The 54,401-nt window shown below is 72.9% G+C and carries 50 protein-coding genes and 1 pseudogene; 22 read left to right on the top strand and 29 right to left on the bottom strand.

Annotated features, from left to right (window positions below):
* On the top strand, nt 1-270 hold a 270-nt coding region (locus MKK60_RS02245; RefSeq protein ID WP_243983720.1), incomplete at its 5' end, for an HD-GYP domain-containing protein.
* Between the two features lie 44 nt (nt 271-314).
* Nucleotides 315-3,026, top strand: a complete 2,712-nt coding sequence (locus MKK60_RS02240) for a hybrid sensor histidine kinase/response regulator (RefSeq protein WP_243983718.1) — start codon at nt 315-317, stop codon at nt 3,024-3,026.
* Nucleotides 3,027-3,036: 10 nt separating this feature from the next.
* Here MKK60_RS02240 and MKK60_RS02235 read toward each other — a convergent pair whose 3' ends face one another.
* On the bottom strand, nt 3,037-3,804 hold the full coding sequence (locus MKK60_RS02235; RefSeq protein ID WP_147726303.1) for an NAD kinase: 768 nt from the start codon (nt 3,802-3,804) through the stop codon (nt 3,037-3,039).
* Nucleotides 3,805-3,908: 104 nt separating this feature from the next.
* Here MKK60_RS02235 and cutA point away from each other — a divergent pair, with 104 nt between their 5' ends.
* Nucleotides 3,909-4,241 carry a divalent-cation tolerance protein CutA gene (gene cutA / locus MKK60_RS02230; protein ID WP_147726304.1) on the top strand — a complete coding sequence of 111 codons (333 nt, stop codon included), beginning with the start codon at nt 3,909-3,911 and terminating at the stop codon, nt 4,239-4,241.
* On the opposite strand, the gene MKK60_RS02225 is transcribed toward cutA, so the two are convergent.
* From MKK60_RS02225 to croR, 9 genes are all read right to left on the bottom strand, one after another.
* The gene (locus MKK60_RS02225; RefSeq protein WP_243983716.1) at nt 4,220-5,365 is read right to left on the bottom strand and encodes a glycosyltransferase family A protein; all 1,146 of its coding nucleotides are present in this window, start codon (nt 5,363-5,365) and stop codon (nt 4,220-4,222) included. The genes cutA and MKK60_RS02225 overlap by 22 nt on opposite strands.
* Nucleotides 5,365-6,135, bottom strand: a complete 771-nt coding sequence (locus tag MKK60_RS02220) for a lysophospholipid acyltransferase family protein (protein WP_147858456.1) — start codon at nt 6,133-6,135, stop codon at nt 5,365-5,367. The genes MKK60_RS02225 and MKK60_RS02220 overlap by 1 nt, the downstream gene beginning before the upstream one ends.
* A 126-nt stretch (nt 6,136-6,261) precedes the next feature.
* On the bottom strand, nt 6,262-7,788 hold the full coding sequence (locus MKK60_RS02215; protein ID WP_243983715.1) for a phytoene desaturase family protein: 1,527 nt from the start codon (nt 7,786-7,788) through the stop codon (nt 6,262-6,264).
* Between the two features lie 109 nt (nt 7,789-7,897).
* Nucleotides 7,898-9,097 carry an ABC transporter permease gene (locus MKK60_RS02210; protein WP_243983713.1) on the bottom strand — a complete coding sequence of 400 codons (1,200 nt, stop codon included), beginning with the start codon at nt 9,095-9,097 and terminating at the stop codon, nt 7,898-7,900.
* On the bottom strand, nt 9,094-10,059 hold the full coding sequence (locus tag MKK60_RS02205) for an ABC transporter ATP-binding protein (protein WP_243983711.1): 966 nt from the start codon (nt 10,057-10,059) through the stop codon (nt 9,094-9,096). Before MKK60_RS02205 ends, MKK60_RS02210 begins: the two co-directional genes overlap by 4 nt.
* Before the next feature lie 8 nt (nt 10,060-10,067).
* Complete coding sequence (locus MKK60_RS02200; RefSeq protein WP_147729201.1) at nt 10,068-10,445, bottom strand: DUF2141 domain-containing protein; 378 nt, start codon at nt 10,443-10,445, stop codon at nt 10,068-10,070.
* A 101-nt stretch (nt 10,446-10,546) separates the two neighbouring features.
* A complete protein-coding gene (locus tag MKK60_RS02195; RefSeq protein WP_243983709.1) occupies nt 10,547-12,124 on the bottom strand; it encodes a phytoene desaturase family protein in 1,578 nt (525 codons plus the stop codon).
* An 85-nt stretch (nt 12,125-12,209) separates the two neighbouring features.
* Nucleotides 12,210-13,067 carry a TrmH family RNA methyltransferase gene (locus tag MKK60_RS02190; protein ID WP_409567351.1) on the bottom strand — a complete coding sequence of 286 codons (858 nt, stop codon included), beginning with the start codon at nt 13,065-13,067 and terminating at the stop codon, nt 12,210-12,212.
* Nucleotides 13,068-13,098: 31 nt separating this feature from the next.
* On the bottom strand, nt 13,099-13,575 hold the full coding sequence (croR, locus tag MKK60_RS02185) for a 3-hydroxybutyryl-CoA dehydratase (RefSeq protein WP_147727936.1): 477 nt from the start codon (nt 13,573-13,575) through the stop codon (nt 13,099-13,101).
* A gap of 163 nt (nt 13,576-13,738) precedes the next feature.
* Here croR and MKK60_RS02180 point away from each other — a divergent pair, with 163 nt between their 5' ends.
* The 3 genes from MKK60_RS02180 (at nt 13,739) to MKK60_RS02170 (ending at nt 15,520) form a co-directional block, all read left to right on the top strand.
* On the top strand, nt 13,739-14,347 hold the full coding sequence (locus MKK60_RS02180; RefSeq protein ID WP_243983707.1) for a cation transporter: 609 nt from the start codon (nt 13,739-13,741) through the stop codon (nt 14,345-14,347).
* Nucleotides 14,344-15,189: a metallophosphoesterase gene (locus MKK60_RS02175; protein ID WP_243983705.1), complete on the top strand. Its 846-nt coding sequence runs from the start codon at nt 14,344-14,346 to the stop codon at nt 15,187-15,189. Before MKK60_RS02180 ends, MKK60_RS02175 begins: the two co-directional genes overlap by 4 nt.
* Before the next feature lie 109 nt (nt 15,190-15,298).
* Nucleotides 15,299-15,520: a hypothetical protein gene (locus MKK60_RS02170; protein WP_243983703.1), complete on the top strand. Its 222-nt coding sequence runs from the start codon at nt 15,299-15,301 to the stop codon at nt 15,518-15,520.
* A gap of 12 nt (nt 15,521-15,532) precedes the next feature.
* On the opposite strand, the gene MKK60_RS02165 is transcribed toward MKK60_RS02170, so the two are convergent.
* Both MKK60_RS02165 and MKK60_RS02160 read right to left on the bottom strand, forming a co-directional pair.
* The gene (locus MKK60_RS02165) at nt 15,533-15,784 is read right to left on the bottom strand and encodes an RAG2 PHD domain containing protein (RefSeq protein ID WP_243983701.1); all 252 of its coding nucleotides are present in this window, start codon (nt 15,782-15,784) and stop codon (nt 15,533-15,535) included.
* Between the two features lie 119 nt (nt 15,785-15,903).
* The gene (locus MKK60_RS02160; RefSeq protein ID WP_147842313.1) at nt 15,904-16,281 is read right to left on the bottom strand and encodes a 4a-hydroxytetrahydrobiopterin dehydratase; all 378 of its coding nucleotides are present in this window, start codon (nt 16,279-16,281) and stop codon (nt 15,904-15,906) included.
* A 196-nt stretch (nt 16,282-16,477) separates the two neighbouring features.
* On the opposite strand from MKK60_RS02160, the gene MKK60_RS02155 reads away from it, so the two are divergent.
* Genes MKK60_RS02155 through MKK60_RS02145 form a run of 3 tightly spaced genes read left to right on the top strand, consistent with a single transcriptional unit; the run spans nt 16,478 to nt 18,985 of the window.
* Nucleotides 16,478-17,458, top strand: coding sequence for an ABC transporter substrate-binding protein (locus MKK60_RS02155; protein ID WP_243983699.1), 981 nt, complete (start codon nt 16,478-16,480; stop codon nt 17,456-17,458).
* 50 nt (nt 17,459-17,508) lie between these two features.
* The gene (locus MKK60_RS02150) at nt 17,509-18,219 is read left to right on the top strand and encodes an ABC transporter permease (protein ID WP_147727945.1); all 711 of its coding nucleotides are present in this window, start codon (nt 17,509-17,511) and stop codon (nt 18,217-18,219) included.
* Between the two features lies 1 nt (nt 18,220).
* Complete coding sequence (locus tag MKK60_RS02145) at nt 18,221-18,985, top strand: ABC transporter ATP-binding protein (protein ID WP_243932126.1); 765 nt, start codon at nt 18,221-18,223, stop codon at nt 18,983-18,985.
* A 26-nt stretch (nt 18,986-19,011) separates the two neighbouring features.
* Here the strand turns inward: MKK60_RS02145 and MKK60_RS02140 are convergent, their stop codons facing one another.
* Complete coding sequence (locus MKK60_RS02140; protein WP_243983697.1) at nt 19,012-20,901, bottom strand: hypothetical protein; 1,890 nt, start codon at nt 20,899-20,901, stop codon at nt 19,012-19,014.
* Between the two features lie 201 nt (nt 20,902-21,102).
* On the bottom strand, nt 21,103-21,429 hold the full coding sequence (locus tag MKK60_RS02135; protein ID WP_147728759.1) for a HesB/IscA family protein: 327 nt from the start codon (nt 21,427-21,429) through the stop codon (nt 21,103-21,105).
* 163 nt (nt 21,430-21,592) lie between these two features.
* Here MKK60_RS02135 and MKK60_RS02130 point away from each other — a divergent pair, with 163 nt between their 5' ends.
* Entirely contained in the window at nt 21,593-22,840 is a 1,248-nt protein-coding gene (locus tag MKK60_RS02130; protein ID WP_243983695.1) for a deoxyguanosinetriphosphate triphosphohydrolase, read from the top strand.
* 76 nt (nt 22,841-22,916) lie between these two features.
* Here the strand turns inward: MKK60_RS02130 and MKK60_RS02125 are convergent, their stop codons facing one another.
* Complete coding sequence (locus MKK60_RS02125) at nt 22,917-23,378, bottom strand: hypothetical protein (protein WP_243983692.1); 462 nt, start codon at nt 23,376-23,378, stop codon at nt 22,917-22,919.
* A gap of 293 nt (nt 23,379-23,671) precedes the next feature.
* Between MKK60_RS02125 and MKK60_RS02120 the strand changes: the two genes are divergently transcribed.
* Nucleotides 23,672-24,847, top strand: coding sequence for an MFS transporter (locus MKK60_RS02120; RefSeq protein WP_243983690.1), 1,176 nt, complete (start codon nt 23,672-23,674; stop codon nt 24,845-24,847).
* 389 nt (nt 24,848-25,236) lie between these two features.
* Here MKK60_RS02120 and MKK60_RS02115 read toward each other — a convergent pair whose 3' ends face one another.
* Nucleotides 25,237-30,087 carry an NAD-glutamate dehydrogenase gene (locus tag MKK60_RS02115; RefSeq protein ID WP_243983688.1) on the bottom strand — a complete coding sequence of 1,617 codons (4,851 nt, stop codon included), beginning with the start codon at nt 30,085-30,087 and terminating at the stop codon, nt 25,237-25,239.
* Between the two features lie 336 nt (nt 30,088-30,423).
* Between MKK60_RS02115 and MKK60_RS02110 the strand changes: the two genes are divergently transcribed.
* Both MKK60_RS02110 and MKK60_RS02105 read left to right on the top strand, forming a co-directional pair.
* Nucleotides 30,424-30,630 carry a hypothetical protein gene (locus MKK60_RS02110; RefSeq protein ID WP_147729034.1) on the top strand — a complete coding sequence of 69 codons (207 nt, stop codon included), beginning with the start codon at nt 30,424-30,426 and terminating at the stop codon, nt 30,628-30,630.
* An 88-nt stretch (nt 30,631-30,718) separates the two neighbouring features.
* Nucleotides 30,719-31,249, top strand: a complete 531-nt coding sequence (locus MKK60_RS02105) for a GNAT family N-acetyltransferase (RefSeq protein WP_147729033.1) — start codon at nt 30,719-30,721, stop codon at nt 31,247-31,249.
* 25 nt (nt 31,250-31,274) lie between these two features.
* Here MKK60_RS02105 and MKK60_RS02100 read toward each other — a convergent pair whose 3' ends face one another.
* Nucleotides 31,275-32,195, bottom strand: coding sequence for a bestrophin family protein (locus MKK60_RS02100; protein WP_243932120.1), 921 nt, complete (start codon nt 32,193-32,195; stop codon nt 31,275-31,277).
* 169 nt (nt 32,196-32,364) lie between these two features.
* Here MKK60_RS02100 and MKK60_RS02095 point away from each other — a divergent pair, with 169 nt between their 5' ends.
* On the top strand, nt 32,365-33,021 hold the full coding sequence (locus tag MKK60_RS02095) for a DUF2147 domain-containing protein (RefSeq protein WP_243983685.1): 657 nt from the start codon (nt 32,365-32,367) through the stop codon (nt 33,019-33,021).
* 153 nt (nt 33,022-33,174) lie between these two features.
* Here MKK60_RS02095 and MKK60_RS02090 read toward each other — a convergent pair whose 3' ends face one another.
* Both MKK60_RS02090 and MKK60_RS02085 read right to left on the bottom strand, forming a co-directional pair.
* Complete coding sequence (locus MKK60_RS02090) at nt 33,175-34,398, bottom strand: serine hydrolase domain-containing protein (protein WP_243983683.1); 1,224 nt, start codon at nt 34,396-34,398, stop codon at nt 33,175-33,177.
* Between the two features lie 64 nt (nt 34,399-34,462).
* Nucleotides 34,463-34,972, bottom strand: coding sequence for a DUF427 domain-containing protein (locus tag MKK60_RS02085; protein WP_243983681.1), 510 nt, complete (start codon nt 34,970-34,972; stop codon nt 34,463-34,465).
* A 107-nt stretch (nt 34,973-35,079) separates the two neighbouring features.
* Between MKK60_RS02085 and otsB the strand changes: the two genes are divergently transcribed.
* Together otsB and MKK60_RS02075 are read left to right on the top strand one after the other, a co-directional pair.
* Complete coding sequence (otsB, locus tag MKK60_RS02080; RefSeq protein ID WP_243937524.1) at nt 35,080-35,829, top strand: trehalose-phosphatase; 750 nt, start codon at nt 35,080-35,082, stop codon at nt 35,827-35,829.
* 134 nt (nt 35,830-35,963) lie between these two features.
* Nucleotides 35,964-36,917 carry a glucokinase gene (locus tag MKK60_RS02075; protein ID WP_409566101.1) on the top strand — a complete coding sequence of 318 codons (954 nt, stop codon included), beginning with the start codon at nt 35,964-35,966 and terminating at the stop codon, nt 36,915-36,917.
* Between the two features lie 43 nt (nt 36,918-36,960).
* On the opposite strand, the gene MKK60_RS02070 is transcribed toward MKK60_RS02075, so the two are convergent.
* On the bottom strand, nt 36,961-38,439 hold the full coding sequence (locus MKK60_RS02070) for an MFS transporter (protein WP_147843944.1): 1,479 nt from the start codon (nt 38,437-38,439) through the stop codon (nt 36,961-36,963).
* Between the two features lie 115 nt (nt 38,440-38,554).
* On the opposite strand from MKK60_RS02070, the gene MKK60_RS02065 reads away from it, so the two are divergent.
* The gene (locus tag MKK60_RS02065; protein WP_243983679.1) at nt 38,555-38,902 is read left to right on the top strand and encodes a hypothetical protein; all 348 of its coding nucleotides are present in this window, start codon (nt 38,555-38,557) and stop codon (nt 38,900-38,902) included.
* Nucleotides 38,903-38,920: 18 nt separating this feature from the next.
* Here the strand turns inward: MKK60_RS02065 and MKK60_RS02060 are convergent, their stop codons facing one another.
* The 5 genes from MKK60_RS02060 to MKK60_RS02040 all read right to left on the bottom strand — a co-directional run bounded on the left by MKK60_RS02060 (nt 38,921) and on the right by MKK60_RS02040 (nt 43,295).
* Entirely contained in the window at nt 38,921-40,024 is a 1,104-nt protein-coding gene (locus tag MKK60_RS02060) for an ABC transporter permease (RefSeq protein ID WP_243932115.1), read from the bottom strand.
* Nucleotides 40,021-40,944 (bottom strand): ABC transporter permease, encoded by a 924-nt coding sequence (locus MKK60_RS02055; RefSeq protein WP_243983677.1) that lies wholly within the window; start codon nt 40,942-40,944, stop codon nt 40,021-40,023. The genes MKK60_RS02060 and MKK60_RS02055 overlap by 4 nt, the downstream gene beginning before the upstream one ends.
* Before the next feature lie 43 nt (nt 40,945-40,987).
* On the bottom strand, nt 40,988-41,182 hold the full coding sequence (locus MKK60_RS02050) for a hypothetical protein (RefSeq protein WP_147729510.1): 195 nt from the start codon (nt 41,180-41,182) through the stop codon (nt 40,988-40,990).
* Between the two features lie 75 nt (nt 41,183-41,257).
* Entirely contained in the window at nt 41,258-42,853 is a 1,596-nt protein-coding gene (locus MKK60_RS02045) for a peptide ABC transporter substrate-binding protein (protein WP_243983676.1), read from the bottom strand.
* Nucleotides 42,854-42,857: 4 nt separating this feature from the next.
* A complete protein-coding gene (locus MKK60_RS02040; RefSeq protein WP_243983674.1) occupies nt 42,858-43,295 on the bottom strand; it encodes a GlcG/HbpS family heme-binding protein in 438 nt (145 codons plus the stop codon).
* An 85-nt stretch (nt 43,296-43,380) separates the two neighbouring features.
* Here MKK60_RS02040 and MKK60_RS02035 point away from each other — a divergent pair, with 85 nt between their 5' ends.
* Nucleotides 43,381-44,505, top strand: a complete 1,125-nt coding sequence (locus MKK60_RS02035) for a hypothetical protein (protein ID WP_243983672.1) — start codon at nt 43,381-43,383, stop codon at nt 44,503-44,505.
* 67 nt (nt 44,506-44,572) lie between these two features.
* A complete protein-coding gene (locus MKK60_RS02030; RefSeq protein ID WP_243983670.1) occupies nt 44,573-45,283 on the top strand; it encodes a dihydrofolate reductase family protein in 711 nt (236 codons plus the stop codon).
* 4 nt (nt 45,284-45,287) lie between these two features.
* Here MKK60_RS02030 and MKK60_RS02025 read toward each other — a convergent pair.
* A pseudogene (locus MKK60_RS02025) lies at nt 45,288-46,169 on the bottom strand (alpha/beta fold hydrolase); the annotation flags it as partial.
* A gap of 243 nt (nt 46,170-46,412) precedes the next feature.
* On the opposite strand from MKK60_RS02025, the gene MKK60_RS02020 reads away from it, so the two are divergent.
* A complete protein-coding gene (locus MKK60_RS02020) occupies nt 46,413-47,732 on the top strand; it encodes an MFS transporter (RefSeq protein ID WP_243983668.1) in 1,320 nt (439 codons plus the stop codon).
* 35 nt (nt 47,733-47,767) lie between these two features.
* Here MKK60_RS02020 and MKK60_RS02015 read toward each other — a convergent pair whose 3' ends face one another.
* The 3 genes from MKK60_RS02015 to MKK60_RS02005 all read right to left on the bottom strand — a co-directional run bounded on the left by MKK60_RS02015 (nt 47,768) and on the right by MKK60_RS02005 (nt 51,980).
* A complete protein-coding gene (locus tag MKK60_RS02015; protein ID WP_409567352.1) occupies nt 47,768-48,928 on the bottom strand; it encodes a glycosyltransferase in 1,161 nt (386 codons plus the stop codon).
* A gap of 130 nt (nt 48,929-49,058) precedes the next feature.
* The gene (locus MKK60_RS02010; protein WP_243937540.1) at nt 49,059-50,927 is read right to left on the bottom strand and encodes an ABC-F family ATP-binding cassette domain-containing protein; all 1,869 of its coding nucleotides are present in this window, start codon (nt 50,925-50,927) and stop codon (nt 49,059-49,061) included.
* Nucleotides 50,928-50,996: 69 nt separating this feature from the next.
* Entirely contained in the window at nt 50,997-51,980 is a 984-nt protein-coding gene (locus MKK60_RS02005; protein ID WP_243983664.1) for a UDP-3-O-acyl-N-acetylglucosamine deacetylase, read from the bottom strand.
* A 263-nt stretch (nt 51,981-52,243) separates the two neighbouring features.
* Between MKK60_RS02005 and MKK60_RS02000 the strand changes: the two genes are divergently transcribed.
* Together MKK60_RS02000 and MKK60_RS01995 are read left to right on the top strand one after the other, a co-directional pair.
* On the top strand, nt 52,244-52,930 hold the full coding sequence (locus tag MKK60_RS02000) for a Crp/Fnr family transcriptional regulator (protein WP_147727456.1): 687 nt from the start codon (nt 52,244-52,246) through the stop codon (nt 52,928-52,930).
* A gap of 4 nt (nt 52,931-52,934) precedes the next feature.
* A complete protein-coding gene (locus MKK60_RS01995; RefSeq protein ID WP_243983663.1) occupies nt 52,935-53,993 on the top strand; it encodes an ABC transporter ATP-binding protein in 1,059 nt (352 codons plus the stop codon).
* The last annotated feature ends 408 nt before the right edge of the window (nt 53,994-54,401 follow it).

Here is a 54,401-nt window from a genome sequence, read left to right as displayed (position 1 = left end):
GCCGCGAGCCACCACGAGCGCTGGGACGGCACCGGGTATCCGGCGGGCCTGGCCGGCGAGGCGATCCCGCTGTCGGGCCGCATCGTCGCCGTGGCCGACGTGTTCGACGCCCTGGTCTCGGAGCGGCCGTACAAGGAGGCTTGGTCGCTCGAGAAGGCGCGGGCGCTCCTGTCCGACAACGCAGGCTCGCACTTCGACCCGGCCTGCGTCGCGGCGTTCCTGGCCGGCTGGGGCGAGGTCGAGCGGCAATGGCTGCGCGCAGCCGCGTGAGCCGACGCGATCGGATGCGACGTTCGAAGGAAGGCCGGGGCACGATGCGTTGGAAGGCACTGGACCCGCGGCGGTCCCTGGCGGGCCGGGTCGCCTGGGCGGTCGTCGGCGCCGTCGCGGTGGCGCTCCTCGTCGCGACCACGCTCTCGGTCTGGCGCGAGGTCGACCGCTACGCCGCCGACAAGCGCGAGGCCCTGCGCACGGTCGCGCGCGTGCTCGCGCAGAGCGGCGCCGGCGCCATCGCGAGCGACGACGCGGATGCGGCCGACACCACCCTTCGGGCGATCGCGCGCAACCCCTCGCTGGTCTACGCCGCGCTGATTCGCCCGGACGGCAGCATCCTCGGCGAGCAGGGCATCGGGCTCAGGCTGTCGAACGACCTCGACCTCGACGCCGCCGAGCAGCCGTCGCTCCTCGCTCTGCTCCTCACCCGGACCCTCAAGGTCGGCGAGCCGGTGCTGGAGAACCAGCGCGAGATCGGCCGGGTCGTGGTGGTGGCCGAGACCGGCGACCTCGCCGACCGCCTCGGCGGCGTCGCGCTCAACGCGCTGCTCGCCGGCCTCGTCGCGGTGGCCGTCGGCCTCGCGGTCTCGCTCAGGCTTCAGCGCGCCGTGACGCGGCCGCTGACCGCGCTCGCCGGCACCATGGACGCGGTGCGCTCGCGCCACGACTACAGCCGACGGGCCGACGTCACCACCGACGACGAGGTCGGGGCCCTGGCCCAGACCTTCAACGACCTGCTCGGCGCGGTGAACGTCCGCGACCGGCAGCTCGCCGCCTACAGCACCGGGCTGGAGGAGGAGGTCCGCGTGCGGACCCACGATCTCAGCGAGGCGCGGGAGCAGGCGGACGCCGCCAACGCCGCGAAATCCACCTTCCTCGCCACCATGAGCCACGAGATCCGCACGCCGATGAACGGCATGCTGGTGATGGCCGAGCTCCTGGCCGCCACCGACCTGCCGCCGCGCCAGCGCCGCTACGCCGAGGTGATCGCGCGCTCGGGACAATCGCTGCTGGCGATCATCAACGACATCCTCGACTTCGCGAAGGTGGAGGCCGGCAAGCTCGAATTGGAGCGCACCGCGATCAGCCCGGCCGAGATCGCCGACTCGGTCGTCACGCTGTTCGGCGAGCGCGCCCGCACGGCCGGGCTCGACCTCGCGGCCGAGATCGGCGCGGACGTGCCCGCCGGCATGGTTGGCGACCCGGTGCGCCTCGGCCAGGTCGTCAGCAACTTCGTCTCCAACGCCCTCAAGTTCACGGAAGCGGGCCACGTCCTCGTCCGCTTGAGGACCTGCGACGGCGGGCGGATGCTGGAGATCGCCGTCGTCGACACCGGCATCGGCATTCCGCAGGACAAGATCGCCGGGGTGTTCACCGCCTTCACCCAGGCCGACCAATCGACCACGCGCCGCTTCGGCGGCACCGGCCTCGGCCTCTCGATCGCGGAGCGCCTGATCGCGGCGATGGGCGGCGGCGTCGGCCTCGAGAGCCGCGTCGGCGAGGGCTCGACCTTCTGGGCGCGGATCCCGATCGAAGCGCCGGAGACGGCCGAGACGATCCGCCGGTCGGCCGAGGCGCCGAAGGGCGTCGTGCTCGCCGGCCTCGGCGGTGCGACACGCGTGGCGCTGGCGGCGGGCCTCGTCGAGGCGGACCTCGCCCCGCTTGCGGACACCGCGCCGGATCGCGCACCCTGGATCATGGATGCGGCCGAGCTGCTCGCGCAGGGGCGCCGCCCGGACGCGGCCCTGCGGGTGGTCGCGGTGGCGCCGATGGGCGATCCGGCCGGTCAGCAGGCGCTCCGCGCCGGGCTCGCCGACGAGGTCTTGCGCTGGCCCGTGGTGCAGGCAGAGTGGCGGCCGGTGCTGGCAGCGCTCGCCGCCGACCGCCCGTTCGCCGCGAACGCGCCGCGTTCCACTACCTCCGCCGACGCCCTGCCGCGCTTCCCTCAGGCCCGCGTGCTCGTCGCCGACGACAGCGCCGTGAACCTGGAGGTCGCGATCGAGGCGCTGGCGCGCTGCGGCGTGACGGACGTGATCACCGTCGGGGACGGCGCGCAGGCGATGGCCGCGAGCGCGGCCGCCCATTTCGATCTGGTCCTGATGGACGGCAGCATGCCGGTCCTCGACGGGTTCGAAGCGACGCGCGCGATCCGCCGCCGCGAGGCCGAGACCGGCGCCGCCCGCCTGCCGATCGTCGCGATGACCGCGCACGTGATCGGCGACGGCGCGCTCGCGTGGCAGGACGCCGACATGGACGGGACGCTGGCAAAACCCTTCACCCTGGCCCAGCTCGCGCAGGTGCTCGGCCGCTTCGTCGTGGCCGACGCGCCCGGCGCGGACACGCTTGCGTCCCGGGTGGACGCCTTCGACGAAGCAGGCTCGGACCAGCCTTCCGCCCCCGGGCTCCTCGACAGCGAAACCCTCGAAGGCCTCGCCGAGATGGGCGACGGCGCCTTCCTGGCGCGCGTGCTCGGCCTCTACACCGGGCAGGCGCCGGCGGCGCTGACCGCGCTGGAAGCCGCGATCCCCGGAGGCGAAGCCGGCACCGTCGCCAGCGCCGCCCACGGCCTGAAGTCGATGAGCGCGAACATCGGCGCGACGCGGCTGGTCGGGTTGCTCGCCGCGGTCGAGGGCGGGGCTCGGAGTTCGGGCACCATCCCCGATGCGGGGCAGATGGCGGAGATCCGCGCGGCGTTCGCGGAGACTTTGTGCGCGCTCGCCGCTTACGGGGCGCGCAGGGATCTCGCTGCGTAGGCGAGCGCCTTCAGCCGAACTGCTCGCGCAGGATGCGCTCGTCGAGGCTGTGGCCGGGGTCGTGCAGCAGCACGAGATCGGTCTCCCGGTCGAGCCAGGTGTCGACCATCGACACCCGGCGGAACTCGGTGTGGTCGGCCACCGCCGCGACGGGCCTGTGCTCGGCGTCGAGCACCTCGATCCGGATGTGGGCGTGGTCCGGCAGCAGCGCGCCGCGCCAGCGCCGGGGCCGGAACGCCGAGATCGGCGTCAGCGCCAGGAGCTTGGCGTTGAGCGGCAGGATCGGGCCCCCGACCGACAGGTTGTAGGCGGTGGAGCCGGCCGCGGTGGCGGCGAGCACCCCGTCGGCGATCAGCTCGGGCAGCCGCACCTGCCCGTCGACCGAGATCTTGAGCTTGGCGGTCTGGTGGGTCTGGCGCAGCAGGTAGACCTCGTTGATCGAGCGGGCGCGGTGGCTGCGCCCCTCGGTGTCGTGCGCCTCCATCAGCAGCGGGTGGACGACGCTGCGATGCGCGGCCTCCAGGCGCTCCAGGAGGGTGTCCTCGCGGAACTCGTTCATCAGGAAGCCGACGGTGCCGCGGTTCATGCCGTAGATCGGCTTCTTCGCGTCCATGAAGCGGTGGAGCACCTGCAGCATCAGGCCGTCGCCGCCGAGGGCGACCACCACGTCGGCCTCCTCGGGCGCGACGTGGTCGTAGCGCCGCATCAGGGCGGCGGCCGCCTCGCGGGCGTCGGGCGTCGGGCTCGCGACGAAGGCGACCTTGTGGAAGCGCGGCATGCGTGACCCGGACCCACCTGAGTTGACGCGGAGCCGGAGCGGGGCTCAATCGTGCGCGTGCACCATGCTTCGTGCGTGCGCCCAGTCGTTCAGAGAGCCATAGCATGGAGCGTCCGCTCCTCGTCTATACCACGTTCCCCGATGCCGAGACGGCGCTCGCCGTCGGCGAGACGCTGGTGCGGGACAAGCTCGCCGCCTGCGTCAACGTGCTGCCCGGGATGCGCTCGGTCTACGCCTGGAAGGGCGCGATCGAGCACGGCAGCGAGGTCGTCGCGATCGTGAAGACACGCACGGGCCTGTCGGACACCCTCGCCGCGGCCCTGAAGGCGCGCCATCCCTACGAGACGCCGATCGTCCTGCACCTCGCGGTCGCCGAGGCGGATGCGGAGACGGCGGCGTGGATCCTCTCGGAGACTCAGGCGCCGCCGGTCGGATAGCTGCGGCCCTTCCAGACGGCGGCGCCGGCGCGCTTGCGGCGCAGCAGCACGTTCCACTGGATCGCCAGCGCGACCACGACCGCCGCGGGGTGGAGCGGGATGGTCGCGGCCGGCTCGTCGGTCACCAGGGTGATCGCCGTGCGGGTCGCCAGCGAGACGGCGAGCGCCGCGAGCGCCAGGAACCAGGTCGCGGCGTCGAGGCCGCCGAAGAGGCCGGCCAGCACCAGCACGGGCGGGAGGACGTGGCCGAGGCCGAGCAGGGCGGTCCAGACCGGCAGCGCCACCGGGGTCGCCATGCCCTCGTGGGCGTTCTTCGAAAACCCGGCCCAGCACTGCGAGAATCCCGTATACATCCGGCAATCGGCAAGCGCGTGCCCGGCGACGAGGTCGGTGCGGTGTCCGGCCGCGCGCAGCAGCCGGGGCAGCTTCACCCCGTCGTGCAGGAAGCGGCGGATGGCGCCGTGGCCGCCGATCGCCGCGTAGGCGTCGCACCCGATCAGCAAAAGCTGCCCGCAGGCCGCGCCCAAAGCCGGGCGCATCGAGGCGCGCATCATCGCCACCGGCAGGTAGCCGACGAGCAGGAAGTTGATCATTGGCACGGTGAGCTTCTCGCCGAGCGTGCCCATCACCTGCCGCGGCACCGCGCTGACGAGGCCCGATCCGGTGCGGCGGGCATGGGCGACAAGGCCGGCCGCCGCGAACGGCTTGAGCCGCACGTCGGCGTCGACGAAGAGCAGGTTCGCGCCGCGTGCCTCGCCGGCGAGGTGGGCGCAGGCGTGGTTCTTGCCGGTCCAGCCCTCCGGCAGCGGCGGCACAGGCACGAGGCGAAGGCGCGGCTCGCCGGCGGCGATGCCCGCGACGATCTCGGCGGTGGCGTCGGTCGAGTGGTCGTCGCCGACCAGCACCTCGACGGCGACGCCGACGCCGGCGAGCGCCGCCCGAACGGTCGCCGCGATATGGGCGGCCTCGTTGCGCGCCGGGATGAGGATCGAGACGAGGCCCGCCTCCGGCCCGTCCGGCTCGGGCGTGCGCAGCAGCGTCAGGTTCATCGCGGCGAGGACGGCCGGCAGGAGCGCGGCCGCGAGCGCCAGGATCGCGAGGGCGGGCAGCACGAGGTCGACCATCAGCGCTGCGCTTCCTCGGCCCGGGTCTCCCGCCCGGCCGCGGCCCGGTGGCCGGCCTCGAAGCGCCGCCCGCGCAGGGCCGCCGCCATCCGCCGCCAGCCGTCGTACAGGCCGCCGACGCCCTGGCGCCCCGCGGCGAGGTCGTGGAACCGCGCCGGATCGCGGGCGATCACGTCGGCGCTCAGGCGATCGAGGACGGCGGTGAGGTCGGCCTCCAGCCGCGCGAGGCGCTCGCCGCGGGGCAAATCGCCCAGGGTCCGCCCGGACACGGGTTGGCCGAAGGCCGCGCAGGCCTCGGCGCCGCTCTCGTCCCAGAACGCGTATTCGAGCGCCAGCGGCACGAACTGCGCGTCGGGCGCGATCTCGGCGAGCCGGGCGACGCCGGCGCGCAGGGCAAGCGGCCGGCTGCGCACGTCGGCGAAGCGCCCCTGGGCGGTGATCCAGAGCACGCTCGCGGGCCGGGCCAGGATCTCGCGCGAGGCCGCCATGAACTGCGCCGCGCCGCGCGGCGTGTCGAGGTCGACGCCGAACGCGCCCATCCGGCGGAAGACACCGTAGCGTTCCAGCATCCGCGCGTCGAACGGCGCGTAGCTCGACCGCTCGGGAAACAGGCGCCCGGCGAGCAGGATGATCACCGCCGCATCCCACCAGGCCGGATGGTTGCAGTAGACCACCACCGGCCCCGGGCCGAGCTCCGGCGCCGCCCCCCAGCGCGCGAGGCGCAGGGCGTTCATCCGCCGCCGGAGGAAGCGATCGAAGTAGGCGACCATGAACCGCCACACCACCGGCGAGGCCGGCGGCGGCGCCCGGAACCGGCGGCTGCGATCGGGCGCATCGGCCATGGGTTCAATCCCGGACCGGACCGGGCGGCAGGATGCCGGGTGCCGCTTCGCCGGTCACGCGGATTCGCGTAGCTGCCCGCGGGCGTCGGTGTCGTGCGCGTCGGCGGCGATCCAGCCCGACATCATCACCATCGGCATGCCCGGCCCGGGATGGGCGGCGCCGCCGGCGAGGTAGAGGTTGCGCACCTGCCGCGAGCGGTTGCCCGGCTTGAACGCGCCCATGACCTTGCCGTGGGAGGCCAGCCCGTAGATCGCGCCGTTGAGCACATGGTAGCGCTCATGGATGTCCTGCGGCGTGAGGTGGCGCTCGACGACGATGCGCTCCTCGAGGTCCGGCATGCCGGCCGTGCGCTTGAGCTTGTCGAGGATCACCTGCCGGTAGGCCGGGAACATCGTCTTCCAGTCGTGGTGCGGGCGCAGGTACGGCGTGTGGACGAGGACGTAGAGCGCCTCGCCGCCCTCCGGCGCCACCGACGGATCGGTGGAGGAGGGCGCCGCGAGGTAGGCGGTCGGGTCCGGGGCCGGCTCGCCCTTGCGGTAGATCCAGTCGAACTCCTCCTTGGGGTCCTTGGAGAAGACGAAGTCGTGGTGGTTCAGGTGCTCGTAGCGCTTGTTCAGGCCGAGGTAGAGCACCACGCCGGAGCAGGCCGGCTCGGGGTTCTTCTTCGCGTAGGCCTTGCCGGCGTCGCCGCCGACCAGTTCCTTATAGGTCCGCACCGAATCCATGTTCGAGATCACCGCGTCGTAGGCGGTGGTGCCGGACTTGGTCCGCACGCCCTTCACCGCGCCGGCCGAGACGTCGAGGCCCAACACCTCCTCGCCCGGCTTCAGCGTCGCGCCGAGCTCGGTCGCGAGCTTGGCCAGCGCCTCGGCGACGGCCCGTGTGCCGCCCATCGGGTACCAGACCCCCTCCGCCGTCTGCATGTGCGCGATGGCGCAGAGCACCGCCGGCGCGCCGTAGGGCGAGGAGCCGACATACTGCACGAAGTGGTCGAGCATCTGCGCCAGGCGCGCATCCTTCACCTTGCCGCGGATCGTGCTCGCCACCGAGGCGTGCATCCGCAGCGCGAGCACGTCGCGCAGGGTCCCGGGGTTGAGGTTCGCGCGGACGTTTATCGTGTCGAACAGGTCCTCCACCGGCTTCCAGAAGAAGAATTTTTCCGAGATCTGGTGCAGGTTCTCGGAAACCTCCAAGAACTTCCTGTAGCCCTCGCCGCTCCCGGCGCCCGGCGCGAAGCGATCCATGTCGGCGGCCATGCGGGCGACGTCCTGCATCAGGTCGATGCGGGTGCCGTCGTCGAAGAAGCAGCGCCACTGCGGATCGAGCCGGCGCAGGTCGAGATAGTCGTGCAGGTTGCGGCCCGCCTCGGCGAAGATGCGCTCCAGCACGCGCGGCACGGTGAGGATCGTCGGCCCCATGTCGAACCGGAAGCCGCCCTCGTGCAGCACCGCGGCCTTTCCGCCGAGCCAGTCGTTCTTGTCGTAGACCGTGACCCGGTGTCCGCGCGCCGCGCTCACGCAGGCGGCGGCCAAGCCGCCGAGCCCGCTGCCGACGACGGCGACCGTGGAATCCTGGCTCATGGCGTTCGATACTCCCGGCACGCCCGCGACGACGGCGTCCCCTCGATTGAAGCTAGGCAGAACCGATCGGCGGTCAACGCGCCACCGGGTCGCGCCGGGTCCACCATCGTCATGCCGTCCGCCGCGAAACGAGCATCAAGGCGGCCCCGAGCCCGGCCAGCCCGATCGCCGACAGCACGCCCCAGGCAGCCAAAGCCGCGGCGGCGCCGTCGCCGAGGGCGCCCTGGTAGGCCTCGATCGCCCAGGCGTTCGGCGTGAACCAGCCCGCCTGCTGCAGCCAGGGCGGCATCAGGAAGCGCGGCACCATGCTGCCGCCGACCGCCGAGAGCAGCAGCACGCCGAAGGTCGAGGCGAGGTGCGCCTGCTGGCGGGTCGCGGCGGCGGCGCAGGCGGCGAGCGCGAGCCCGGCCGCCATCGCCGAGACCAGCGCGCAGGTGACGAGGAAGGCCGGCCAGTGCGGGCCGATCTCGACGCCGTAGAGCAGGGCCGCGGCCGCGAAGATCAGCCCGGCCTGGGCGACGCCCTGCACGGTGAGGAAGGCGAACTTGCCCAGCACGATGACGCCCAGGCCGCCGGGCCCCGCCATCAGCCGGTCGGCGAGGCCGGTGGCGCGTTCCTCGGTGAGCGACATCGCCCCCTGCATCGCGGCGAACAGCAGGAACACCGCGGTGATCGCACCGGCATAGTAGCGCACCCGCTCGTTGGCGGCGCCTTCCGCGGTGCTGCGCCGCTCGACCAGCGAGGCGAAGCTGAACGGCTCCTTCTTCGCGCGCTGCTCGGCGAAGGCCTCGTCGAGGAAGGCGCGCTCGTCGGCGCCGATCTTGCCGCTGCGCTCGACATCGGCGACGACCCGCGACAGCACCACGTCGGGCAGCGCCTCGTTCAGCACCCGCTGGAGCTGGCCGAGGGCGATCGGGGTGGCGAGCGCCTTGGCCGGGCTCTCGACCAGCACCACCGGCTGCTCGGACGCCGCACCGGCCGCCGGTGCCGCGAGGTCGCTGCGGATCACCAGCGCCACGTCGACGTCGCCGCGGCGCACCGCGGCGACGATTCCGGCCAAGTCGCGCTCGGGCAGGCGCGTCACGCGCAGCGACGGGTCGGCCTCCAGGGCCTTCATCAGGCGCTCGGTGGTGGGGGTGCCGGCGAGGTCGGCGAGCCCCAGATGGATGCGGATGCGGTCGCCGATCGCGCCCGAGAAGATCGCGGCGAAGATCACGAAGATGACGGTCGGCAGCACGAAGGCCATCGTCAGGGCGGCGCGGTCGCGGATCAGGCTGATCCACATCACGCGGAAGGCGGCGCCGATCATCGCGCGGCCTCGGCCAGGCGCAGGCCCGCGGGGCCGCCGTCGAGGGCGTCGAGGTAGAGCGCCTCGAGGCCGGGCGCGCGCACGCGGACCTCGTAGGCCGGCACCGCCTGCGCCCGCAGCGCGTCGAGCAGGTCCGCGCCGTCGAGCGGGCGGGCGAGGCCGGGGGCGGCGCGCCAGACCAGGGGGGTGTGCGAGGGCGCGAACCCGGCGCGGCGCAGGGCCTCGTCGGCGGCGGGGCCGGCCGGCAGGCTGAGGGCGACCTCGCGCTCGGGAATGCCGGCACGAAGCTCGGCCAGCATGTCCGCGAGCGTACCTTCGCGGACGATGCGGCCACCGGCCATGAAGGCGGCACGGTCGGCGAGGCGCTCGGCTTCGGCGAAGTCGTGGGTGGCGATCAGGATGGCGGTGCCCTCTTCGCGCAGGCGCCCGAGCACGGCGTGGATCGCGGCGCGGGCGACGAGATCCACCCCTTGCGTCGGCTCGTCGAGCAGCACCAGGGCCGGCCGGCACATCAGGCTCGCCGCGATGTTGACCCGCCGCTGGTAGCCGCCCGAGAGCAGCCCGACCGGGCGCCCGGCCGCCTCGGCGATGTCGGTGAGCGCCATGGCCTCCGCCACGGCCATGGCGCGCTCACGCCGCCCGATGCCGGCGAGCTGCGCGAACACCCCGAGATTCTCGGCGACGGTGAGGCGCGGGTAGAGCGCGATCTCCTGCGGCACCCAGCCGATCGCCCGCCGCGCTGCGCGCACTCGGAACGGATCCTGGCCGCCGACCCGCACCGTTCCGGCCTGCGGCGCGAGGCGCCCCGCGATCAGGCGCATCAGCGAGGTCTTGCCGGGGCCGTTCGGCCCGAGCAGCGCCAGGATCTCGCCCGCGCCGAGGACGAGATCGACCGCGTCGAGCACGCGTCGATCGCGATAAGCGAGGGCGGCGCCCGCGACGCGGACGAGAGGATCCGTCACGCGGCGCCTCAGCGTCGGGGCAGGGCGCGGGCGAGGCCGACCCGCAGCGCGGTCCCGGGTTCGCGCAGGTCGAAGGCGGCCTGCGCGAAGGTCGGGCGGGCCTTGAGACCGACGCCGCCGGAGAAGCCGTAGGGCTCGATCGGCAGGCCGAGGCCGGTCCGGTCGAGCTTGCGGTTGCCGTTGACGTCCTCGAACGCCGCGACGGCGTAGCGGCCGGCCGGAACGTCGCGGAACACGACGTTCACCGTCCCGCCGCGCGCGGTCAGCTCCTGCCCGAGGCTGCAGGCCTCCTCGGACAGGCCGCCCTGGCACAGGGCGACGGACACGGAGGTGCCGGGGTCGGCCCCATCCACCACCACCTCGACGGTGGCCGCCGCCGCCGGCAGGGCGACGACGACGGCCGCCGCGGCGAGCGCGAGGCGCCTCGGGGCGCGGCCGGAATGCGGAGTGGGAGTCGGCGTACGAAGCGTGCGGGGCCCAGCGACGCTCACGAGGTCTCGCCGCCGGTGGCGAGCGCCGCGGTCTCGGGCACGCCGGAAGTCTCGGCGACGCGGGCGCCGGCCAGCTCCTCGATGAGCAGGCGGGCGGAGATGCGCGCGCCCTCGTAGATCACCGGCAGGCCCGAGCCCGGATGCGTGCCGCCGCCGACGAGGTAGAGCCCCGGCCCGAAGCGGTTGTGCGGGCGGAAGTACAGCATCTGCATCAGGTCGTGGGCGAGGTTGAAGGTGGCGCCCTCGTAGACCGCGAACTCGTCCCGCCACTCGACAGGGTCGACGATCCGCTCGAAGCGGATGCGGCTCTCGATGTCGCCGAGACCGAGGAGCTTCAGGCGGTCCAGCACCAGGGCCCGATAGGTCGCGCGGGTGGCGGACCAGTCGATCCCCGCCTTCAGGTTCGGCACCGGCACGAGGACGTAGAGGGCGGTATGGCCGGGGGGCGCCATGCCGCCGTCGGTGTAGCCGGCATGCTGCACGTAGACCGAGGGCTGCATCGGCAGGATGCCGTCGGTGATCTCGCGGATGTTGCGCGCGTAGTCCTCGGCCAGGAGGATGGTGTGGTGCCCGAGGGTCTCGGGCATCTTACCCTCGATGCCGAGGTACATCATGAAGGTCGAGCACGAGAGGCGCGCCTTCTCGATCTTCCGGTCGCGCCAGCGCGGGCGGTGCACTTCGGGGACGAGATCCTGGATCACCTGCGCGAAGTCGCCATTGATCACCACCGCGTCCGCGGCGATCCGCTCTCCGTCCACGATCACGCCGTCGGCGCGCTTGCCGTCGAAGGTGACGCGCTCGACCGAGGTCCCGAGCCGGATGTCGACGCCCATGCGTCGGCAGAGGCCGGCCATCGCCTCCGAGATCGCGCCGCACCCGCCGACCGGGTGGTAGACCCCGTGCTCGTATTCGAGGAACGACAGGATCGTGAACAGGCTCGGGCAGCGGAACGGCGACATGCCGAGGTACTTGGTCTGGAACGCGAAGGCGAGGCGGACCCGCGGATCCTTGAAGTAGCGCTGCAGGTCGCGGTCGACGCTGCGGCCGGGATGCAGGTGGGGCAGCGCCCGCAGCATCCCCGGGCTCGCCATGCTGCGGAGGGTGTGGAACGCCTGCTCCAGCACCGGCTTGAAGAACTTCAGCTTGACCCGGTTGTCGGCGAAGAATTGCTTGACGTTCTTGGCGTCGTCGGGCGCGATGCGGGCGATCTCGGCTTCGAGGCGGTCCATGTCGCCGGTGGCGCGGATCTCGCCGCCGGCCTCGAACACGAGGTGGTACTGCGGATCGAGCCGCTCGAGCTTGACGTGATCCTCCAGCCGCTCGCCGCAACTGTCGAAGATGTCGGCCAGGATCTGTGGATAGAGGAAGAAGGTCGGGCCGATGTCGAACTTGTAGCCGCCGGGGGCCTCGACCGTCTTGGTGCGGCCGCCGACCTGCTGGTCCTTCTCGATCAGCGTGACCTGAAGGCCGGCGCGCGCCAGCAGCAGGGCCGTGGCGAGGCCGCCCGGCCCGGCACCGACGACGACGACCCGGCGCCCGGACAATGTCCGCAGGCCCTCCCGTGACTGAAGCAACGCGCCCGACTCCCAGACCAGAACCACCCGGCGGACGACCGGCTCCCGCCCGGTCCGCCTGCTGTCAAGCTAGCTCGCCGCGGGGTCAAGGCAATGGGTGCGCATTGTCGCGCGCATCGCGGCCCCCGCCGGAGAGGCGATGCAGGGCGATCGCGCCGGCGGTGGCGACGTTGAGCGAGTCGAAGCCCGCCGCCATCGCGATGCGCAGGCCGCGCATCCGCGCCAGCACGTCGGCCGGCAACCCGGGGCCTTCCGTGCCGAGCAGCAGCAGCGTGCGGGTCGGCGCCGTCAGGTCGGCGACGTCCTCTCGCCCGGACGGGCTGAGCGCCAGCGGCTCGAGGGCGAGGGCGCAAGCGGTCGCGAGCCAGTCGGCGCCGGGATCCAAGCGCGCGAAGGGCACGGTCAGGGCGGCGCCGGCCGAGACGCGGATCGCCTTGCGGTAGAGCGGATCGCAGGTGCCGGCGTCGAGCAGCACCGCGTCGGCACCGAAGGCCGCGGCGTTGCGGAACAGGCCGCCGACGTTGTCGTGGTTGGTCAAGCCGGCCAGGCCGACGACCAGCGCCGGGGCGGGCGCCGGCGGGACGACCGCGTCCGCACGCGCGCCGTCGCCGCGGATGCCGACGGCGAGCACGCCGCGATGGATCGGGAACCCGGCCACCGCGCTCATCACCGCGCGGTCGGCGACGAAGACCGGCGGCGTGCCGGGGCCGGCCTCGATCGCGGCCGCGAGGCCGGCGACGCGCTCGGGCAGCAACAGGATCGATTCGGTGCGGAAGCGGGCCTGCGGCGACAGCATCAGCCGCAGCGTGACCTCGCCTTCGACGATGAAGCGACCGGCCCGCCCGACGAGGTCGCGCTCGCGCATCGCCGCATAGGGGGCGAGGCGCGGATCGGCCGGATCGGTGATCGGGATCGGGTGCACGGACCGCGCGTCGGCGCACATGCGGTCGGCGGCCCTTAGGGTCCGGCTCCGCTCACGCCGGCGGGCGGCCGCCCATGCGGATCGCCAGCGGGTCGGCCTCGGCCTTGGTCGGCACCTTCACCAGGGCCTCGCCGTCGAGCACGACCTCGCCGGCCACCGAGCAGGTGCACTTGAGGCGGGCGCGGCGCCGCTCGGGCACGAGCTCGGCCACCTCGACGGTCACGTCGACGGTGTCGCCGATGCGCACGGGCGCGCGGAAGTTCAGGGTCTGGCTGATGTAGACCGCGCCGGGGCCGGGGAGGCGGGTGCCGAGCACCGCCGAGATCAGCCCGGCGGTGTAGAGGCCGTGGGCGATGCGGGTGCCGAAGGGCGTGCGCGCCGCGAAGTGCTCGGACAGGTGGATCGGGTTGCGGTCGCCGGTGATCTCGGCGAAGCCGATCACGTCGGAGGAGGCGATCGTCTTCGACAGGGTCTCCGAGAGCCCGACTTCGAGGTCCTCGAAGTAGAGAACGCGCAATTCGGGCAACATCTGAGACTCCTCGTTCCGGCCGCACGGATTCGGTCCGGCCGCGGCCCCGCCTCGCACAGGTCGGGCGCCGAATCCAGCCGGGCGAAACGCCGAGGCCGGGTCGACAGCCCGCGCGCGGTGGGCGAAGAGGCGGCCCGGCCCGTCAACGGACACCGTCGCCCGCGTGGACTCCACCGCCTCCCCCCCGCTCCGCCCCGTCGTCGCGCGCGTCGCGGGGCTGAACCTTGGCTACTTCGGCATCGAGATCGCGGTCGCCCTGGCGATCGGCTCGGTGGCGTTGATCGCCGACAGCCTCGACTTCCTCGAGGACGCGGCGATCAACCTGCTCATCTTCGCCGGCCTCGGCTGGAGCGCGGTCAACCGCGCCCGCCTCGGCACGCTGATGGCCGGCATCCTGATGGTGCCGGCGCTCGCGACCGCCTACGCGGCCTACGAGAAGTTTTCGGACCTGAGCGCGCCGGCGCCGCTTCCGTTGACGCTCACCGGCCTCGGCGCGCTCGCCGTCAACCTGACCTGCGCCCTGATGCTGTCGCGCCATCGCGACGGCGCCGGCAGCCTGACGCGGGCGGCCTGGCTGTCGGCCCGCAACGACGCCTACGCCAACCTAGCGATCATCGCGGCCGGGCTCGCCACCGCGCTGCAGCCCTCGGCCTGGCCCGACCTGATCGCCGCGGCCGGGATCGCCATCCTCAACGCGGACTCGGCCGGCGACATCCTTCGCGCGGCCTTCGCCGAGCGCCGCGCCGCCCAGGAAGCAGGACCGCCCCCGTGAGGATCTTCCCGATCTCCGACCTCCATCTCGAGCGCCGCCGCCTCGATCTCATCGCCGCACCGAGCGGGGCGTTCGACGTGATGGTCTGCGCCGGCGATCTGTACGAGGGCCACCCCGAGCGCGGGCTCGCCGCCGTGCTGGCGCTGGCCGGCGGCCGACCGGTGGTGCTCGTGCCGGGCAACCACGAGCACTATGCGCCGACCGGCGACGCGCGAACCGCCCCCGAGCTCCTCGCCGCACTGGCAGGGGAGGTCGAGCGCCTGAATGGCGCCGGTGCCCGGATCCACCTGCTGCAGCACGGCGCCACGTGCGTCCTCGATGAGGTCCGCTTCGTCGGCGCGACCCTGTGGAGCGACTGGTCCCTGGCCGGGCGCTGGCTCGCGGCGGACGCGCCCGACCGGCCGGCCGACCCGGTGAGCTACGCGGCCGAGCGGATGACCGACCCGATCACCGGTTCGCGAGAGTACCGCGGCTCGATCCGCAAGGCCGACGGCACCGCCTGGCTTCCCGCCGACGCGATGGCGGCCCACGCCTCCGAGCGCCGCCGGCTGCTGGCGGCCCTGGCGCAGCCGTTCGACGGGCCGACGGTGGCGGTGACGCACCATCCCCCGAGCCCGCGTGCGGCCGACGCCTTCCGCGATGCGCCGGGGGTGCCGTGGTGGGTGCCGGCCTTCTACGCGACCACGGTGCTCGACGAGCTCGACGACGCCGCGCGGCCCGTCCTGTGGGTGTCCGGCCATTTCCATGCCGGGCACGACATGGCGATCGGGCGCTGCCGATGGGTGGCGAACCCGGTCGAGGGCGCGACCTACGCGGCCGACCGCGTCGTCGCCGTGGCGTGAAGCTCGGCCCGGTCGACGCAAGGCGACGCCCCCGCGCCGCCCGGCGCGAAACCTCGTGCACGGCTCGTGCGTAGGGCTGCCACGTCCTTCCCGCGGGAGAGCCCTTGCCGTGAACACCTTCCTCGCCGTCGTCCTCGTCTGCGCCAACGCGATCGCGCAGGAAGCCTGCACCGACGACCAGGCCCTGGAGGTGCGCAAGGTCCGCGTCGCGAACGAGCTCGGCTGCACCAACGGCTGGCAGGAGATCATCGCCCGCACGGACCTGCGCGACGAGATCGGCAAGACCTCCTACCTCAAGACCGAGTGCCGCCGGGTGAAGAGCCCGCAGTGACCGCGGGGCGCCTCAGCATCCGGCCTTGAAGGCGATGGGGCCGGTGGCGAAGCGGATCTCGCCGCGCCCGTTCCGGATCTCGCCCCCGGCGTAATGGAGCGCGTCGTCGCGGTTGAGGAACAGGCCGCCGGCGATCCCGTGGCTCTCCAGCGCGACCCAGCAGCCGCCGGCATCCTGCCCGATGGTGAAGCTGAGGGCGGGCGCATCCGGGATGGCGGGCGGGCGGCCGGCGACGGCGGCGAGGGCGGATCGAAGGTTCGGCATGGTCTCACGCGGGGCTGGCGCGGCCCCTTGCCGGAACCGCACCGCCAAGATCGAGCCGCCCACGTAAGGAATCGAGCGTCACCGCCGCGCGATGCCATGAGCGTGTCGTGAGGATCGGCCTACTTCTCGTACTTGACGTAGGCGAAGCGTGCGTCCGTCGGCGTCCCTTCCAGGCCCTGGCCCTCGAGGCCCGGCTGCCAGGAGACGACCTCCTCGATCTTGCGCGCCAGCGCGAAGTCCTTGTCGGTGATGCCCTTAGCGGCATGGTTCATCAGCCGCACTTCGACCCAGGCGTAGGAAGCGGTCAGGTCGGGGTGGTGCCACGCGGCCTCGGCGAGGTGGCCGACGGTGTTGATCACCATCAGCGTGCTCTTCCAGCTCGCGGTCTTGTAGGTGCGGCGAATCCACCCGTCCTCGTAGCGCCAGGCCGGGATCTCGGCGGCGATCCGAGCGGCGATGGTCTCGTCGTCCAGGGCGCCTTCGCGTGGCTCGGCCATGATCTCTCTTCCGATGTCGGTTGTCCCCTTCGAGCCTGCCCCGGCCACCGCTCCCGCGCAAGGCGGTTGTGGACGGGCCGCGTGCTGCGCCCTATGACCTTTCGGCAACGGCACCCTCGGCGTCGGAGCCTCACCGCTCCGGCCGGGGCGGGCCCAAGGCCGAACCGGCCGGCAAGACCTCCAGGGAGAAGGCGCCATGCTGTCACGGCGCGGATTGCTCGCCGCCGCGCTCGCCGGCCTGCCGGTGCTGTCGCATCCGGCGCTGGCGGCCCCGAGCGTGCGCCTCGGCAGCCTGCCGTTCGGCACGGTCGCGTGGGAAGCCGCGGTGATCAAGGCGCGCGGTCTCGACGCCGCCAACGGCTTCACCCTCGACCTCGTCAAGCTCGCCGGCAACGACGCGGCACGGATCGCGTTCATGGGCGGCCAGGTCGACGTGATCGTCGGGGACCTGCTCTGGGCGGCCCGCCTCGGCAACGAGGGCCGGGCGATGCGCTACGTGCCGGCCTCGACCTCCGAGGGCGCCGTGATGGTGCCCGCCGCGAGCCCGGTGAAGACCCTCAAGGATCTCGAAGGCAAGCGCCTCGGCGTCGGCGGCGGGCCGCTCGACAAGAACTGGCTGCTGCTCAAGGCCCAGGCGCAGGATGCGGCCGGCTTCGACATCGAGGCCAAGGCCGAGATCGCCTACGGCGCACCGCCCCTGATCGCTTTGAAGCTCGAGCAGGGGTCGCTCGATGCCGCGCTCACCTACTGGACCTACTGCGCACGCCTCGAGGCCAAGGGCTTCCGCCGGCTGATCGGCGCCGACGACATGATGCGCGCGCTCGGCGCGAAGGGCGCGTTCGCGCTGATCGGATACCTGTTCGAGGCGCAGACCGTCGCCGAGAAGCCCGAGGCGATGGCCGGGTTCGTGCGCGCGGTGCGCGCGGCCAAGGACATGCTCGCGGCCGACCCCTCCGCCTGGGAGATCGTGCGCCCGCTGATGGCCGCCGACGACGACGCCATCTTCGAGGCCCTGAAGCGGGAATACCTTGCCGGCATCCCGCGCCGCCCGCTGGCTGAGGAGCGCAGCGACGGCGAGCGGCTGTTCTCGGTGATGTCGCGGCTCGGGGGCGAACGCCTCGTCGGCACCGGCACCGGCCTGCCGCCGGGCCTGTACTACGACGGGAAGACCGGTTGATCCGCGCAAGCGCCTCGAACCGCCGCGCCATCCTCACCCGTCTCGGCTCGATGCTGGTGCTGCTCGCCGCGTGGCAGGCTGCGGCACAAGCCGCGGGCTCGCGGATGCTGCCGACGCCGCTCACCGTGGCGGCCTTCATCGGCCGGGAATCGGCGCGCGGCGACCTGTGGACCAATGTCGGGATCACGCTGGCGCGGGTCGGCGTCTCGTTCGTGCTCGCGATGGTGCTCGGCGTGCTGCTCGGCGTCGCGCTCGGCCGCTCGAAGCGCCTGAACACCCTGCTCGACACGCCGCTGCTGGCGATGCTGAACACGCCCGCCCTGGTGATCACGGTGCTGGCCTACGTCTGGGTCGGCTTGAACGAGTCGGCCGCGATCCTGGCCGTGGTGCTGAACAAGCTGCCCAACGTCGCGGTCATCCTGCGGGAGGGCGCGCGCGACCTCGACCCGGGCCTTGAGGAGATGGCGCGGACCTACCGGTTCGACCGGCGCTCCTGGGTCGCCCACGTGCTGGTGCCCCAGCTGCAGCCCTACGTGGTGGCCGCGGCGCGCTCCGGCCTGTCGCTGGCCTGGAAGATCGTGCTGGTGATCGAGCTGCTCGGCCGCCCCAACGGCGTCGGCTTCGCGATCAACTACTACTTCGTCCAGAGCACCGACGTCGCCGCGATCCTCGGCTACAGCATCGTGTTCATGAGCGTGATGATCGCCATCGACATCCTCCTCCTGCAGCGGCTCGAAGCGCATGTCCGCCGCTGGCGATAAGATGTCCGCCGCCGTCGACGAGATGTCGGGTTCCGACGCGGTCCTCAGGGTCGCGATCGCGCGAAAGGTCTACCATCCGGCCTCGGCCGAGCCGGTGGAGGCGGTGCGCGACCTCGCCTTCGCGATCCGGCCGGGCGAGATCGCCTGCCTGATCGGGCCCTCGGGGGCCGGCAAGACCACGACGCTGCGGATCCTGCTCGGGCTCGACGCCGATTACGACGGCTCCATCGTGCCGGATCCGCGCGCCTCGGAGACCGGGCCGGGCATGGTCTTCCAGGAGCCGCGCCTGCTGCCGTGGCGGACGGTGGAGCAGAACGTGCGCCTCGCGATGCCGCGGCCGCAGCGCGGGCGCGACCTCGACGGGCTGTTCGCGCATCTCGGGCTCGCCCCCTGGCGCGGCCGCTATCCGGGCGCGCTGTCGCTGGGGATGCAGCGCCGCGTGGCGCTGGCCCGCGCGCTCGCCAACGACCCGCGGCTCCTGGTGCTCGACGAGCCGTTCGTGTCGCTCGACGACGCGGCCGCCGCCTCGCTGCGCGGCCTCGTGGTCGACACCGTCGACCGGCTCGGCATGAGCGTGCTGATGGTGACCCACAACGTCGCCGAGGCGATCGCCGTCGCCGACCGGCTGCTGCTGCTCTCCCCGCGCCCGGCGAGCCTCGTCGCCACCATCCCGCTCGACCGGCCGCGGCCGCAGCGGGACCGCGCCTGGGCGGATGCGACGCGACAGGACTTGGCGCAGCGCTTCCCCGGCGTCATCGCGGAATAGCGTTCCTTCGAGCGGAAGGGCCGGCCTCACTCCACCTTGGCGTCGACGTCGAGCTTGTCGAGCACCGCACCCGGCGTGCGGGCCAGGCCGAAATCGGCGAAGCCGAGGCCGGCGGCGTTCTTTGCCTTCGCGGTCATCGTCAGGCGGCCGGGCTTCGTCACGAACTGGCCCAGCGCCGCGCCGATCGCCCGGGCGGCGGGCGAGTTCCCGAGCATCGCCGGCACGCCGAACTGGGTCGCGGCCACGTATTCCTGGCGCAGCTCCTCCGGCTTCAGGCTGAGGGCCTTCGCCTGGGCCGCGAGGAAGCGCTCGAACAGGCCGGTATTCTGGATCGTCAGGTCGAGGGCCTTGGCGGTCGCCGTCAGCATCAGCAGGCTCGCCGCCGGGATGTGCGAGGCGAACAGCTCCGGCCCGAGGCCGCCGATCGTCCCGGCGAGCCGCAGCGAGCCGATATCGCGGCCCGACAGCGTCATCTCGCGCACCGCGACCTCGCGCTTGGCCTCGTCCCAGGCGGAATCGACCACGAGGTTGAGATCGAGATCGGCATAGCCGTAATCCGGCAGGGCGCCGAGCACCGGCATGCCGGCGACCATTGCCGCGGGGAACGTCAGGCCCGAAAGATCGAGGCGGCTCGCGGTCGGCACCCCGTCGCGCAGCGGCCCGAAGGTCAGGGCGCCGCTGCGCAGGGCGAGGTGGACCGGTGCCGCACCGGGGGCGGCGGGCGTGGCGAGGGGATCGCCGGACTTGGCGGTGGCCGGAGGCCTGGATGCGGTCCGGCCGGGCTCCTTGCCGACCGGGGCCGGGGCGCCCGGCATGTCGAGGCTCAGGTCCTGCAGCGCCAGGCCGCCGACCGCGGGGGTGAGGCGGCGCAGCTCCTCGTCGGTGACGGCGGTGTCCGGGTTGGCGAGGCGGCGCAGGGTCGCGATGGTCGGGGCGAGGGAGACGCCGGTGAGCGCCACACGCGCGAGCCGGGCCTTGAGGCCGCCCTGCGCGAACGCGATCGCCTCCAGGGTCGTGCCGCTCTCGGCGCCGGTGCCGCCGTGAGCCAGGCGCCCGACCTCGACCAGCATCGGCTCGCCGGCGCCGGTCCGGCTGATGGCGAGGCCGCGCAGCTCGAGGCTGCCGAACGCGACGGCGTCGGCCAGGTCAGCGGCGGTTCCCGCGAGCTTGCCGCGCTCGGCCGCCGTCATCTCCGGGGCGACGGCCTCGAGCCCGCGGGCGAGCCCGGCCATCGCGCCGTTCCAGCCGCCGGGGACCTGGCGTCCGCCGAAATCGCGGCCCTCGAGCCCGGCGATCCGAATCGTGACGCCCGAGGCTTCCGTGTAGGTCACGTCCGAGGCCTGGATCGCGGCGTAGATCCGCTGGACCGGCCCCTTGCCGTCGCCGGATTCCGACGAGAGCCGGACGAGCGCGGCGAGGTCGAGATCGCTGGCGACGATGCGGCCGTAGGTGCCCGACCCCGGGTGCGCGCCGGTGACGGAGACCCCGGCGCCGGCCATGGTCAGCTCGGCGATGCGGCCGGCGCGCACGTCGCGCGCCGCGACCTCGCGATAGGTCACGGTCTGCAGCGATCCGCCCGGGCCGGGATGTTCGGAGACGAGGACCGGGATCGAGATGCTCGCCGCCTCCAGGCGTGCGAGGCGGGGCGCCCAGGGCTCGGGCGAATCCGCCTTGAGGATCGCCGTCAGCTCGTCGCGCGAGAGACGCGTGCCGCTGACCGTGATCCGCGCCGCCTTGAACACCGTGTCGCCGAGCGGCAACGCGACGTCGACCAGCACGACGTCCTGGACCGCCGAGGCCGCCTCCTGCGCCGCCGCAGGCCGGCCCGTCGTCCCGACGCCGAGGACGAGACCGGCACAGAGGCAGAGGCGGGCCGCCCGGATCAGGCTGGCGCGGACCGTTCGGTGACTGATCATCGTGTGCGGACCGCTGACGAATGTTCTATCCGAGGAGACGGCGCTGTCGTCCCGCATTTCGCCGCGCGAGGCAATCGGTGCGCCACGTCGCGACTCACGCTTGTCGGCGCCTGTCGTTCCGGCACCACGATGCCGGCGACCGCAACCAGCCCCGACACCACCCTCGGGGCCGCACGGGACAGCGCCGCGCCCCTCGAAAGATCAGAGCGAGAACGAGGTGCCGCAGCCGCAGGACGAGGTCGCCTGCGGGTTCTCGATCTTGAAGGACTGCCCGATCAGGTCATTCACGAAATCGATCGTGGATCCGGCCATGTACTCGAGCGACACCGGGTCGACGACCACGGTGGCGCCGTCGCGCTCGATCGTGACGTCCTGCGCCTCCTGGTCGCGGGTGATGTCGAAGGCGTAGGAGAAGCCGGAGCAGCCGCCGCCGTTCACGCTGACGCGAAGCAGCGCGCCCGGGGGCTCGGCACCCATGATCTCGTTGATGCGCTTGGCGGCGCGGGGGGTCAGGGTGATCTCGGCCATCGGGAGAGCCATCGGCGCTGTTGTCGGGTCCGGGCGCGGCGGGCGATTGCCCGGCGCGTGATCAATCCAAGATATGGGGTACGACGGCGCGCCGCAACGCGTGCCGCGTCGAACTGCGAGGGAACCATGCCGGCAGCACATCACGAACCGGGCGGGAGGCCGCGTGCGCGCCAACGGTGAGCGCTGGCGCGCGGCCTACGCCACCGACCCGGGCGCGACCCGCGGACGGCTGATCCCCGAGCCGGCCTCGCCGACGCGGAGCGATTTCCAGCGCGACCGCGACCGGGTGGTGCACTCGACCGCCTTCCGACGGCTGAAGCACAAGACCCAGGTCTTCGTGCATCACGAGGGCGACCATTACCGCACCCGGCTGACCCATACCCTCGAGGTCAGCCAGATCGCCCGGGCGCTCGCCCGCGCACTGGGCCTCGACGAGGACCTGGCCGAGGCGCTCGCGCTCAGCCACGACCTCGGCCACACCTGCTTCGGCCATACCGGCGAGGACGCGCTCGATGCCTGCATGGCCGAGCATGGCGGCTTCGACCACAACGCGCAGGCGCTGCGCATCGTGACCCGGCTGGAGCGGCGCTACGCCGGCTTCGACGGGCTGAACCTCGCCTGGGAGACGCTGGAGGGCCTGGTCAAGCACAACGGCCCGCTGCTCGAGCCGGACGGTCGCCCGACCCCGCGCTACGCGCGCACGGGCATCGCGGCGGCGATCCTCGAATACGACGCGCTGCACCCCCTGGAACTGGCGCACCATGCCGGGCCGGAGGCGCAGGCGGCGGCGCTCGCCGACGACATCGCCTACGACAGCCACGACCTCGACGACGGCCTGCGCGCCGGATTGTTCGATCTCGCCGACCTTGAAGCGGTGCCGTTCCTGCGCGGATTGCTCGACGAGATCGCCGCCCTGCATCCCGGGCTGGAGGTGTCGCGCACCATCCACGAGCTCGCCCGGCGGGTGATCACGCGCTTCGTCGAGGACGTGATCGCGGAAAGCCGGCGCCGCCTGGACGTGCTCGCACCGCGCGACGTCGCCGCGATCCGTGCGGCGCAGGCTCCGGTGATCGCGTTCTCGGAGGAGATCGCGGCCGCCGACGCCGACATCAAGCGCTTCCTCTACGCGCGGATGTACCGCCATCCGGAGGTGATGGCGGTGCGGGCGAAGGCGAACGCCATCGTCGCGGACCTGTTCTCGGCGTTCTCGGCCGATCCGACGCGGATGCCGGTGGAATGGAGCGAGGGCTTGTGCGGCGCGCCGGCCGGCCGCATCGCCCGGCGCATCGCCGACTACATCGCCGGCATGACCGACACCTACGCGGTGCTCGCCCACCGGCGGCTCTACGCGTCGACGCCCGACCTCCACTGGAGCCCGCCGAGCCGCGGATTGCCCCTGACCGAGCCGTAGGGCAGGGCGCCGCGCCCGGGCGGACGCGACGGAGGAGCCGCCAAACGCCCGCCGTCGCGTTCGTCATCCGGCCCGATCAGTAGCCCGCGCAGGTGCAGACGTTGCCGTAGCCGTAGGATGCGGGCGCATAGCCGCCATAGCCGCCATACCCGCCGCCGTAGGCGGGCGCGTAGCCGCCGTAGCCGTAACCACCGCCGTAGCCATATCCGCCGCCGTAGCCGTAGCCGCTGCCGTAATCGTACCCGCCGTAGCCGCCGGCCAGCGCGCCGGCGGCGAGCCCGACACCCAATCCGATCCCGGCGCCGGCGAGGCCGTAGCCGATCACCCGGCCATAGCCGCCGCGGTAGCCGCCGTAACCGCCCCGGTATCCGGCAAGACCGCCGCGGTATCCGCCGTAGCCGCCGCGCGCTCCGACGAAGCCGGCGCTGCGGAAACCGCCATGCCCGCCGTAGCCGCCGTACGGGCGCGCTTCCGCGCCGGCGGGAAGCAGGATCAGGGCGGCACCGAGGGCCGTTCCCGCCAAGATGAGGGCCTTCATCACGTCGTCTCCACCGAAACCGAGGGGCGCTTCGGCAGGATCGCCAGGCGCAACGGCCTCGATGGTAGGCGCTCCGGCCCCGCCCGGCGGGCGTCAGTGTACGCACCCCGCCGGTTATCCCAGGCCGATCGCGCGATGACGCATCCGACGGTTGAGACCCGTTCGTGGAACAAGGCTGCATCCCATTGCCCGCCGGTCCGCAACCGAGGGCGATCCGTCATGTTGGAGCATACCGCACTGCACAAAAGGGATCGGCGCCTGCGCCTTCGCCCCCGTGCCAACGGAGCCCATGCATGGTCTCGCTGCCGATTCTCGCCCTCGCCGTCGCCTCCTTCGGGATCGGCACCACGGAATTCGTGATCATGGGCCTGCTGCCGGAGGTGGCGCAGAGCTTCGGCGTCACCATCCCGCAGGCCGGCTACCTGGTTTCGGGCTACGCGATGGGCGTGGTGATCGGCGCGCCGCTGGTCGCCATCGCCACCGCCGGCCTGCCGCGCAAGACCGCGCTGCTCGCGCTGATGGCGGTGTTCCTGGCCGGCAACGTCGCCTGCGCCGTCGCGCCCACCTACGCGACGCTGATGCTCGCCCGCATCGCCACCGCCTTCGCCCACGGCGCCTTCTTCGGCATCGGCGCGATCGTGGCGCGCGATCTCGTCCCGCGGGAGAAGCGGACCCAGGCGGTGTCGCTGATGTTCGCCGGGCTGACGCTGGCCAACGTGCTCGGCGTGCCGCTCGGCACCGCGCTGGGGCAGGCGGCGGGCTGGCGCGCCACCTTCTGGGCGGTGGTGGCGATCGGCGTCGCGGCGGGCCTGGCGATCCAGTTGTTCGTGCCGGCCGGGCTCCCCAGCTCGCGCGGCGGGCTGGCCCGGGAGTTCCGGGCGCTCGGGCGCTGGCCGGTGCTGCGGCCGATGCTGGTCTCGACCCTGTCCTCGGTGAGCTTCTTCACGGTGTTCACCTACATCACGCCGCTCCTGATGGGGGTGACCGGGCTCAGCGCCCGCGGCGTCACCGGCGCGCTGTTCGTCGCCGGCATCGGCCTCACCGCCGGCAACCTGATCGGCGGCCGCCTCGCCGACGGGAATCTCACCGCCACGGTGATCGGCAGCTTCCTCGGCCTCATCGCCGTCCTCGCCCTGCTGGCGGGCGTCGCCCGCTTCGAGATCGCGATGCTGACGGCGCTGGTGGTCTGGAGCGGGCTCGCCTTCGCCCTGGTCTCGCCGTTGCAGATCTGGGTGGTGGAGGCAGCCAGCGATGCCCCGAACCTCGCCTCCACCCTGAACCAGGGCGCGTTCAACCTCGGCAACGCCACCGGCGCCTGGCTCGGCGGCGTCGCGCTGACCGCGGGCGTCGGCTACGGCCAGCTGCCGCTGATCGCGGCCGCGGTGTCGGCCCTCGGGCTCGGCCTCGCGCTGTCGGCGATGTCGGGGCCGACGCGCTCGGTCCTGCCGGCGCCGGTCCACCCCGGCTGATCGCGCCGCGGGGACGCTATCGCTCCGGTTGCAGGATACTGCAGCTCACGCATGCGACAACGCCGAACCGTTAATATTTGGCTACACACATGCGCCCGATGCATGCGCGAAGTGCAACCTTGTCCATTGTTGCAGCGCACCATGATCGGCATCTTCGGAGCGAACGGACGGCCCTGCGGCCGTCGCGCCCACGGAGAGCGATCCATGACCCAGCCTGCCCCGAAGCCCGGCCTGTTCTCGCAGATGCTCCGCCTCTGGCTCGAGCACAACCAGCGCATGCTCGACATGCGGATGGGCCCGTTCTGAGCCTACGATACGAACCGCCCGGTCCCTGAAAAGCCGGTCCCGCGCATGCGCCGGGCCGGCTTTTTCATGTCCTCGATCCGGCGTCAGCTTCGTGCCAGGTCGCCGAGCAGGCTCGCGGCGACGGTGGCCTTCGAGACCGTCAGCCCCGAGGCCGCGATAGCGTCGACCGCGCTGCGGATGCGGGCCAGCGACGGGCCGCGGGCCTTGCCCCAGGCGGCGACCGCCTCCGGGCCGGCGCCGATGTCGCCGACGACCTCGGCGGTGAGCTGCCGGTGCGCGGTCGAGATGCCGGCCACCGCCCGCTCGAGCGCGACGCGGTCGAAGGTGTCGGAGACCGGCGCCGCGCGGGCGGCTTCGGCGAGCGCGTCGAGGGAGAATTCCCGCTCCAGCGCGAAGTGCGTCGCCGCGATCTCCGCGACCGGCCGCCCGCTGGTGCCGGCGACGCGAACGATGTCGGGCGCCGAGGTCAGCGCCCGCAGCGAGGCGAGGCGGAGCGCCGGCTCCGCATCCATGCCCTGCCCGACGAGGTCGGCACGCCGCCGCTCGATCGCCGCGTTCGCCTCCGCGCCGAGGACGCCGGGGAGGGACGCGAGCACCGCGGCGATCCCGTCGCGATAGCGCGCCACCAGGGGCGCGATGCCGCCGGCGAGGTCGAGGTTGCGGATGAACCAGACGATGCGGTTGACCAGCAGGTCCTGCACCTCGGCGTAGAGGCCGATCTGGGCCTGCCCGCCGATCCGCCCGGCCAGCCCGTCGATGGCCGCGTTCAGCTCCATCAGGCCGAAGGCGTCGCGGGTCACGGCGTAGGCCTTGGCGATGGTGGCGGCGTCCGCCCCGGTCTCGTCGGTCAGCCGCGTGACGAGCGAGAGGCCGCCGCGGTTGACGATGATGTTCGACAACGCCGTCGCGATGATCTCGCGGCGCAGACGGTGCCCCCTCACCGCATCGGGGAAGCGCTCGCGCAGGGCCTTGGGGAAGTAGCGCTGCAGCTCGCGGTCGAAGTACGGGTCGTCCGGCACCGGGCTCGCCAGCACCGCGTCGTAGAGCGAGAGCTTGGCGTAGGCGAGCAGTACCGCATATTCTGGCCGCGTCAGGCCCTCGCCGCGGCGCATGCGCTCGGTCAGCGTCGCGTCGTTGGGCAGGTACTCGACCGCGCGGTCGAGGCGGCCTTCCGCCTCCAGCGCCTGCATCGTCCGCATCGCGAAGCCGGCCTCGCCGAGGCCGCGGTGCTGGGCGAGCGAGAGCGCCAGCGTCTGCAGCTCGTTGTTGCGCAGCACGAGGTGGGCGACCTCGTCGGTCATCGCGACGAGGAGCGCGTTGCGGGCATCCGCATCGAGGCGGCCGTCGCGCTCCGGGATCATCAGCGCGATCTTGATGTTCACCTCGACGTCCGAGGTGTTGACGCCGGCCGAGTTGTCGATCGCATCGGTGTTGAGCCGGACGCCGGCCCGCGCCGCCTCGATGCGCCCGCGCTGGGTCAGCCCGAGGTTGGCGCCTTCGCCCACCGCCTTGGCGCGGATCTCCGGGCCGGTGATGCGCACGGCGTCGTTGGCCCGGTCGCCGGCCTCCTCGTCGGTCTCGGTGGTGGCGCGGACGTAGGTGCCGATGCCGCCGAACCAGAGCAGGTCGACGGGCGCCTTGAGGATCGCCTGCATCAGCTCGGCGGGCGAGGCGGAGGCGCGCTCGAACCCGAGCACGGCCCGGATCTCGGCCGAGAGCGGGATCGCCTTGAGCGCGCGCGAGAAGACGCCGCCGCCGGCCGAGATCAGGCTTTTGTCGTAGTCGGCCCAGCTCGACCGGCCGAGGTCGAACAGGCGTTTGCGCTCGGCAAAGCTCGCCGCCATGTCGGGCGTCGGATCGAGGAAGATGTCGCGGTGGTCGAAGGCCGCCACCAGCTTCAGGGTGCGCGAGAGCAGCATGCCGTTGCCGAACACGTCGCCCGACATGTCGCCGACGCCGACCACCGTCACCGGATCGGACTGCGTGTCGACGTCGATCTCGCGGAAGTGGCGCTTCACCGCCTCCCAGGCGCCGCGGGCGGTGATGCCCATGCCCTTGTGGTCGTAGCCCTGGCTGCCGCCGGAGGCGAAGGCGTCGCCGAGCCAGTGCCCGCGCTCCAGCGAGAGCGCGTTGGCGATGTCGGAGAAGGTCGCGGTGCCCTTGTCGGCGGCGACCACGAGGTAGGCGTCGTCGGGGTCGTGCCGCACGGTGTTGGCCGGCGGCGCGATGCCCTCGGCGACGAAGTTGTCGGTGAGCTCCAGGAGGGTGCGGATGAAGATGCGGTAGCTCTCGGTGCCCTCCGCCAGCCATGCGGCGCGATCCGAGGCCGGCGGCAGGCGCTTGGGAAAGAACCCGCCCTTGGCGCCCACCGGCACGATCACCGCGTTCTTGACCTGCTGCGCCTTCACCAACCCCAGAATTTCGGTGCGGAAATCCTCCGGCCGGTCGGACCACCGCAGGCCGCCGCGCGCGACGTAGCCGTAGCGCAGGTGCAGCCCTTCTACGCGGGGCGAATAGACGAAGATCTCGAAGAACGGCCGCGGCAGCGGCATGCCCGACACCTTGGCGCAGGCGAACTTGAAGGCGATCGTCTCGCGCAGGGTGCCGTCGGCGGCCTTCTGGAAGAAGTTGGTGCGGACCGCGGCCTCCACGAGGTTGACGAAGCGGCGCAGGATCCGGTCCTCGTCGAGGCTGGTCACGTCGGCGAGCGCCGCCTCGATGCCCTCGCGAACCGCCGCCTCGGCGGCCCCGCGGTCGCCCCCGGCGGCCGGGTCGAACCGGGCGTGGAACAGCGCGACGAGCTGGCGGGCGATGCCGGGATGCTGGCTCAAGGTCGCGGCGAGGTAGTCCTGGCCGTAGCGCACGCGGAGCTGGCGCAGGTAGCGGCCGAGGCCGCGCAGCAGCGCCACGTCGCGCCAGGCGAGGCCGGCCTCCAGGACGAGGCGGTTGTAGCCGTCGGATTCGGCCTGGTTCGCGGCGATGGCGAGCATCGCCGCCTCCAGCGGCGCCTCGAGCGGGCCGATCTCGATGGCCGCACCGGTGGCGCGCTCCAGCAGCATGTCGTGCAGCCAGACCTTGGTGTCGCTCCCCGCCGGCAGCACGCTGTAGGTCCGCTCGTTGATCACCCGGAAGCCGAGGTTCTCCAGGCCGGGCACCCGGTCGGACAGCGGCAGCGACGCCCCGCGCGAGAACACCTTCAGGCGCACCTGCGCCGCCGGGTCGGTGTCGCGGCGGTCGATCGCGACGGCGCGCGAGCGGTCCTCGGACAGGGATTCGAGGATGGCGATGTCGGCGATGGCGACCTCGGCGGAGAAGTTCTCGCGGTAGGCCGCGGAGAAGCCCTCGCCGTAGCGGGCGGCCAGCGCCCGCGCCTCGGATCCGCCCATGGCCTCCGTGAGCGCGGCGCGCAGCGCGTCGCCCCAGGTCCGCACCAGGGCGGCGATGCCGGCCTCCAGCACCGAGGGGTCGCGCTCCGGCGCGCCGGCTTCGGAGAACCCGACGATGTAGTGGATCCGGGCCAGCGGCCCGTCGGGCAGGTCGGGATAGGTCGCCGAGAGCCGGCCGCCGTATTCCTGGGCGAGATAGGCGCCGATGCGGGCGCGCACGATCGAGTCGTAGCGGTCCTTGGGCACGTAGACGAGGAGCGAGACGAAGCGCCCGAACCGGTCGGTCCGCGACAGCACGCGGATGCGCGGCCGGTCGGCGAGGTTGGCGATGGCGAGGGTGAAGCGGAACAGCCGGTCCACGTCGATCTGGAACAGGTCGTCGCGCGGGTAGGTCTCCAGCACGGCGAGCAGCGCCCGCCCGGCATGGCTCGTCGGGTCGAGGCCGGCCTTCTCGACCACGGCCGCGACCTTGCCGCGGAGATAGGGCACCTCGCGGGCGAGCGCGGTGTAGGCCGCGGCGGTGAACAGCCCGACGATGCGGACCTCGCCGGTGAGCTTACCCGTCGCGGAGAACAGCTTGACCGCGACGTAGTCGAGATGCGCCGCGCGGTGGACGCGGGCCTTGAGGCTCGCCTTGGTGATGATCAGCGCGTGCGGCTCCTCGAGGAACGCGACGATCTCCGGCGTCATGTCCACGAGCGCCCGCCCGCGGCGCAGCACGGCGAGGCCCGGATCGCGCAGGATGCCGAGGCTTTCGGCCTCGGCCGCCCGCTCGCCGGGCAGCGCGTGCTCGCGCATGCCGAGCAGCGTGAAGTGGCCGTCGCGCAGCCATTCGAGGAAGGCGCGCGCCTCGGCGACCTCGCCCTCGGGCAGCGGCGGGGGATTGCGGCCGTAGCCCTCGGCGAGCGCGCCGAGCCGGGCCAGCATCGCGTCGTGGTCGTCGGTGACCAGGGCCACATCGCGAAAGACCTGCGCGAGGCCGGCTTCGAGGCGTTCGCGCGCCTCGCCGGCATCGAGCCGGTCGAGGTGGATGTGGATGAAGCTCTCGCGCAGCAGGGCGCCGTGGGCGTCCGCCGTGGTCTCCCCGACGACGCGGACGAGCGCCCCGTCGGCGTCCCGCTCGACGCCGAGGATCGGATGGGCGACGAGGTGGGGCGTCAGGCCCTGCTCGGTCAGCTCCGCCAGGGTCGAGTCGAGCAGGTAGGGGCGGTTGTCGTTGACGACCTCGACGACGGTCAGCTCGCGGGTGCGCCCGGGGCCGGGCACGGCGACGTCGACGAGCCGGAGGTTCGCCGCCGAATCCGTGGCGCGCGGCACCGCGAGTTGCGCCCGCGCGGCGATCGCGAGGTCGGCCAGCGCCTCGGCCGGGTAGGGCGCCAGGTCCTCAGGCGGCACCCGGCCGAACAGGTCGCGGACGAAGCCGCCCGGTCCGCCGCGGCCGCCCACGATCGATGCCGCCGCCTCGATCAGGTCGGTGCGGGCGGATTTCGCCTCGCTCGTCGCCAGGGCGGTGGCCGATTCCAGCGCCGATTCGGTTTCCAGCACCATGGGCGGGGACCCTCCGGACCGGCACCGACGCCGGTCCCGCCCCGGACGTTAGGGGAGGGCCCATGGCGAGTCGATGACGCTCGCCGCTCGCAGGCCCGCGCCGGGTGACAGGCGGGCCGCGACGACCGGCGTTCCGGAAGGGGCGCCGCTGCCGTCCGGCGTTGCTTCTGCACGCACCGTACCGGTTTCCACCGGTCGCGCTCGAAAACGGGAACCGCGCCGGGACTCGCCGGTTGACGCCATATTGGAGCTGTTCTAATTAAGAACTGCAGACGGACGACGGGGCCGGCGACGGTTCCGACAGCCCGCGACAGACGCCCGAACCGGAGAAACCCGATGACCTCGACCAACGCCTCCTGCAACAGCTGCCGCTTCTTCGACGACCACAAGACCAACGGCGCCTCCGCCGTCGGCGATCAGGGCCTGTGCCGCTTCAACCCGCCGGTGAGCCAGCCGGCTCCCGAGTCCAAGGGCCTGTGGCCGGTGGTGGCCTCGCAGGATTGGTGCGGCCACTTCACCGCCGAGATGACCGCGGCCGAGTGATCCCCGCGCGGTCCCGAAGGGATCGCCGAACGATCGACCGCAGGGGCCGGCGCCGTCGCGCCGGCCCCCTTTTTGCGCGAGCGGATCGATGACGCCTGACCTGCGCCCGGCCGTCGACGCCGACATCGCCGCGATCGCCCGGATCTACGCCGACGCGGTGACGAACGGCACCGCGAGCTTCGAGACCGAGCCGCCGACTTTGGCCGAAATGGCGCGGCGGCGGATGGCGCTCGTCGCGGACGGCTATCCCTACCTCGTCGCCGAGCGCGACGGCGCGGTCTGCGGATACGCCTATGCTGGTCCCTATCGCGCGCGGGCGGCCTATCGCTCGACGGTGGAGGATTCGGTCTACGTCGCCGAGGCCGCGCGCGGTGTCGGGATCGGCCGCGCCCTGCTGGCGGCGCTCATCGCGGCCTGCGAGGCGATCGACGCGCGGGTGATGGTGGCGGTGATCACCGATCCGGGCTCGGAGGCGTCGGTGGCGCTGCATGCGGGCCTGGGCTTCGCGCATGCCGGCGTGCTCGAGAACGTCGGCCACAAGCACGGGCGCTGGCTCGGCACGGTGCTGATGCAGCGCCGGCTCGGGCCCGGGCCGGACGCGGCCCCGTCGCGGACGTGAGCGAGACGGTCGCCGGCCCGCACGCTCAATCCAATCGGTAGCGCACCGGCTCCATCGCGGGCGGAAGCGGCTCGCCGAGGGCGTCGAGCACCGTGCGCTCGGCCGTGCGCAGCATCGCATCGAGGGGCAGGTCGTTCGCCTCCAGGCCGAAGGGCTCTTCCAGCTCGTCGCCCAGCGCATCGAGGCCGAAGAAGGTGTAGGCCACCAGCATGGTCGCGACCGGCGTCGCCCAGCCGAGCGAGGCCGACAGCCCGAACGGCAGCAACAGGCAGTAGAGCCACGCCGTGCGGTACAGCAGCAGGGTGTAGGCGAAGGGCAGGGGCGTGCCGTGGATCCGCTCGCAGGCGGTATGGATCGCCGACAGGTCCGAGACCTTGCGCTCGAGGACGCCGAACAGCACGTCGGTGAGATGCCCGTCGCGATACGCGCCCGCGAGGTCGCGGGTCAGGCCGGCGAGCACCGCATCGGTCGGGCTCGGGCAGGAGCGCAGGCGCGCGACCTCGCCCGGCGGCAGCCAGGGCGCGACGGCGGCCGCCTCGTCGAGGCCGCGCAGCCGCGCGTGCAGGCCGTGGCCGAAGCCCGCGAGCCGGCGCAGGCCGGTGCGGCGGACCGCATCGTGCTCGGGGCCGGGCAGGAGGGCGACCAGGGTCCGGCTCAAGCCGCGCATCTCGACGATCAGCGCGCCCCACGCCTTCCGGGCCTCCCACCAGCGCTCGTAGCAGGCGTTGTTGCGGAAGCTGAGGAAGATCGAGAGCGCCAGCCCGATCAGGGTGAACGGGCCGATCCCGGCCGTCACCGGAAACCGTTCCGGAACGCGCTGCTCGACCGCGACCACCAGCGCGGCGAAGGCCGTCAGCCCGAGGACCTTCAGCGCCACCCGCGGCAGGATCGAGCCGCGCAGGGTGAACAGGATGGCGAAGAGGTTGGGACGGGGGCGAACGATCATGGATGGCAGGCTTAGCCGAAGCGGGTCGCTCCCGTCATCGGCCGTGCGGCACGGCGCGCCGAGGCACGGCCATGATCCCGTCATGTTCCGAGCGGATGGCGGGGCCCAGAGATTGGGCACGCGGGCGGGGCGAAGGCCACGGCGCGGGCGCGCGGAAGGAGTAGTGGGTATGACGGTTCGACGGATCGGCGCGGGAATCGGCGCCTGGGCCGGGCGTGCGATGGCGCTGGCCATGCTCTCGGGCATCGCGCACGCGGCGACGCCCGCGGACCCGAGCGGCACGTGGCTCACCGAGGACGGGCGTGCCCGCATCCGGGTGGAGAAGTGCGGCCCGAGCAACAAGAGCCTGTGCGGCTACGTCGTGTGGCTGAAGGTGCCGCTCAACGACAAGGGCCAGCCGCGGGTCGACTTCAAGAACCCCGATGCGAGCAAGCAGACGCGCGCATCGCTGGGCCACCAGCTCATCATGGGGCTGAAGCCGAACGCCGACGCCCATTACGAGGGCAAGATCTACAATTCCGAGGACGGCAAGTCCTACGACGTGACGATCTGGTCCGACACCCCGGAGGAGCTGACCGTCCGCGGCTGCCTGATCGCCTTCCTGTGCAAGTCGCAGACCTGGAACCGCGTGACCGACGTGGTCGCCGGCCAGATGACCGGGCCGACGAACGGTCCGGGAGGCCCGCGCACCGATCCGGAATACATGGCCGCCAAGCCGGCCGCGACCGGCTCGACCGCCAAGCCCGCGGCGGCGAAGCCCGGCGCGAAGCCGGCCCCGGCTCCGGCCGCCGGCACGCCGCCCGCGGCCGCGCCCGCCGACGAATAGGCGCCGCAGAACGAAGGCGCTGTCGACCACGAGAGCGTCTCCCGTGATCTTTGGATCACGGGAGACGCTCTGTTTCGTCGTGTGGTCGCGTTATCCTCACGCGCGTGGGCATCCGCCTCGCCCGAGAATGCTCCACCGCGCCCCGATCCCGTGTCAATCGGTCAGCGCGGCGTAGGTCAGCACCCGCAGCTCCTTTCGGATCGGCAGGGCCGAGGACGGGACGAGCTGCGTCAGCAGCACCACCGCGAGCTCCTCGGCCGGATCGACCCAGAACGCGGTCGAGGCCATGCCGCCCCAGGCGACCTCGCCCGGCGTGCCGACGATCTGGGCCTTGGCCGGATCGAGCATCACCGAGAAGCCGAGCCCGAAGCCGATGCCGTGATAGGACGATTCCGCGAAGCGCGGCGTGCCGATCGCGGCGAGGTCGCCGGGCAGGTGGTTCATCGTCATCAGCTCGACCGTCTTGCGCCCGAGCAGGCGCGCGCCGTCGAGCTCGCCCTTGTTCAGGATGAACCGGCAGAAGCGCAGGTAGTCGGAGGCCGTCGAGACGAGGCCGCCCCCGCCGCCGGCGATCGCCGGAGGCTTGGCGAAATGGGTCTCGACCGCGTCGTCGTAGAGCGTCAGCGTGCGGGTGCGATCGTAGACGTAGTTCGCGGCGAACCGCCCCATATTCTCGGGTCTCACGAAGAAATCGGTATCGATCATGCCGAGCGGCGCGAGCACGGCGTCCCGCAGGTAATCCGCGAAGTCGCGCCCCGAGACGACGGCCACGAGGTGGCCGAGCACGTCCGTCGAGACGCTGTAGTTCCACGCCTCGCCGGGCTGCGACAGGAGCGGGAGCCGGGCCACGGTCGCCACCACCTCGGCGAGGCTCGCATCCGGGCGCAGGAAGTCGGCGCCCTGCTGGCGGTAGAGCGCATCGACCAGGGTCGATTCCATGAAGCCGTAGGTCAGGCCGCCGGTATGGGTGAGCAGGTCCCGGATGGTGATCGGGCGGCGGGCCGGCTCGGTCTCGAGCTTGGCGCGGTTGCCGCCGGTCGCGACCCGCATCTCGGAAAACTCCGGCAGGAAGCGCGCGACCGGGTCGTCGAGCTGGAACCGGCCCTCCTCGTAGAGCTGCATCACCGCGACCGAGGTCAGCGGCTTGGTCATCGAGTAGATCCGCGTCACCGTGCCGGTGGTGAACGGCGTCCTGCGGGCGAGGTCGGCGAGGCCGTGGGCGCGCTGGAACACCGTGTGCCCGCGCCGCGCCACGCTCACCGACAACCCGGCGAGCTTGCCCTCCGCGACGAGGCTGCGCATCCAGCCGTCGATCCGTTCCAGGCGTCCCGGGTCGATGCCGACGTCCTGCAGCCTTCCGTCGATCGCATTGCTCATGCCGTGCTCCTTGTTCCCGGCGCCCGATGTAGCGGTCCTGGGGCGGCGGGACAGCTCCCGAGGCTCACCAGCCCATCGTTCCGGGCCCGCCCTTGAACGGGCCGACGATGCCGGGGGTGATCCAGCCGCCGTAGAAGCCGCCCGGCTGCGGCTCCGCGCGGACGCCGCCGACGGTGCAGGCCTCCATCGGGCCGGCATAGAAGGCGACGTAGCCGGCGATGGCGCGGAAATCCGGCGTCGGATCGGGATAGGCCCAAGCGGCACCGGGAACAGCCGCGCCGGGAATCGCTGCGCCGCCCGCCGTCACGTCGAACAGCACCGCGCGGCCCTTCCATTCGCAGATCCCGGCCCGGTGCGCCGGCCCGAGCACGCCCTCGGCGACGTCGGCGGGCGGGAAGTAGTAGGTCGGCGGATGGCTGGTCTCCAGCACGCGGAACCCGGCCCGCGCCTCGGCGATGGTGCGGCCGCCGAGGACGACCTTCAGCGTCGCGGCGACCGGCTCCAGCCGGGGCGGGCGCGGATAGGCCCACACGCTCTCCTCGCCGGGCTTCGTCGGGGATGGGGTCGGATGCATCGCGTCGTCCTCGGTTCGTCTCGTCCGAAACATAGGGCGCCGCGATGATGCGTTTGCCGAAAACGCGCGGCGTGCTAGCCCCGACCCGACAGCCCGGAGCGCCGCCGTTGGACACGCCCATCGCCCTCTTCCTGGATTTCGACGGCACCCTGGTCGAGATCGCGCCGCGGCCGGACCTCGTCCGGGTCGAGCCCGGGCTGGTGCCGATGCTCCAGGCGCTGCACGCCCGGCTCGACGGGGCGCTGGCGATCGTGACCGGGCGCCCGGTCTCGGTGATCGACGACTTCCTCGCACCCGCCGCCTTCGACGTCGCCGGGCTGCACGGGGTCGAGCGCCGGGTCGACGGCGTCCTCACCGGCGGCAGCCCGGACGACCATCCGGAGCTGCGTGCGCGGATGCCTCGGCTCCGGGCCCTGGTCGCCGACCTCGACGCGGTGCTGATCGAGGACAAGGGCGCCTCGGTCGCCGTGCACTGGCGCCTGGCGAACCCGGCCGATGCCGAGCGGGCGGAGGCCGCGGTCACGGCGATCGCCACCGAGCTGTCGGGCCAGTACCGGCTCCAGCTCGGGAAGGCGGTCGGCGAGATCGTGCCGGCCTCGGCCACCAAGGCGCACGCGATCCGCGCCTTCCTCGAGCACGCCCCCTATGCCGGCCGCCGCGCGGTGTTCCTCGGCGACGACCGCACCGACGAGATCGCGTTCGCCAGCGTCGCGGCGTATGGCGGCCTCGGCATCCGCATCGGGCCCGGCGAGACCGCGGCCGCGCGGCGCCTGGCCGACCCGAACGCGGTGCACGCCTTGCTTGGCAGCTGGGCGGCGGGCGGGATCATCGACCCGGACACGCTGCCGGCGGCCTGAGCCGCGCCGGCGGCTCCATCGGACAGACAGCGACGCGTCGGCCGGGACGGCCCGCGTCGATCGGGAAAGGGTACCGCATGTTCGCGTTTCCGGTCCTCGTCGGCGATATCGGCGGCACCAACGCCCGGTTCGCGGTGGTCGATTCCAAGGGCGCCGCGCCGCGCCCGCTCTCGCACGAGGAGACGGCGCGCCACCCCGACCCGTCGAGCGCCATCCGCGCGGCGCTGGCCAAGCAGGGCGATGAAGGCGGAAAGCCGCCGCGCTCGGCGATCCTGGCCATCGCCGGCCGGGTCGACGGCCCGAAGGTGCAGCTCACCAATGCCCACTGGGTGATCGAGGGCGCGAAAATCGGCGCCGATTTCGACCTCGATTCGTCCGTCGTCGTGAACGATTACGTCCCGGTCGCCGCCGGCGCCGCCGGCATCGCGCCGCACGACCTGACCCCGATCGGGCCGACCGGGCACGCGCCCGGGGGCGCCCGCGTCGTGCTCGGGCCCGGCACCGGCTTCGGCGCCGCAGCCCTGGTGCCGTATTCGGATCGCCTCGCGATCGTCTCGACCGAGGCGGGCCACACCGATATCGGCCCCGCCGACGCGTTCGAGGAGAAGGTCTGGCACGCGCTGGAGCGCGTCGAGGACCGGATCACCGTCGAGACCGTGCTCTCCGGCCCCGGCCTCGCCCGCCTGCACGCCGCGGTGCGCCACGTCAGGACCGGCGAGCCGCCGGAGAAGATCGAGCCGGCGGCGGTGACCCAGGCCGGGCTCGACGCCTCCGACCCGCATGCCGCCGAGGCACTGGAGCTGTTCGGTCGCGTGCTCGGCCGCGTCTGCGGCGACCTCGCCCTGACGTTCCTGGCCACCGGCGGCGTCTATATCGGCGGCGGCATCGCCCCGCGGATCGTCAAGCTGCTGCAGCAGGGCGGCTTTCGCGATTCCTTCGAGCGGAAGGCGCCGTTCGCCGCGATGATGCGCGCGATCCCGACCAGCGTCATCACGGTCCACGACCCCGCCTTCACCGGGCTCGCGGCCCTGGCGAGCGAGGGCGAGACCTTCGTCTATCACGGGCAGGTTTGGCGCCGGGGGGCGTGACCTCAACGCCGCCCGGCCAGATCATAGCGCGCGGGACGAGCCGTCACGCCGCCGCGAGCGGCTTCGAAACGTCCTCCAGGGACCGCCCCTCGGCTGCCGTGCCGAAGAGGCCGCCGACGATCGAGGCCACCGCCATCAGCGCGGCGCCGACGAGGTAGCCGCCGAAGACCGCGTCGCGGGAGCCGGTCTCGACGAGCGAGCCGAACAGCAGCGGCCCAGACACGCCGCCGATGCCGGTGCCGATCGCGTAGAAGCCGGCGATGGCCAGCGCCCGGATCTCCAGCGGGAAGGTCTCGGCCACCGTGAGGTAGGCGGCGCTCGCGGCGGCGGAGGCGAAGAAGAACACCACCATCCACACGCCGGTCTGCGCCCAGGCGCCGAACACCTCGATCTTGAACAGATACCCCGCGCCCGCGAGCAGCAGCGCGGAGATGCCGTAGGTGAAGGCGATCATCGGACGGCGGCCGACCGTGTCGAACAGGCGCCCCAGCAGCACCGGCCCGAGGAAGGAGCCGAGCGCGAACGGCAGCAGGTACCAGCCGACGCTGCCGCCGGGCACGCCGTAGAAGCGCTCCAGCACCAGGGCGTAGGTGAAGAACAGCGCGTTGTAGAAGAACGCCTGCGCGATCATCAGCGACAGCCCGACGAAGGTCTGCCGGCGCGAGGTGCCGAACATCGTCCCGAACACCTCCGAGAGCGGCGTGTGGCTGCGGGTGCGCAGCTTCATGCGCTTGCCCGCGTCGACCGGCGGCAGGGTGTGGCCCTCGTCGGTGAAGCGCTTCTCGATGCCGGTGACGACCCGGTCGGCTTCCGCCGTGTAGCCGTGCGTCGCGAGCCAGCGCGGGCTCTCGGGGATCCAGGTACGCAGCAGCAGGATCACGAGGCCGATGGCGCCGCCGGTGAAGAACGCGACGCGCCAGCCCCAGGCGGGGTCGATCACCTCGGGCTTCAGCAGGACGATCGACAGGAAGGAGCCGAGCGCCGCGCCGATCCAGAACGAGCCGTTGATGACGAGATCGGTCCAGCCGCGCACGCGGGCGGGGACGAGCTCCTGGATCGTCGAGTTGATCGCGGTGTACTCGCCGCCGATGCCGGCGCCGGTGAGGAAGCGGAAAATGCAGAAGGAATAGACGTTCCACGACAGGCCCGTCGCCGCGGTCGCCGCGAGGTAGAGGGCAAGCGTGATGAAGAACAGCTTCTTGCGGCCGATGCGGTCGGTGAGCCAGCCGAAGCCGAGCGCCCCCGTGACCGCGCCGACGAGGTAGGACGAGGCGGCCAGGCCGACGTCGAACTCGGTGAAGCTCATCGGCGCCTTGCGCAGCGCCCCGACCAGCGCCCCGGCGAGCGTCACCTCGAGCCCGTCGAGCACCCAGGTGATGCCGAGCGCCACGATGACGAGGACGTGGAACCGGCCCCAGGGCAGCCGGTCCAGTCGCGCCGAGATGTCGGTGTCGACGACCGTGCCCATGGGGGCGCGCTCGGGCGTCTTCTCGCCCGAGGCCGTCTCGACTTTGGTCGCCATGACTGTGTTTACCTTGACTCGAGACTGCTGTTCAGAACGGCGGAGACCAACAAAAGGTTCGGCCGAGCTTTCATCGTTGCGGGCTTTGATGGCGGCATCACCGTGGATGCTCCCCATGAAGCCTCGCCTCGACGTCCGCAAGACAGGGCGCCTCCCGCCCCGCCATTCCTTGGCCGCCCGTTCCGGAGCCCGCCGCCTCGGCCCCTACCTGCGCGTGGCGATCCTGGGCACGGCCGCGCTCGCCGGCCTCGCCATCGTGCCGACGCACGGCGCCGACGCGACGCTCGCCCGGGACCGGCAGCCGGTCGCGATGTCCGGCGCCGACCGCTGGCGCCTGCGCCCGGCCCAGACCAACATCGTCCTGCCCGCGGCCGCGCAGGCGCGGGTGCGCCCGGCGATGCCGATCCCCGAGGAGCGCCGCCGCGTCCGGCAGGTCTACCCGGCCTATACCGAGATGCGGTGACATCGCCGGGCGCGGGCGTCAGGCGTCGGCGCGCGGATCGAGCGCGTCGGCCAGCCCGTCGCCGAGCCGGTTGAGCGCGACCAGCGTCGCGACCAAGAACGCCGCCGGCCCGGCGAGCATGTGGGGGGCGGATTCGAGGCTGCGCGCGCCCTCCGCGATCAGCACGCCCCAGCTCGTCGCCGGCTCCTGCACACCGAGGCCGAGGAACGACAGGAAGCTTTCGAGCAGGATCACCCGCGGCACCAGCAGCGTGGCGGCCACCGTCACCGGCCCGAGGGTGTTGGGCACGATGTGCCGGCGCAGGATGGTCGCGGCCGAGAGCCCCAACGCCTCGGCGGCGCGGACGAAGTCGCGGCGGCGCAGCGCCAGCGTCTGGGCGCGGACGATGCGGGCCATGTCGAGCCATTCCACGGCGCCGATCGCGATCAGGATCAGCACGAGGCTCGCGCGGAAGAACACCACCAGCACGATCACGAAGAACACGAACGGCAGGGCATAGAGGATGTCGACGACGCGCATCATCGCGGCGTCGACGGCCCCGCCGGCGAAGCCCGCCACGGCGCCGTAGGCGATGCCGACGCCGAGGGCGACCAGCGTCGCGGTGAGCCCGATCAGCAGCGAGACGCGGCCGGCCACGAGGCTGCGGCTGAGCAGGTCGCGCCCGTGCACGTCGGTGCCGAGGAGGAAGTGCAGCCTGCGGACCGGCACCGCGACGGTGAGGCGCCGCCCCTCGTCGTCGCGGGCGACGATGCGCGGCTCGCCGAACAGGTCGGAGCGCGGCAGGTAGACGAGGCCGCGCGCGTCGATGGGCGCCTCCGAGGCCAGCACGAGGCGGAGCACGCCGTCCGCCGTCTCGGCCTGCGCGACCGCGGCGCGGATGCGGAAGGCGAGGCGATCGAGCGCCGGCCTCAGATGATCCGCGTCGGGCTGCGCCGCGAAGCCGGGGGGAAGCTGGCGCAGGTCGGGGTAGGTCCGCTCCGGCGCATGGCCGGTGAGGAAAGGGCCGACGAGGCAGGCGAGCGTCAGCAGGACAAGCACGGCGAAGGCCGCCGTCGCGCCGCGATGGCGCGAGAGCCGCAGCAGCGCGCGGCGCGTCGGCGGCAGGCGCGGGGGTAGGCTCACGCGTGCAGCCGCAGGCGCGGGTCGAGCCACGCGGAGACGAGGTCGGCGACGAGGTTGAGGGCGACGACGAGGACCGCCACCAGCACCACCGTCCCCATCACCAGCGTGTAGTCGCGGTTCAGCGCGCCCTCGACGAAGTAGCGGCCGATCCCGGGCAGGCCGAAGATGGTCTCGACCACCACCGAGCCGGTGAGCAGGGCGGCCGAGAGCGGCCCGAGGATCGCGACGACCGGCAGCAGCGCGCCGCGCAGCGCGTGGCGGGCGACGCGCCAGGGCGGCAGGCCGAGGCTGCGCATCGTCCGCACGTGCTGCGCGCGCAGCGCCTCCGCCATCGCCGCGCGGGTGAGCCGGGCGATGCCCGCGGCCTGCGGCAGCGCCAGGGTGATCACCGGCAGCACGAGATGCGTCGGCGCGCCGCCCTCCCAGCCGCTCACCGGCAGCCAGCGCAGCGACAGGCCGAAGGCGATCTGCAGCAGCGGCGCGACGACGAAGCTCGGCACCGAGAGACCGAGGGAGGCGCCCGCCCCGACGAGGCGGTCGAGCCATCCGCCGCGGCGGTAGGCCGCCAGCGCGCCGAGACCGACCCCGAGGATCAGCGAGACGGCGAGCGCCAAGCCGCCCAGGATCATCGAGACCGGCAGGCCGCGGGCGAACAGGTCCGCGACGGTGAGGTCGCGAAACGAGAAGGACGGCCCGAGATCGCCCCGCGCCAGGGCGGCGAGGTAGCGCCCGAACTGCACCGCCAGCGGCTGGTCGAGCCCATAGACCCGCCGCAGGTTGTCCATGGCCGCCGGTGCCAGCGGCCGCTCCAGGTCGAACGGGCCGCCGGGCGCGAGCCGCATCAGGAAGAAGCTCGCCGCGATCACCACGAACAGGGTCGGGACCGCCTGCAGCAGCCGGCGCAGGACGTAGCCGGTCATGGGCGATCGGGGCGTCGGAGGCGACGATGCCGCGTCGGAGCGTTCACGCCCGTCGCGCTTCGCGATACCCGGCCCAGATCCCGATCCCGAGCGAGGCCGGCAGCGTGACGGCGAGGTTCGTGCCGTGATTGAGGTAGAGATCGCCGAAGAACAGCATCGCGAACACGAAGACCCCGAGCAGGATCGGGTGACGCCTGGAGCGGGCCGGGTCGGGCGCCGGCGGTGCGACGTCGTCCATGGAATGCTCCGCTGCCGATGGTCCCGCCCTGTATCGGTCCCCCGCCCCGGCGAGACAAGCGCCGGGGACACGCGCTCAGCCCACCAGCCGCAGAAACCGCGTCGGCGCGGCGTTGCGCAGGTTCGGCACGTAGCCGTGCAGGCGCGGCGAGATCAGGGCCTTCGAGCGCGTGTGCATCACCGGGATCCAAGGCAGGTCGCGCATCGCGAGGCTCTCGGCGCGGGACAGCAGGTCGGCGCGGGCGGCGAGGTCGCGCTCGGCGGCGGCCTCGGCCAGGAGGGCGTCGTACGCGGCGTTCGACCAGTGGCCGGGATTCATGCCGTCGTTGCCGGTGGTGAGCAGGAACAGGAAGTTCTGCGGGTCCGAGTAGTCGGCGATCCAGGACATGCGGGCGACGTCGAAGTCGCCGCCGTCGCGCAGGTAGGCGAAGTGGGTCTTGGCGTCGGTGTAGACGAACCGGGTCTCGATCCCGAGGCCGCGCCACATCTCGGCGACGGCGACGGCGGTGTTGCGGTTGTTGTCGCTGGTGTTGAAGCGGTACTCGACGCACAGCGGCCGATCCGGCCCGAAGCCCGCTTCCGTGAGCAGGCGCCTCGCCGTGTCCTCGTTGTCGATGGGGAGGCGGGTGCGCCCCTCGGTCTCCGGCGGCGTCCGGTAGTTGTCGAGGCCGGGCGGGCACAGCGAGTAGGCCGGGCTCATGGTGCCGCCCCACAACGCCGCGGCGAGGTATTCGCGGTCGAGCGCCAGCGAGAGGGCGCGTCGGACGCGGACGTCGTCGAAGGGCGGCTTGCGCGTGTTCACCGCCAGGGCGTAGAGCCCGAGCGAGGGTCCCAGCACCACCTGGTCGCCGAAGCGGCGGCGGAGCGACGCCATCTGGTCGCCCGGCAGGTCGGCCAGCGAATCGAGCTCGCCCGCATCGTAGCGGCGCACCGCGCTCGAGAGGTCCGGCGTCGGCACGAAGGCGACCTGCGCGATCGCGACCTCGGCCGCCGCGTGGAAATGCGGGTTGCGCCTGAGCACGATGCGGTCGTTCGGCACCGAATCCGCCAGGGCATAGGGGCCGTTCGAGACCAGGTTGCCCGGCCGGGTGAAGCCGTCGCCGAAGCGCTCGACCGAGGGGCGGTGCACCGGCAGCGCGGTCTGGTGGGTCAGCAATTCGAGGAGGTAGGGGGTCGGCGCCTCCAGCGCGATCGTCAGCGTGCGCGGGTCCGGCGCCGCGACGCCGAGCGCCGTCGCCGGCATCGCGCCGCGGTTGATCGCGGCCGCGTTGCGGATCGGAAACAGCACCTCGGCGTACTTCGCCGCCGTCTCCGGCGCGAGGATGCGGCGCAGGGAATAGACGAAGGCCTCGGCCTCGACCGGATCGCCGTTCGACCAGCGCCCGCCTTCGCGCAGGGTGAAGGTGTAGGTCAGCGCATCGTCCGAGATGCGCCAGGATTCCGCCGCGCCGGGGACGATGGCGCCGCGATTGTCGTAGGTGAGAAGGCCGTCGTAGAGGTCGCGCAGGATGTGCGCCTCGGCCACCGTCGAGGAGCGATGCGGATCGAGGGTCTCGGGATCGGCGTCGTTGCCGCGCCGATACGTGGCCTCCGGGGCCGCTCCGGCCCCGGCCGAGCCCCCGAGCAGCAGGGCGCCGGCGCCGATCAGCCAGCCACGGCGCGGCAGGCGCATCGGCTCAGGCGCCGGTCTCGTGCACGAGCCCGGCGGCCTCGATGCCGGCGACCGCGCAGATCTCGTCGTTGTCCGAGGTGTCGCCGGAGATGCCGACGGCGCCGAGAAGGCGCCCGTCGGCCGCACGGACCAGCACGCCGCCCGGGACCGGCACCAGGGCCGCCGGCCCGACCACGTGGCTCACCGCGGCGACGAAGTAGGGCTGCGCCTCGGCGCGGGCGTGGATCGCCCGCGAGCCGAGGCCGAGCGCGAGCGCGCCGTTGGCCTTGCCCATCGCGATCTCGGCGCGGCGAAGCGAGGTGCCGTCCTCCGCCTGGACACATTTTAGAGAACCGCGATCGTCATATACAACCACCGCAAGCGGCTTCAGGCCGCGCGTTCGCGCCGTCTCCAGGGCGGTGGCGACGATGGTGCGGGCGGCCTCGAGCGTCAGGTCGATCATCGGAACCGAGGGGGATCTTGGGGGGACGGACGGCCGCGCGGACGGTCCGCGACGGCCAGGGATCAGGACAGGGAGGCGATCGACGGTGCGTCGCGCGATCATCCATATCGGAATGCCCCGGACGGGGTCCACATCGCTGCAGCAGGTGCTGGCCAACCTGCGGCCGCGGCTGGCGGAAGCCGGCCTGCTCTACCCGGACCTCGCACCCGAAGGCGCCCAGCCCGGGTCCGACGTCAACCACCAGGGATTGGGCGAGGCGCTCGACGGGCGGCGGCCGAAGGCGGAGCGCCGCGCGATGCTCGCGCGCCTCGATCGCGTCCTGTCCGAGACGGACGCCGACACGGTGATCCTGTCCTACGAGGACTTCTCGGTGCAGCGGCCGAGCTTCGGCGTGCCCCGGACGCTGTCCGAGGCGTTCGCCCGCCGGGGCTTCGCGATGGAGGTCGTGATGGCGGTCAAGCCGCCGTTCGAGTTCCTGAACTCCGCCTACGCCCACCGCGCGCAGCTGGTGAAGGAGCCGCGCAGCTTCCGCGAATACGCTCGTGCGAACCGCCGCTCCGGGCGGCTCGACTATCGCGCGCTGATCGCGCCCTGGGCGCGGGCGACGGACGGCGCCGTGATCGCCGTGCCGCTGCGCGACGCGCGCTCCGACGCGACGCTGGTCGAGCGGTTCGTCGCCGCGCTCGGGCTGACCGCGCGGCTCGCGCCGATGATGGACGCCGACGCCCTGCGGACCGTGACCAACCGCAGTTCCGGGCCGCTCGCCGTCGAGGCCTCGCGCCGCCTGCGGCACCTCCGGGTCCACCGCCAGGTGGAGGGCCACCCGCGCCAGATCGGCCACGTCCTCGACCAGGCGGCGTGGTCGCGCGGTCTCGATCCGGAGCCGTTCCGCGGCGACGCTCCGGACCTCGCCGAGGAGATCGCCGACCGCTTCGCCGCCACCTGCGCGCGCTTCGCCGACCTCGCCTGGGGCCTGCCGTGGGATCGCGTCGTCGCCGCGGCGCCGGCACGGGCGCCGAACGAGTGGGCCGGGCGGCCGATCCCGCCGGAGACCGAGGCGCAGATCGCGCTCCTGATGCGCGAGACGATGCGCCGCTTCGATTTCCGCAGGCCTCCGGCGTGGCGCCGGATCCCGGCCGAGTGCGCCGAGAGCGCCGCGTTGGGCGCGGCGCGCCTGATCGGCTTCGAATCACGCTGGCGCGTCAGCTGAGCGGCCCCTGTGCGAAGGGCCGTCGCGGGCTAGTTCCGGCGGCGACCCGTCCGCAGGAGACCCGACGATGGCCGAGACCGCCAGACCGCACGTGATCTGCCACATGACCAGCTCCGTCGACGGGCGGATCAAGACCCGCCGCTGGGGGATCGACGCCGACGGCCATTACGAGACGGTGCACGCGCGCCTCGACGGCGATGCCTGGATGTGCGGCCGCGTCACCATGCAGGGCTACGCCGACAGCGCCACGCCGCTCGCCGCCCCGCCCGCCGATGACGGCCCGGTGCCGCGCGAGGACCACGTCGCCCGGCGCGACGCGTCCGGCTACGCGGTGGCCCTCGACGCGAAGGGTCGCCTCGACTGGGGCGCGCGGAACGAGATCACCGGCGATCACGTGGTGGTGGTCCTGACCGAGGCCGTCCCCGACGCGCATCTGAGACGCCTGCGGGCGGGCGGGCAATCCTACCTGTTCGCCGGCACCGAGACGATCGACTTCGCGCTGGCGGTGGAGAAGCTCGGCCGCCTGTTCGGCATCGCCCGCCTCCTGGTCGAGAGCGGCGGCGGCCTCAACGGCTCGATGCTGCGGGCCGGCGTGATCGACGAGCTCAGCCTGCTGCTCGCCCCGGCCGTCGACGGCCTTCGCGGCACGCCCGCGGTGTTCGACGTCGACGGCACCGAGGCCGACTCGCTCGGGGCCAAGCGCCGGCTCGAGCTGAGATCCTGCGAGACCCTGTCCGGCGGGGTGGTCTGGCTCCGCTATCGCGTCGCCGCGGCCTGAGCGGTCAGGCGAGGCCGGCGAAGAACCCGTCGAAGAGCCCCGTCACCGTCGCCGGGTCCTCGAAATGCGGGAAGGCCCCGGTCGGCAGGGCCCGGATCGTCCAGTTCGGCCGGGCGGCGAAGCGCGGCGCGTCGCGGAAGTCGACGAAGTCGCCGCGGCTGCCGTGGAGCATCAGCACCGGGAGCGTCAGCGCCTCGTAGAGCGTGGTGGCGTCGGTCGGGAACAGGTGGCCGGCCACGAAGCAGTAGGGCGCGTGCCGCGCCCCGGGCTGGTGGGCCGAGCGGTAGTCGTAGGCGAACAGCCCCTCGTCGATCCGCTTCGAGCCGAAGGTCTTCTGCAGGAAGAAGCGCATGCTCGGGCGGCTGACGAGGAGGGCGAACAGCGCCGGCCCGAGGAGGCGCGAATCGACGATCGCACGGACGCGCGGGCTGCCGCGGTCGCCGCCCGCCGGCCCGCGCCCGGAGAGGCGCCGGTCGAACCCGGTCGGGCTGATCAGGCCGATCGAACGATAGGCCTCCGGCCGCTCGACCACGGCGCGGGCGAGGTAGGAGGCCGAGAGCGAGAGCGCGATCGCGTCGATGCGGACGCCGCCGTGCCGGCGCGCGATCGCGTCGGCGACGGCGTGGATCGCGTCCGCCATCACCCGCGGGTTGTAGAGCCGGCGCGAACGTTCGGAGAAGCCGAAGCCCGGCAGATCGAGGGCGTAGACCGGGCGCCGCCCCTGCGCATGCAGGTAGAGCGGGCGGACCTCGTAGGCGTTGGCGGCGGCGTTGATCGAGTGGATCAGCAGCAGCGGCATCCCTTCGGCCTCGGCCGAGCCGTAGACGCTCACCCGGCCGGCCGCCGTGTCGATCACCTCCCGCCGCCCGGGAAGGGCAGGGGGTAAGCCGTTGGGGCTCGTCGCCATCGCCTTGCGCCTCGTCTCGGGACGGATCGGTCGTCGCGACAACGGGATGAGCGGGCGGAACGTTGCCTGGCGCCGCCTGGTGCCTCGCCGTCGCATCGCGCCCTCGGCGCCGCACCCGGCAGCCGTTGACAGGGGGGCGGCGGTGTCGCGATCGTCCCCGGCCGAGGGGTGCCGGGTTCCTGGAACGCCGGATGCGCCGGCGACGCGAGGGAGTGACGGACCATGGCTCAGGCGGAGATCGGCGCGATCGAGCGCGCCACCCTGCGCACGGTGACGTGGCGCATCCTGCCGTTCCTGATGCTGGCCTACTTCGTCGCCTTCGTCGACCGGGTGAACGCGGGCTTCGCCGCCCTGCAGATGAACCAGGACATCGGCCTGTCGCCGGCGCAGTTCGGCCTCGGCGGCGGCCTGTTCTACGTGTCCTACGTGCTGTGCGAGGTGCCGAGCAACGTCGCGATGGAGCGCTTCGGCGCCCGCATCTGGCTCGCGCGGATCATGATCACCTGGGGGCTCGTCTCGGCCGGGATGGCCTTCGTCGTGGGCCCGGTCTCGTTCTACGCGGTGCGCCTGCTGCTCGGGGCGGCCGAGGCCGGGTTCTTCCCCGGCGTGATCCTCTACCTGACCTACTGGTACCCGCGCGCCTATCGCGGGCGGATCGTGGCGATCTTCATGGTCGCGATCCCGATCTCGAGCTTCCTCGGGTCGCCGCTCTCGGCCTGGCTGCTCGGCACCAACGGGATGCTCGGCTTCCGCGGCTGGCAGTGGCTGTTCCTGATCGAGGCGGTGCCGGCGGTGCTGCTCGGCATCCTCGCCTTCGTCCTGCTGCCGGACGGCCCCGCCCGCGCGAGCTGGTTGACGCCGCAGCAGCGCGCCTGGCTCACCGAGCGCCTGGCGGACGACCGGGCCTCGGTGGTGGAGGGGGCGGGGAGGCCCGCCGGCCACCTCTCGCTGCGGCAGGTGATGACCAACCGCTACGTGCTCGCCGCCTCGCTGATCTACGCCGGCGCCTCCGGGGCGAGCCAGTGCCTGTCGCTGTGGCAACCGCAGATCATCAAGTCCTTCGGCCTGACCAACCTCGAGACCGGTCTGCTGAACGCGATCCCCTTCGGCATCGCCTCGGTGCTGATGATCGTCTGGGGGCGGTCCTCGGACAGGCGGCGCGAGCGCGTCTGGCACACCGCGCTGCCGCTCGGGCTGCTGGCCGCCAGCCTCGCCGCGTCCCTGCTGACGAGCCAGCTCTGGCCGACGATCCTGATCCTGTGCCTCGCCATCACCGCGACCTACACCGTGAAGGGCCCGTTCTGGGCGCTCTCGACCGAATGGCTCTCGGCGGGCGCGGCCGCGGCCGGCATCGCCCAGATCAACGCCATCGGCAACATCGGCGGGTTCCTCGGCACCTACCTCCTCGGCATCATCAAGGACGCGACGGGAAGCTACCCGCTGGGGCTGATGCCGCTGGTGATCCTCTCCGCCATCGGCTGCGCCCTGGTGCTGGGGCTCGGAAAGGCGAAGTCGCCGGCGCCCGCGCCGGCGCGGGCCTGAGGCCACCGGGAGAGGGGACCGGCGCCTTACCTGGTTCAGGGCATGGCCCGCGTGACCGCCCCTGCCGATGTCGACGCCGCGACAGCCACTGGCCCCTCCCATCGGTCCCGAACCGATGCGAACGCCCGCACGACCGGCAGCACCGCCTTCGCGAGCCGGATCTGGCCGGGCAGTCGCGGGACGCTCAGCGGCGCGTGCTTCAGCTTCGGGCTGGCGCGCTCGGCCTCCGCGACGACCTGGCCGACAAGGGGGAGGGCGGCGATCCGCGCCGCCTCGTCCGCGGGGATGCCGAGGCGGCGCGCCCAGGCCGTGCTCGTCCCGAGCCGGCCGGAGGCATGGAGCCGGCGCAGGCGGCGGCGCCAGAGGTAGCGATGGAGCGCGCGCGGCACCGGTTCGAGTCGCGCGTCGCAGAGCGCGCCGGGATCCTCGCAGCGGGAGCGGATGGTGTCGGCAACCCCGCCCGGCGCCCGGCCGGTGAGGCGGGCGGAGATGAACACCATCACCGCCGGGTCGTGGCGGACCCGGAACCCGTGCGCGAGGAGGCGGGCGACGAAGGCGCCGTCCTCGCCGAGGGCGATCTCCGGCATGCCGCCGACCCGGGCGTAGGCGTCGCGGCTGACGGCGAGCGTCGCGCCGATGGTGGTGCGGTGGCACGGCCACGGGTCGTTCGGATCGGGGTCGATCCGCGCCTCCGCCTCGGTCAGGAGCGCGCTGTAGGCGTCTTCCAGGCGTCCGCGGGCCGGGAGCGAGGGCGGCAGCAGGGCCGCCTCCTCGGGGATCAGCTCGACCCGGCCCGCGACCGCGTCGGCGCCGGCCGCGAGCGCGCGCAGGTTGGCGAAGACCCAGTCCGGCGGCACGCGGCTGTCGGCGTCGGTGGACAGGATGGTGCCGGCGCCGCCGAGCCAGCCGGCGGCCGCGTCCATCGCTTTGCGCCGGGCCCAGCCGGCATGGGCGCCGGCATATTCCATTTCGATCACCCGCACCGGCACGGAAAGCTGCGGCACCAGCTCGGCGACGATGCGGGCGGTGTCGTCCGTGCAGTTGTTGAGGAAGAGCACGATGCCGAGGCGGCCCGGGGCCAGGCCCTGCTGCGCATCGAGGGCGTCGAGGCAGAAGCCGATGCGCTCGGCCTCGTTGCGCACGGGAATGGCGACGACCGTGTCCGGCCCACCGGCCGCCGGCGTCGTCGGCGCGATGGCATCGAGCACGACCGTATCAGGCATCATCCATCCTCGATCGCCGACGCTCTCCCGCACGGCGACGGTTCGTATCGTGGAACGTCGACATCCTGTCGCGGGCCGCGCCTGTACAGGGGCTGAAGGCCGATCAGGCCGCCGCCTCGATCTCCCCGCTCACCGAGAGCCATTCCTCCTCGGCGGCCCCGAGCGCCGCGACCGCGTCGGCGCGCATCTTCGCGATCTCGCCGGCCTTGGCCGCGTTCTGCAGGAAGGCGGTGCCGTCGCCGAGCGCCGCGTCGATCTTCGCGATGGCGGCAGTGAGCTTGTCCATGCGCGCCTCCAAGCCTTCGAGCCGCTTGCGCAAGGGGGCAAGCGCGGCGCGGCGCTCCACCGCCGAGCGCCGCGCCTCGGCCTGCTTGCCGCCCGAGGCGTCCTCGTCGCGGGCGGCGTCGCGCTCGGGACCGGCCAGCACGAGGCGCCGGTAATCGTCCATGTCGCCGTCGAAGGTTTTCACGGAGCCGTCGGCGACCAGCCAGAGCCGGTCGGCGCAGGCCTCGACCAGGAAGCGGTCGTGGCTGACCAGGATGACCGCGCCCTCGTAGTCGTTGATCGCCTCGACCAGCGCCTGCCGGCTCTCGATGTCGAGGTGGTTGGTCGGCTCGTCGAGGATCAGCAGGTGCGGCCCCTCGAAGGCGGCGAGCCCCATCAGCAGGCGGGCCTTCTCGCCGCCCGAGAGCTGCGAGACCGGCGTGTCCGCCTTGTTGGCGGGAAACCCGAGCCGGGCGGTGGCGGCGCGCACCCGCGCCTCGGGAGCGTCCGGCATCAGCGTGCGCAGGTGCGCCACCGCGTTCTCGGCCGGGCGCAGCTCGTCGAGCTGATGCTGGGCGAAGTAGGCGACCTTCATCTTCGAGGAGCGGCGCAGCTCGCCGGACAGCGCGTCGAGCCGGCCGCCGATGAGCTTGCAGAAGGTCGACTTGCCGTTGCCGTTGGCGCCGAGCAGCGCGACGCGGTCGTCGGGGGCGAGGCTGAGGTTGAGGCCCGAGAGCACGATGCGGTCGGGGTAGCCGGCCGCCACCCGCTCCATCGCCACGATCGGCGGCGAGAGCGGCTTCTCCGGGCTCGGCAGGTGGATCACCGGCACGTCGTCCTCGATCAGCCCGGCGATCGGCACCATCTTGGCGAGCTTCTTGACGCGCGACTGCGCTTGGCGCGCCTTCGTCGCCTTGGCCTTGAACCGGTCGATGAAGCTCTGGAGATGCGCCCGCTCGGCATCCTGCTTCACCTTGGCCTTGGCCTGGAGCATCCGCTTCTCGGAGAGCTGCTTGGCGAAGGAGGTGTAGCCGCCGCGGTAGATCGTCAGCTTGCCGCGGTCGAGGTGCAGGATGTGGTCGACCGACTCGTCGAGCAGGTCGCGGTCGTGGGAGATGATGATCGCGGTGCGGGGATAGCGCTCGAGGTAGTCGTAGAGCCAGATCGTGCCCTCGATGTCGAGGTAGTTGGTCGGCTCGTCCAGCAGCAGCAGGTCGGGCTCGGAGAACAGCACCGCGGCGAGCGCCACGCGCATGCGCCAGCCGCCGGAGAAGTCCGAGCACGGCCGGTTCTGCGCCGCCGCGTCGAAGCCGAGGCCGTGCAGGATCGCCGCCGCGCGGGCCGGCGCCGAATGCGCGCCGATGTCGACGAGCCGCGTCTCGATCTCGGCACGGCGCAGCCCGTCGGCGCCCTCCGCCTCGGCCATGAGCTTCGCGCGCTCGGTGTCGGCGGCGAGCACGACCGCATGGAGCGTCTCGGGCCCGGCCGGCGCCTCCTGCGCCACCGCGCCGATGCGCATGCCCTTGGGCATCGAGACCGCGCTCGCATCCACCGGCCACTCGCCGAGGATCGCCTTGAACAAGGTGGTCTTGCCGGCGCCGTTGCGGCCGACGAGGCCGACGCGGGCGCGGTCGGGGATCGAGAAGCTCGCGCCGTCGAGGATCAGGCGCTCGCCGATGCGGAGGGTGAGGTCGTTGACGCGGAGCATGGGGCGTTCTGGCGAGACCGGCGCCCGGTGGCAAGCGTGCGGTGCCATGCGCTTGAGTCGTGGGACGCCTCAGACCAGGTCCCAAGCCGTCGGGTCGGACATCAGCTTGGCGACCAGCGCGTGGTTGAGCTCGTGCCCGGTATGGGCCGCCGTCAGCCGCCCGAGGATCGGATGGCCGGCGAGCGCGAGGTCGCCGACGAGGTCGAGGACGCGGTGGCGCACCGGCTCGTCGGGCACCCGCATCCCGCCGACGATCCCCCCGCGCACGATCATCGCCGCCGAGCGCGCGCCGCAGCCCTGCAGGAACGGCTTGCGCGTCGCGAAGCCGTAGGCGCGCCCGAGCATCGCGCGCCAGTAGCGCCCGAAGCTGCGCGCCGGCGCGATCTCCGCGAGGAACACGTCCGGCGTGACCGGGCCGGTCCAGTCGAGCGGGCCGAAATGCGCCAGCGCGAGGTGGGCGGAGACGTGGAGCCCGTCATGCGGCGCGATGCGCAGCGTGCGCCGGCCGTCCACCACCTCGACGGTTCGCAGCACCCGGATCATGCGGCGCGGCTCGCCATTCTCGATCCGGCCCGCCGCGCGGATCGCGCGGCACCAGGGCACCGCGCTGCCGTCGAAGATCGGAAGCTCCTCGGCATCGATCTCGACGAGCGCCTCGTCGATGCGCTCGGCCGAGAGCGCGGCGAGCAGGTGCTCGACGGTGCGGACCAGCGGCCCCTCCGGCGAGCGCAACGCCGTGCACAAAGGCTGGCGCTCGCGCAGGGTCCACAGCGCCGGGACGTCGACCGCTCGCCCGCCGTGAAGCCGCCGGCGGAAGACGATGCCGTGCCCGGGCGGGGCCGGGCCGACGCGCACGGTCGCGCGGCGCCCGGTGTGAAGCCCGCGTCCCGCCAGCGTGAACGCGGCCCCGAGGGTCGCCCGACGACCGCCGAACCCGGGGCCGGCCGGGGCGTGGCGCGCGTCGAGGGGGATCGAAATCGCCGCGCGTCCCGGCGCGAAAAGGTCGGGCGGTGAGGCCGGAGGCCTTCGATCGGGGGGCAACAAGCGCGGCATTCCGGATCCCGGGCGCCCTCGCAGGCCGAATGCGGTCCTTCACTTAAGCGACGTCGGCGCGAGCGGGAAATCACAGTCTCGCGTAGTCCGGCGCGGCCCCATCCACCTCCATCGCCGACGGTCGGCTTGACCGGTGACGACCCGGTCGTCACGATCCGGCAACAAGCTCGACGACGCGATGCTCCGGGTCGGGCCGGTCGCGCGGACTTTCAGACGGTCCGCGGCGCGGCGGTCCCGGCGCATCGCGAAGGGACCGGTTTTCGATGGCACGGCTCTCCACCATTCCGTTCTTCAAGGAGCCGGGCATCGAGCTCGGCCCCTTCGAGACGCGCTGCCACTGGCGCCGCTTCGACGAGAACGAGGTGCTGGTCGACTTCGACGACGTCTCCACCGACGTCTACTTCCTCGCCACCGGCGAGGTGCGCATCCTCAACCGCACGCAGTCCGGCAAGGAGGTGATCCTGGGCGAGATGCGCGGCGGCGCGTTCTTCGGGGAGCTGTCGGCGCTGGACGGCGTCGGCCGCTCGGCCAACGTCACGGCGCTGACCCGCGGCGAGCTCTGCGTCGTCCCGGCCTCGGTGTTCCGGCAGATGGTGTTCGCCTCGGAAGCCATCGCCGACCGGCTGTTCCGCCTGCTGACCAAGCGCGTGCGCGAGCTCAACACCCGCCTGATGGAGCACGCGCTGCTCGACCTGCGCCACCGCCTCTATGCCGAGCTGCTGCGGCTCTCGGTGCCGCGGGCGGGCGGGGGCGACGAGCGGGTGGTGACGCCGCCGCCCTACCACCACGTGCTCGCCGCCCGCATCGGCTGCCGCCGCGAGCAGGTGACCCGCGAGTTCACGGTGATGGCGGCGGAGGGCCTCGTCGACCGCACCCGCGGCGCCCTGGTGATCCGCCGGCCGGACCTGCTGGAGGCCCGGGTCGCCGAGGCCCTGCGCGAGGACGGCTGAGCCCTTGTCCGCGCCGCTGCTGCGACTCGAGAACCTGACCAAGCGGTTCGGGGCCGGAACGGCCGTCGACGCCGTCTCCCTCGACCTGGCGGCGTCCGAGTTCTTCTGCCTGCTCGGGCCTTCGGGGTGCGGGAAGAGCACGCTGCTGCGCCTGATCGCCGGGTTCGAGGCGCCGAGCTCGGGCGCGATCCGCCTCGGCGACCGGGACCTCGCCGCGCTGCCGGCCCATCGCCGGCCGGTGAACATGATGTTCCAGTCCTACGCGCTGTTCCCGCACATGAGCGTCGGCCGGAACGTCGCCTACGGGCTCGATGGCCTCGTCGCCGGCCGCGCGGCGACGGCCGAGCGGGTCGCCGCGCTGCTGCGCCTCGTGCGCCTCGAGGGCTTCGCGGACCGCGCGCCGGCGACGCTCTCGGGCGGCCAGCGCCAGCGCGTGGCGTTGGCCCGGGCGCTCGCCCGCGAGCCGCGGGTGCTGCTCCTCGACGAGCCGATGGCGGCCCTCGACCGCACGCTGCGCGAGGAGACGCAGGCGGAGCTGCGCGCGCTGCAGCGCCGCCTCGCCACCACCTTCGTCGTCGTCACCCACGATCCCGCGGAGGCGATGACCCTGGCCGACCGCATCGGCGTGATGGATCGCGGCCGGCTCGTACAGGTGGGCCGCCCGGCCGACCTCTACCGCCGGCCGGCCACGCGATTCGTCGCAGGCCTGCTCGGCGACGTGAACCTCATCCCCGGCCGCCTCGGGGCGGAGGAGCCCCGCCCGCATCGCGGCGTCGAGAGCGTGGTAGGACCGCTGCTTGCGCGCGCGCCGGACGCGCCGCTTTCAGCCGGCGCCGACATCGTCCTCGCCGTGCGTCCCGAAGACCTGAGCCTGAGCGGGGAGGGCGTGCCCGGGACGCTGATCGAGGAGACCTTCCTCGGCGACCGCACCCGCCGCGTCGTCCGCCTCGCCGACGGCACCTGCCTGCGCGCGACAACCGCGCCGGGCGAGGGCGCGCCGGCCGTGGGCGAAGCGGTCGCGGTCCGCTTCGCCCCCGATGCAGCGACGATCCTGCCGGCATGAGAGGACGAGCGATCCCCACGATCATCGTCATGCCTCGCGCGTCGACGTCGCCACCCGTTCCCTCCCCCCTCTGCGGGGGAGGGTGGGCCGCGAAGCGGGTCGGGAGAGGGGAGCGACGATGCCGGATCCGGCGCTCCCTCTCCCGACCCTCGCTCACGCGAGGCCCACCCTTCCCCGCGGAGGGGGGAGGGATGGCCGGACGGCTCCGCTCGCGGGATGTGAGAATATCGGCGCCTCGGTGGCCGGAAAAGGAAAGAGGTCGATGCGATGATCGCACCGTCGCGTGCGCGCGCTCTTGCAGCCCTTCTCCGCCTGCCGGTCTGGCTCTGGCTTGGCGCCTTCTTCCTGGTGCCGTTCGTCATCACCTTAAAGATCAGCCTGTCGGAGCCGGCGACCGCGATGCCGCCG

Source organism: Methylobacterium sp. J-092, from assembly GCF_022829325.1.
Taxonomy (GTDB): Bacteria; Pseudomonadota; Alphaproteobacteria; order Rhizobiales; family Beijerinckiaceae; genus Methylobacterium.
The sequence above is the reverse complement of the archived record's forward strand: the minus strand, read 5'-3'. Positions and strand labels throughout refer to the sequence as shown.

Coding starts and splice junctions, on each gene's coding strand:
- MKK60_RS02240 (WP_243983718.1), top strand. CDS start 315: ATGCGTTGGAAGGCACTGGACCCGCGGCGGTCCCTGGCGGGCCGGGTC.
- MKK60_RS02235 (WP_147726303.1), bottom strand. CDS start 3,804: ATGCCGCGCTTCCACAAGGTCGCCTTCGTCGCGAGCCCGACGCCCGAC.
- cutA (WP_147726304.1), top strand. CDS start 3,909: ATGGAGCGTCCGCTCCTCGTCTATACCACGTTCCCCGATGCCGAGACG.
- MKK60_RS02225 (WP_243983716.1), bottom strand. CDS start 5,365: ATGGTCGACCTCGTGCTGCCCGCCCTCGCGATCCTGGCGCTCGCGGCC.
- MKK60_RS02220 (WP_147858456.1), bottom strand. CDS start 6,135: ATGGTCGCCTACTTCGATCGCTTCCTCCGGCGGCGGATGAACGCCCTG.
- MKK60_RS02215 (WP_243983715.1), bottom strand. CDS start 7,788: ATGAGCCAGGATTCCACGGTCGCCGTCGTCGGCAGCGGGCTCGGCGGC.
- MKK60_RS02210 (WP_243983713.1), bottom strand. CDS start 9,097: ATGATCGGCGCCGCCTTCCGCGTGATGTGGATCAGCCTGATCCGCGAC.
- MKK60_RS02190 (WP_409567351.1), bottom strand. CDS start 13,067: ATGTGCGCCGACGCGCGGTCCGTGCACCCGATCCCGATCACCGATCCG.
- croR (WP_147727936.1), bottom strand. CDS start 13,575: ATGTTGCCCGAATTGCGCGTTCTCTACTTCGAGGACCTCGAAGTCGGG.
- MKK60_RS02165 (WP_243983701.1), bottom strand. CDS start 15,784: ATGCCGAACCTTCGATCCGCCCTCGCCGCCGTCGCCGGCCGCCCGCCC.
- MKK60_RS02160 (WP_147842313.1), bottom strand. CDS start 16,281: ATGGCCGAGCCACGCGAAGGCGCCCTGGACGACGAGACCATCGCCGCT.
- MKK60_RS02155 (WP_243983699.1), top strand. CDS start 16,478: ATGCTGTCACGGCGCGGATTGCTCGCCGCCGCGCTCGCCGGCCTGCCG.
- MKK60_RS02150 (WP_147727945.1), top strand. CDS start 17,509: ATGCTGGTGCTGCTCGCCGCGTGGCAGGCTGCGGCACAAGCCGCGGGC.
- MKK60_RS02145 (WP_243932126.1), top strand. CDS start 18,221: ATGTCCGCCGCCGTCGACGAGATGTCGGGTTCCGACGCGGTCCTCAGG.
- MKK60_RS02140 (WP_243983697.1), bottom strand. CDS start 20,901: ATGATCAGTCACCGAACGGTCCGCGCCAGCCTGATCCGGGCGGCCCGC.
- MKK60_RS02135 (WP_147728759.1), bottom strand. CDS start 21,429: ATGGCCGAGATCACCCTGACCCCCCGCGCCGCCAAGCGCATCAACGAG.
- MKK60_RS02125 (WP_243983692.1), bottom strand. CDS start 23,378: ATGAAGGCCCTCATCTTGGCGGGAACGGCCCTCGGTGCCGCCCTGATC.
- MKK60_RS02120 (WP_243983690.1), top strand. CDS start 23,672: ATGGTCTCGCTGCCGATTCTCGCCCTCGCCGTCGCCTCCTTCGGGATC.
- MKK60_RS02115 (WP_243983688.1), bottom strand. CDS start 30,087: ATGGTGCTGGAAACCGAATCGGCGCTGGAATCGGCCACCGCCCTGGCG.
- MKK60_RS02110 (WP_147729034.1), top strand. CDS start 30,424: ATGACCTCGACCAACGCCTCCTGCAACAGCTGCCGCTTCTTCGACGAC.
- MKK60_RS02105 (WP_147729033.1), top strand. CDS start 30,719: ATGACGCCTGACCTGCGCCCGGCCGTCGACGCCGACATCGCCGCGATC.
- MKK60_RS02100 (WP_243932120.1), bottom strand. CDS start 32,195: ATGATCGTTCGCCCCCGTCCCAACCTCTTCGCCATCCTGTTCACCCTG.
- MKK60_RS02095 (WP_243983685.1), top strand. CDS start 32,365: ATGACGGTTCGACGGATCGGCGCGGGAATCGGCGCCTGGGCCGGGCGT.
- MKK60_RS02090 (WP_243983683.1), bottom strand. CDS start 34,398: ATGAGCAATGCGATCGACGGAAGGCTGCAGGACGTCGGCATCGACCCG.
- MKK60_RS02085 (WP_243983681.1), bottom strand. CDS start 34,972: ATGCATCCGACCCCATCCCCGACGAAGCCCGGCGAGGAGAGCGTGTGG.
- MKK60_RS02070 (WP_147843944.1), bottom strand. CDS start 38,439: ATGGCGACCAAAGTCGAGACGGCCTCGGGCGAGAAGACGCCCGAGCGC.
- MKK60_RS02065 (WP_243983679.1), top strand. CDS start 38,555: ATGAAGCCTCGCCTCGACGTCCGCAAGACAGGGCGCCTCCCGCCCCGC.
- MKK60_RS02055 (WP_243983677.1), bottom strand. CDS start 40,944: ATGACCGGCTACGTCCTGCGCCGGCTGCTGCAGGCGGTCCCGACCCTG.
- MKK60_RS02050 (WP_147729510.1), bottom strand. CDS start 41,182: ATGGACGACGTCGCACCGCCGGCGCCCGACCCGGCCCGCTCCAGGCGT.
- MKK60_RS02045 (WP_243983676.1), bottom strand. CDS start 42,853: ATGCGCCTGCCGCGCCGTGGCTGGCTGATCGGCGCCGGCGCCCTGCTG.
- MKK60_RS02040 (WP_243983674.1), bottom strand. CDS start 43,295: ATGATCGACCTGACGCTCGAGGCCGCCCGCACCATCGTCGCCACCGCC.
- MKK60_RS02030 (WP_243983670.1), top strand. CDS start 44,573: ATGGCCGAGACCGCCAGACCGCACGTGATCTGCCACATGACCAGCTCC.
- MKK60_RS02020 (WP_243983668.1), top strand. CDS start 46,413: ATGGCTCAGGCGGAGATCGGCGCGATCGAGCGCGCCACCCTGCGCACG.
- MKK60_RS02010 (WP_243937540.1), bottom strand. CDS start 50,927: ATGCTCCGCGTCAACGACCTCACCCTCCGCATCGGCGAGCGCCTGATC.
- MKK60_RS02005 (WP_243983664.1), bottom strand. CDS start 51,980: ATGCCGCGCTTGTTGCCCCCCGATCGAAGGCCTCCGGCCTCACCGCCC.
- MKK60_RS02000 (WP_147727456.1), top strand. CDS start 52,244: ATGGCACGGCTCTCCACCATTCCGTTCTTCAAGGAGCCGGGCATCGAG.